Annotated in this window: 57 protein-coding genes, 1 tRNA gene and 2 pseudogenes; 28 read left to right on the forward strand and 32 right to left on the reverse strand. The window is 38.1% G+C overall.

The window, feature by feature from the left end:
• Nucleotides 1-102: 102 nt before the first annotated feature.
• Complete coding sequence (locus tag AN490_RS22420) at nt 103-624, forward strand: hypothetical protein (RefSeq protein WP_300007182.1); 522 nt, start codon at nt 103-105, stop codon at nt 622-624.
• Nucleotides 625-645: 21 nt separating this feature from the next.
• Nucleotides 646-1,461, forward strand: coding sequence for a DUF3153 domain-containing protein (locus AN490_RS22425; RefSeq protein ID WP_300007184.1), 816 nt, complete (start codon nt 646-648; stop codon nt 1,459-1,461).
• A gap of 2 nt (nt 1,462-1,463) precedes the next feature.
• On the opposite strand, the gene AN490_RS22430 is transcribed toward AN490_RS22425, so the two are convergent.
• The 5 genes and pseudogenes from AN490_RS22430 to AN490_RS22445 form a co-directional block, all read right to left on the reverse strand.
• On the reverse strand, nt 1,464-2,096 hold the full coding sequence (locus AN490_RS22430; RefSeq protein ID WP_300007186.1) for a hypothetical protein: 633 nt from the start codon (nt 2,094-2,096) through the stop codon (nt 1,464-1,466).
• Nucleotides 2,071-2,814: pseudogene (locus AN490_RS22435) on the reverse strand (sulfite exporter TauE/SafE family protein); the annotation flags it as partial. The gene AN490_RS22430 and the pseudogene AN490_RS22435, both read right to left, overlap by 26 nt.
• Nucleotides 2,754-3,185, reverse strand: coding sequence for a helix-turn-helix domain-containing protein (locus tag AN490_RS22970; protein WP_366925064.1), 432 nt, complete (start codon nt 3,183-3,185; stop codon nt 2,754-2,756). The gene AN490_RS22970 and the pseudogene AN490_RS22435, both read right to left, overlap by 61 nt.
• Nucleotides 3,070-3,363, reverse strand: coding sequence for a recombinase family protein (locus tag AN490_RS22440; protein WP_366925062.1), 294 nt, complete (start codon nt 3,361-3,363; stop codon nt 3,070-3,072). Before AN490_RS22440 ends, AN490_RS22970 begins: the two co-directional genes overlap by 116 nt.
• The gene (locus AN490_RS22445; protein WP_300007188.1) at nt 3,326-3,610 is read right to left on the reverse strand and encodes a hypothetical protein; all 285 of its coding nucleotides are present in this window, start codon (nt 3,608-3,610) and stop codon (nt 3,326-3,328) included. The genes AN490_RS22440 and AN490_RS22445 overlap by 38 nt, the downstream gene beginning before the upstream one ends.
• Nucleotides 3,611-3,769: 159 nt before the next feature.
• Here AN490_RS22445 and AN490_RS22450 point away from each other — a divergent pair, with 159 nt between their 5' ends.
• On the forward strand, nt 3,770-4,147 hold the full coding sequence (locus tag AN490_RS22450) for a hypothetical protein (protein ID WP_300007190.1): 378 nt from the start codon (nt 3,770-3,772) through the stop codon (nt 4,145-4,147).
• A 331-nt stretch (nt 4,148-4,478) separates the two neighbouring features.
• Here AN490_RS22450 and AN490_RS22455 read toward each other — a convergent pair whose 3' ends face one another.
• Nucleotides 4,479-6,236 carry a serine/threonine-protein kinase gene (locus AN490_RS22455; protein ID WP_300007192.1) on the reverse strand — a complete coding sequence of 586 codons (1,758 nt, stop codon included), beginning with the start codon at nt 6,234-6,236 and terminating at the stop codon, nt 4,479-4,481.
• Between the two features lie 111 nt (nt 6,237-6,347).
• Complete coding sequence (locus AN490_RS22460; RefSeq protein ID WP_148762403.1) at nt 6,348-7,889, reverse strand: YcjF family protein; 1,542 nt, start codon at nt 7,887-7,889, stop codon at nt 6,348-6,350.
• A 256-nt stretch (nt 7,890-8,145) separates the two neighbouring features.
• Here AN490_RS22460 and AN490_RS22465 point away from each other — a divergent pair, with 256 nt between their 5' ends.
• The 5 genes from AN490_RS22465 to AN490_RS22485 all read left to right on the forward strand — a co-directional run bounded on the left by AN490_RS22465 (nt 8,146) and on the right by AN490_RS22485 (nt 12,478).
• Nucleotides 8,146-8,715: a hypothetical protein gene (locus tag AN490_RS22465; protein ID WP_300007195.1), complete on the forward strand. Its 570-nt coding sequence runs from the start codon at nt 8,146-8,148 to the stop codon at nt 8,713-8,715.
• 148 nt (nt 8,716-8,863) lie between these two features.
• A complete protein-coding gene (locus tag AN490_RS22470; RefSeq protein WP_300007197.1) occupies nt 8,864-9,361 on the forward strand; it encodes a hypothetical protein in 498 nt (165 codons plus the stop codon).
• 112 nt (nt 9,362-9,473) lie between these two features.
• The gene (gene bchM, locus AN490_RS22475) at nt 9,474-10,166 is read left to right on the forward strand and encodes a magnesium protoporphyrin IX methyltransferase (RefSeq protein ID WP_015083606.1); all 693 of its coding nucleotides are present in this window, start codon (nt 9,474-9,476) and stop codon (nt 10,164-10,166) included.
• Between the two features lie 173 nt (nt 10,167-10,339).
• Complete coding sequence (locus AN490_RS22480) at nt 10,340-11,797, forward strand: TolC family protein (protein ID WP_300007199.1); 1,458 nt, start codon at nt 10,340-10,342, stop codon at nt 11,795-11,797.
• A 414-nt stretch (nt 11,798-12,211) separates the two neighbouring features.
• Complete coding sequence (locus AN490_RS22485) at nt 12,212-12,478, forward strand: hypothetical protein (protein ID WP_300007288.1); 267 nt, start codon at nt 12,212-12,214, stop codon at nt 12,476-12,478.
• Between the two features lie 14 nt (nt 12,479-12,492).
• Here AN490_RS22485 and AN490_RS22490 read toward each other — a convergent pair whose 3' ends face one another.
• From AN490_RS22490 to AN490_RS22530, 9 genes are all read right to left on the reverse strand, one after another.
• Nucleotides 12,493-12,687 (reverse strand): hypothetical protein, encoded by a 195-nt coding sequence (locus AN490_RS22490; RefSeq protein WP_366925063.1) that lies wholly within the window; start codon nt 12,685-12,687, stop codon nt 12,493-12,495.
• Between the two features lie 59 nt (nt 12,688-12,746).
• Nucleotides 12,747-13,907: a glycosyltransferase family 1 protein gene (locus AN490_RS22495; RefSeq protein WP_300007201.1), complete on the reverse strand. Its 1,161-nt coding sequence runs from the start codon at nt 13,905-13,907 to the stop codon at nt 12,747-12,749.
• A 151-nt stretch (nt 13,908-14,058) separates the two neighbouring features.
• Complete coding sequence (locus AN490_RS22500) at nt 14,059-15,213, reverse strand: NAD-dependent epimerase/dehydratase family protein (protein ID WP_300007203.1); 1,155 nt, start codon at nt 15,211-15,213, stop codon at nt 14,059-14,061.
• Nucleotides 15,214-15,494: 281 nt separating this feature from the next.
• A complete protein-coding gene (locus AN490_RS22505) occupies nt 15,495-16,001 on the reverse strand; it encodes a hypothetical protein (RefSeq protein ID WP_300007205.1) in 507 nt (168 codons plus the stop codon).
• A gap of 10 nt (nt 16,002-16,011) precedes the next feature.
• Nucleotides 16,012-16,968, reverse strand: a complete 957-nt coding sequence (locus AN490_RS22510; protein WP_300007207.1) for a patatin-like phospholipase family protein — start codon at nt 16,966-16,968, stop codon at nt 16,012-16,014.
• Between the two features lie 213 nt (nt 16,969-17,181).
• The gene (locus AN490_RS22515; RefSeq protein ID WP_300007209.1) at nt 17,182-17,625 is read right to left on the reverse strand and encodes a DUF29 domain-containing protein; all 444 of its coding nucleotides are present in this window, start codon (nt 17,623-17,625) and stop codon (nt 17,182-17,184) included.
• A gap of 87 nt (nt 17,626-17,712) precedes the next feature.
• Nucleotides 17,713-17,955 carry a hypothetical protein gene (locus tag AN490_RS22520; protein WP_300007211.1) on the reverse strand — a complete coding sequence of 81 codons (243 nt, stop codon included), beginning with the start codon at nt 17,953-17,955 and terminating at the stop codon, nt 17,713-17,715.
• Between the two features lie 373 nt (nt 17,956-18,328).
• On the reverse strand, nt 18,329-19,462 hold the full coding sequence (locus AN490_RS22525; protein WP_300007213.1) for a hypothetical protein: 1,134 nt from the start codon (nt 19,460-19,462) through the stop codon (nt 18,329-18,331).
• Nucleotides 19,463-19,582: 120 nt separating this feature from the next.
• Complete coding sequence (locus AN490_RS22530; RefSeq protein WP_300007215.1) at nt 19,583-19,969, reverse strand: dynamin family protein; 387 nt, start codon at nt 19,967-19,969, stop codon at nt 19,583-19,585.
• A gap of 341 nt (nt 19,970-20,310) precedes the next feature.
• On the opposite strand from AN490_RS22530, the gene AN490_RS22535 reads away from it, so the two are divergent.
• From AN490_RS22535 to AN490_RS22560, 6 genes are all read left to right on the forward strand, one after another.
• Nucleotides 20,311-20,658, forward strand: coding sequence for a hypothetical protein (locus tag AN490_RS22535; protein WP_015081377.1), 348 nt, complete (start codon nt 20,311-20,313; stop codon nt 20,656-20,658).
• 90 nt (nt 20,659-20,748) lie between these two features.
• Nucleotides 20,749-22,260, forward strand: a complete 1,512-nt coding sequence (locus AN490_RS22540) for an AAA family ATPase (RefSeq protein ID WP_015081376.1) — start codon at nt 20,749-20,751, stop codon at nt 22,258-22,260.
• A gap of 142 nt (nt 22,261-22,402) precedes the next feature.
• A complete protein-coding gene (locus tag AN490_RS22545; RefSeq protein ID WP_015081375.1) occupies nt 22,403-22,753 on the forward strand; it encodes a DUF1257 domain-containing protein in 351 nt (116 codons plus the stop codon).
• Nucleotides 22,754-22,935: 182 nt separating this feature from the next.
• Nucleotides 22,936-23,370 carry a hypothetical protein gene (locus AN490_RS22550; RefSeq protein ID WP_300007220.1) on the forward strand — a complete coding sequence of 145 codons (435 nt, stop codon included), beginning with the start codon at nt 22,936-22,938 and terminating at the stop codon, nt 23,368-23,370.
• Nucleotides 23,371-23,445: 75 nt separating this feature from the next.
• Nucleotides 23,446-23,880: a helix-turn-helix domain-containing protein gene (locus AN490_RS22555; RefSeq protein ID WP_190385965.1), complete on the forward strand. Its 435-nt coding sequence runs from the start codon at nt 23,446-23,448 to the stop codon at nt 23,878-23,880.
• A gap of 128 nt (nt 23,881-24,008) precedes the next feature.
• Nucleotides 24,009-24,365 carry a hypothetical protein gene (locus AN490_RS22560; RefSeq protein ID WP_300007223.1) on the forward strand — a complete coding sequence of 119 codons (357 nt, stop codon included), beginning with the start codon at nt 24,009-24,011 and terminating at the stop codon, nt 24,363-24,365.
• 21 nt (nt 24,366-24,386) lie between these two features.
• Here the strand turns inward: AN490_RS22560 and AN490_RS22565 are convergent, their stop codons facing one another.
• Nucleotides 24,387-24,656 (reverse strand): hypothetical protein, encoded by a 270-nt coding sequence (locus AN490_RS22565; protein WP_300007226.1) that lies wholly within the window; start codon nt 24,654-24,656, stop codon nt 24,387-24,389.
• A gap of 349 nt (nt 24,657-25,005) precedes the next feature.
• Between AN490_RS22565 and AN490_RS22570 the strand changes: the two genes are divergently transcribed.
• The 4 genes from AN490_RS22570 to AN490_RS22585 all read left to right on the forward strand — a co-directional run bounded on the left by AN490_RS22570 (nt 25,006) and on the right by AN490_RS22585 (nt 26,375).
• On the forward strand, nt 25,006-25,278 hold the full coding sequence (locus AN490_RS22570) for a hypothetical protein (RefSeq protein WP_300007228.1): 273 nt from the start codon (nt 25,006-25,008) through the stop codon (nt 25,276-25,278).
• Nucleotides 25,278-25,730, forward strand: a complete 453-nt coding sequence (locus tag AN490_RS22575) for a type II toxin-antitoxin system VapC family toxin (protein ID WP_193964109.1) — start codon at nt 25,278-25,280, stop codon at nt 25,728-25,730. The genes AN490_RS22570 and AN490_RS22575 overlap by 1 nt, the downstream gene beginning before the upstream one ends.
• A gap of 6 nt (nt 25,731-25,736) precedes the next feature.
• Nucleotides 25,737-25,955 carry a hypothetical protein gene (locus AN490_RS22580; protein WP_015081369.1) on the forward strand — a complete coding sequence of 73 codons (219 nt, stop codon included), beginning with the start codon at nt 25,737-25,739 and terminating at the stop codon, nt 25,953-25,955.
• Nucleotides 25,956-26,144: 189 nt separating this feature from the next.
• Nucleotides 26,145-26,375, forward strand: a complete 231-nt coding sequence (locus AN490_RS22585; protein ID WP_015081367.1) for a type II toxin-antitoxin system HicB family antitoxin — start codon at nt 26,145-26,147, stop codon at nt 26,373-26,375.
• A gap of 260 nt (nt 26,376-26,635) precedes the next feature.
• Here the strand turns inward: AN490_RS22585 and frr are convergent, their stop codons facing one another.
• The 3 genes and pseudogenes from frr to AN490_RS22600 all read right to left on the reverse strand — a co-directional run.
• Nucleotides 26,636-27,184, reverse strand: coding sequence for a ribosome recycling factor (gene frr, locus AN490_RS22590; protein WP_015081366.1), 549 nt, complete (start codon nt 27,182-27,184; stop codon nt 26,636-26,638).
• On the reverse strand, nt 27,171-27,899 hold the full coding sequence (pyrH, locus tag AN490_RS22595) for a UMP kinase (RefSeq protein ID WP_213800011.1): 729 nt from the start codon (nt 27,897-27,899) through the stop codon (nt 27,171-27,173). Before pyrH ends, frr begins: the two co-directional genes overlap by 14 nt.
• Before the next feature lie 246 nt (nt 27,900-28,145).
• Nucleotides 28,146-28,349 (reverse strand): annotated as a pseudogene (locus AN490_RS22600) (redoxin domain-containing protein); the annotation flags it as partial.
• A gap of 20 nt (nt 28,350-28,369) precedes the next feature.
• Between AN490_RS22600 and AN490_RS22605 the strand changes: the two are divergent.
• Nucleotides 28,370-29,248 carry an alpha/beta fold hydrolase gene (locus AN490_RS22605; RefSeq protein WP_300007234.1) on the forward strand — a complete coding sequence of 293 codons (879 nt, stop codon included), beginning with the start codon at nt 28,370-28,372 and terminating at the stop codon, nt 29,246-29,248.
• A 689-nt stretch (nt 29,249-29,937) separates the two neighbouring features.
• Here AN490_RS22605 and AN490_RS22610 read toward each other — a convergent pair.
• From AN490_RS22610 to AN490_RS22645, 8 genes are all read right to left on the reverse strand, one after another.
• Nucleotides 29,938-30,099: a hypothetical protein gene (locus tag AN490_RS22610; RefSeq protein ID WP_271823038.1), complete on the reverse strand. Its 162-nt coding sequence runs from the start codon at nt 30,097-30,099 to the stop codon at nt 29,938-29,940.
• A gap of 401 nt (nt 30,100-30,500) precedes the next feature.
• Nucleotides 30,501-30,710 (reverse strand): hypothetical protein, encoded by a 210-nt coding sequence (locus AN490_RS22615; RefSeq protein ID WP_300007236.1) that lies wholly within the window; start codon nt 30,708-30,710, stop codon nt 30,501-30,503.
• Nucleotides 30,711-30,958: 248 nt separating this feature from the next.
• A complete protein-coding gene (locus AN490_RS22620) occupies nt 30,959-31,171 on the reverse strand; it encodes a hypothetical protein (protein WP_300007238.1) in 213 nt (70 codons plus the stop codon).
• A 298-nt stretch (nt 31,172-31,469) separates the two neighbouring features.
• A complete protein-coding gene (locus AN490_RS22625) occupies nt 31,470-31,757 on the reverse strand; it encodes a hypothetical protein (RefSeq protein ID WP_300007240.1) in 288 nt (95 codons plus the stop codon).
• A gap of 71 nt (nt 31,758-31,828) precedes the next feature.
• A complete protein-coding gene (locus AN490_RS22630; protein ID WP_015081357.1) occupies nt 31,829-33,997 on the reverse strand; it encodes a peptidase domain-containing ABC transporter in 2,169 nt (722 codons plus the stop codon).
• Nucleotides 33,998-34,119: 122 nt separating this feature from the next.
• Nucleotides 34,120-35,628, reverse strand: a complete 1,509-nt coding sequence (locus AN490_RS22635; protein ID WP_300007243.1) for an HlyD family efflux transporter periplasmic adaptor subunit — start codon at nt 35,626-35,628, stop codon at nt 34,120-34,122.
• Between the two features lie 607 nt (nt 35,629-36,235).
• Nucleotides 36,236-36,598 carry a CTB family bacteriocin gene (locus AN490_RS22640; RefSeq protein ID WP_300007245.1) on the reverse strand — a complete coding sequence of 121 codons (363 nt, stop codon included), beginning with the start codon at nt 36,596-36,598 and terminating at the stop codon, nt 36,236-36,238.
• 334 nt (nt 36,599-36,932) lie between these two features.
• On the reverse strand, nt 36,933-37,640 hold the full coding sequence (locus AN490_RS22645) for a diacylglycerol/polyprenol kinase family protein (protein WP_300007247.1): 708 nt from the start codon (nt 37,638-37,640) through the stop codon (nt 36,933-36,935).
• A 51-nt stretch (nt 37,641-37,691) separates the two neighbouring features.
• Between AN490_RS22645 and yidD the strand changes: the two genes are divergently transcribed.
• The 4 genes from yidD (at nt 37,692) to AN490_RS22665 (ending at nt 39,706) form a co-directional block, all read left to right on the forward strand.
• Nucleotides 37,692-37,937: a membrane protein insertion efficiency factor YidD gene (yidD, locus tag AN490_RS22650; RefSeq protein ID WP_300007249.1), complete on the forward strand. Its 246-nt coding sequence runs from the start codon at nt 37,692-37,694 to the stop codon at nt 37,935-37,937.
• 272 nt (nt 37,938-38,209) lie between these two features.
• Nucleotides 38,210-38,755: a retropepsin-like aspartic protease gene (locus tag AN490_RS22655; RefSeq protein ID WP_300007251.1), complete on the forward strand. Its 546-nt coding sequence runs from the start codon at nt 38,210-38,212 to the stop codon at nt 38,753-38,755.
• Between the two features lie 27 nt (nt 38,756-38,782).
• Nucleotides 38,783-39,478 carry a M15 family metallopeptidase gene (locus AN490_RS22660; protein WP_300007253.1) on the forward strand — a complete coding sequence of 232 codons (696 nt, stop codon included), beginning with the start codon at nt 38,783-38,785 and terminating at the stop codon, nt 39,476-39,478.
• A gap of 143 nt (nt 39,479-39,621) precedes the next feature.
• Nucleotides 39,622-39,706, forward strand: a tRNA-Ser gene (locus tag AN490_RS22665).
• Between the two features lie 16 nt (nt 39,707-39,722).
• Here AN490_RS22665 and AN490_RS22670 read toward each other — a convergent pair.
• Nucleotides 39,723-41,270, reverse strand: a complete 1,548-nt coding sequence (locus AN490_RS22670) for a protein kinase (protein ID WP_300007256.1) — start codon at nt 41,268-41,270, stop codon at nt 39,723-39,725.
• A 94-nt stretch (nt 41,271-41,364) separates the two neighbouring features.
• Here AN490_RS22670 and AN490_RS22675 point away from each other — a divergent pair, with 94 nt between their 5' ends.
• The 4 genes from AN490_RS22675 to AN490_RS22690 all read left to right on the forward strand — a co-directional run bounded on the left by AN490_RS22675 (nt 41,365) and on the right by AN490_RS22690 (nt 45,352).
• The gene (locus AN490_RS22675) at nt 41,365-41,697 is read left to right on the forward strand and encodes a hypothetical protein (protein ID WP_213710662.1); all 333 of its coding nucleotides are present in this window, start codon (nt 41,365-41,367) and stop codon (nt 41,695-41,697) included.
• Nucleotides 41,698-41,757: 60 nt separating this feature from the next.
• Complete coding sequence (locus AN490_RS22680; protein WP_300007259.1) at nt 41,758-43,863, forward strand: pentapeptide repeat-containing protein; 2,106 nt, start codon at nt 41,758-41,760, stop codon at nt 43,861-43,863.
• A gap of 147 nt (nt 43,864-44,010) precedes the next feature.
• On the forward strand, nt 44,011-44,505 hold the full coding sequence (locus AN490_RS22685; protein WP_213799997.1) for a hypothetical protein: 495 nt from the start codon (nt 44,011-44,013) through the stop codon (nt 44,503-44,505).
• Nucleotides 44,506-44,572: 67 nt separating this feature from the next.
• Complete coding sequence (locus AN490_RS22690; protein ID WP_300007262.1) at nt 44,573-45,352, forward strand: ion transporter; 780 nt, start codon at nt 44,573-44,575, stop codon at nt 45,350-45,352.
• Between the two features lie 155 nt (nt 45,353-45,507).
• On the opposite strand, the gene AN490_RS22695 is transcribed toward AN490_RS22690, so the two are convergent.
• The 3 genes from AN490_RS22695 to AN490_RS22705 all read right to left on the reverse strand — a co-directional run bounded on the left by AN490_RS22695 (nt 45,508) and on the right by AN490_RS22705 (nt 49,014).
• Nucleotides 45,508-46,092, reverse strand: a complete 585-nt coding sequence (locus AN490_RS22695; protein WP_015081344.1) for a Uma2 family endonuclease — start codon at nt 46,090-46,092, stop codon at nt 45,508-45,510.
• Between the two features lie 5 nt (nt 46,093-46,097).
• Complete coding sequence (locus AN490_RS22700; RefSeq protein WP_300007265.1) at nt 46,098-48,287, reverse strand: transglycosylase SLT domain-containing protein; 2,190 nt, start codon at nt 48,285-48,287, stop codon at nt 46,098-46,100.
• Between the two features lie 217 nt (nt 48,288-48,504).
• Nucleotides 48,505-49,014: a hypothetical protein gene (locus AN490_RS22705; protein WP_300007267.1), complete on the reverse strand. Its 510-nt coding sequence runs from the start codon at nt 49,012-49,014 to the stop codon at nt 48,505-48,507.
• Nucleotides 49,015-49,207: 193 nt separating this feature from the next.
• On the opposite strand from AN490_RS22705, the gene AN490_RS22710 reads away from it, so the two are divergent.
• Nucleotides 49,208-50,200, forward strand: coding sequence for a hypothetical protein (locus tag AN490_RS22710; RefSeq protein ID WP_300007269.1), 993 nt, complete (start codon nt 49,208-49,210; stop codon nt 50,198-50,200).
• Nucleotides 50,201-50,263 lie beyond the last annotated feature (63 nt).

The raw sequence follows: 50,263 nt of genomic DNA on the forward strand, positions 1-50,263 counted from the left end.
CTGTACGGGCGAAGCATTTGGAGAACTATTTTTGGCAATGAGCGATAATTTATCTTCCAAATGCTTCGCCCCTACTGACAACTGACAACTGACTAATGACCAATGACCACAGAAAATTTAGAACTCGCTAAATCTCATTATCAAATGGGGACAACTGCTTTTGAAAATGGTCAATATCGGAAATCTGTAGAAAATCTAGAAACAGCCAGCGCCCTATTAGAAAACAATACCCATTTTGCTGGTGAAATCGAAATTTGGTTGGTGAATGCTTATGAAGCTGCGGGACGTTCGGAAGAAGCGATAAATCTTTGTCAACAACTCCTTCGTCATCCCCATTATGAAATTCGTCAACAAGCAAAGCGCCTACTATATATTTTAAAAGCACCCAAACTTAACAGACCTAAAGAATTGATGACAGAAATTCCCGATTTGGACATAACTTCTGATCACAAATCCAAAATAGTTGTCACTTCTCAATCTAAAAAATCTACATTTAAACAAAAACCTGGAGAACGAGAATATATTGACCTGAATACAGTCAATACTAAAGATAATAATTTTGTTTGGGTAGCTTTAATTGCTATTGGTTTAACAATTTCCTATTTAGTTTGGTTAAGTTTTTAGTAAATAAGGAGAAATTTAGTCATGAATGTATTCACTTTCATTAAGGTGATATTACAGTTAAGCAAATCTGTGTCTTTTTTAATTAGGAAAATTGGAAAATTTACCAAAATCAAACCTATTGTATTTATGGTAATTTTTTCTTCATTACTATTATCTGGTTGTGTAAAGTATGATTTAGGAGTCAACTTTAACAGCACTAATAATGGTGAATTAGTACAACATATTCAATTATCGGAAAAAATCACTATTTTTAGTAGTGATTATCTATCACAATGGTTAAAAACTTTAGAACAACGAGCGCGACAATTAGCAGGTTCAACAGAGAGAATTTCACCATCAGAAATCGTTGTTAAAATTCCCTTTACCAGTGCAAAGGAATTACAAGAAAAATTCACTGGCTTTTTTAATACTCGAACTGATGAAGATGGTAATGGTTCGGGAATATCAAATATTACTTCAACTTTAGTTGCAGAAGATACGAATTTTTTCCTATTTTCCAGAAATCATTTAGTTTATGATTTAGATTTGCGTTCTTTGGCTATGCTGACCACTAAAGGTGATAGTTCTATTGTCAATCTGGACTTTAGCCTACAGACACCTTGGGGAGTCAAGAATATTGAAAATGATGAAAATGCTATCCAACCAGAAAAGCATGGTAATCAACTGCTATGGACAATTAAAGCAGGGGCTATAAATCATGTAGAGGTAGTTTTTTGGTTGCCGAATTTTCTGGGAATTGGGACTTTGTTAATTATCGGATTTGTGTGGTTAGGATTATATCTGAGATATACATTTTTACCAAATCCAAGTATTCAGTTAACTGCCAAAAAAGACTAACTTTAATTATTCTTCTTCATTGTTTGCACCAAGAAAACTAAAATCCCTCCAGACAGCAGCAAAATTCCCAACCAAATCAAAGGTTGTGCTAATCCAATTGTTGTTCCTTGCTGATTCTCATTTACACTTGGCCTAGATTGAAGAGTATCTATATTCTTTCCTGTAGCCACAGTGACAACAAACTTTAACTCAAAAGGTTTAAAACTTCCTTCAGTCACAGGTTTACCACTTAATTGCAACTGATAAGCCCCTGGTTTGGGAAAAGTTACTTCTGCCCCTGGAATGCCTTGATAACGTTCAGCTTGAATAGGTTGTAATGGAGGTTCAAGTAATGCTGGTTCTCCCACTGCATGAGGTTCAGCATAAATAGCCAACTGACAATTACAATCTTTTAAAGGAATTACCTTACCACCTTTCCGAGTCAGGGCAAACCAAGCTTGAGTAACTTCTCCAGCGCGAGGATTATCATTAGGTTCTATATGGATAGTAGCACCAACATCTGCCGATATTTTCACCGTATGGGCTAAAACTTGAGTATTTGTAGTAACTATTAAACCAAATAAAACTAATAATAGATACTTGATTTTGTGTGCAGGAGAAATAGTTAATTTACCGCGATTTATTGGGAGGAACATAAAATTTTTCTAGACGTAAATATAACCAAGAATACCGCGAACGGATCAACAATACAGCTAAGGTAATTAGACTCAGTAACACGGCTGCTAATTGGTTTTGCCAACTTAATCTTACAGCCCCCAGATAATGAGAACCAATCATAACCGTATGAATAGCACTCAATAACAAAGCTGGTACACTCAAAAGATGAATATGCCGCCAATGTTTACCTAATGACTTTTGCATAACATCAAAACTTGTACAAGCCGCAGGGAGCATTAATACCAAAGCCACAGCCCCTGCACTCATTCCCCACTGAAATTCTAACGGTAAAAACCAAAAAGCGGTAAGATTCCAGTCTAGTGAGTGTTCAAGATTATGGATAGTATGTACTACCGAAAGCACAAAAGCCCCAACGCCCAACGCCCGACGGTAACGCAGAGGTGCAGACCAAAAACTATTCACAGGCCGGGCAATCAATGAGAGATTTAAACAAATTAAGGCAGCGTGTCCGCTATAGTCTGTCATCGTATCCCCCGTCCGCAATAGGGTAATAGCACCAATAATCAGAGTTACCCACCCACCCAAGCGAAATAATTGACTCCGCCGATCTTGACTAATTAATGCCGTGGAAACACCTACGCCCAACATGATGGGTAGTGTGCCAATTCCAAAAGCTAACATTGTTGCTGTAGCTTGCCACAAATTCCCTGTAGCCGCAGCTTTAATTTGAGCCGAACTGGATATTTTCTGGATCTAAATCTACATCGACTTATTCCTCTGCCATTTTTGTATTTCTTTTTGGCATTGCTAACTGCTTTGCAAGCATCCTTAATTGCTATTGATTTAATTTGATAAGGAACACTTTTGCACCAGTCAGGTAAATCATTAAGAATACCTGTCTTTATAGCTTGCCAATTAGCCTTGATTTCTCCATCTTGCAATAACTTGATAGTTTTATTGTAAACAAATCTAGAAACACCAAACCATTGCTTAATTATCGCTTTCTGTGCAGGTGTCAGACTTAGATAAATCTTCCTTGATTTTTTGAGAGTATTTTCTGAGTCCGTGCATTCTGCGTGAAAAAACGTGAATGATTGAGAGTAAATCCTGGGTGAGTTCAGTATTTGGGCAGTGTACAGTTGCGTCGAGAACCACGATTTGTCCACCGTTTTGTTCGACCATGTACTGTATAAGTTCAAACCCAAATCTTGCGAGTCTGTCACGACAGGTAACAACAAGTATGAACTTATCTCCCCGCAGAAGCTTGTCCAGTAAGGATTGCAATCCTTTTCTTTTGAAGTTGATTCCACAAGGCGATGTCTTTGATGATTTCGGCTTCTGGATAGAGGGATTGCATATAAGCGATTTGTCTGTCGAGATCATCTCGCTGTTTTGAAGAGTTAACTCGGCAGTAACAAATAATGGTAGCTCGTTCTGAGCTACCGTTGACGTATGATTCGACATCATACAGTCTTTGTCCTGCGGGGTTTTTGATGCTTTTGATTTTCCCTTCATCTGCATATCTCCTCAACGTATTGGGGTGCAATCCCAGAAATTCGACCGCTTTTCACCAGTGGTATGTATGCCATTGGCATACCATAACATAAGTTAAGAAAAATTAGCAAACAAGCAACTAGTACATCACGGCGTAAATAAAGCAACCATATTCAATCGCCAAAAAGCCTACTGTATGTTTAACCGGAAAGGCAATTTTCTGCAACAACAAGGTGAAAATTTGCCAAATTCACCTCTTTACCCTCATGTAAAAAAACAAATTCAATCAGGCAAAAGTCCAATTGTAATAATTACATTACCAATCATTGAACGAGAATTAGAAATCTGGATTCCCACAGGAAATAAACCCTGGTTAAGTAAAACATCGAAAAATATAAATCGCACTTGGTTATCTATTCGTCCTTTAGTTTTAGCTCATGGTGATACAAGAGAAGCACATAAATTTGACCTGTTAATAAATACTCTTAATCATGCTTCATTATTTAATGAGTATACACAAATTACCACTTTATTACAAAAAGAACAGGATAATCTAGAAAAAGTATTTCAATGATCAAATAGAGATGCAGCAAAGATTTATAAAGAATCACCTCCAGCCTAAAAAATAACTGGAGGCTATGATTAAAGACATTGGAATGTGGACTAGTTCAACTGTAAATCTAACTTGATCTTTAGAAGATTGTCTCTGTCTATAGGAAAGTTTAAATTTAATTTATTTCCGTCTAATTGAATAGATAAAAAAATACCCCCAGTTGTGAACCGAGGGATTCTGCAAGTCGGAATTATCGCACAAAGACATTCGCGTAACCAGAATAGCAATGCAACAACGTAAAATAACCATGGGGGGAATTGGTAAAATTATCTTCTATTCCCCATTTCTCAGCTTAATTACGAATATTTACTTCCTGTAAATAATCTTCTGGTTGAAGAGATACTCTCCGCTGAATAGGAGTGTTTTGTCTTTCAGCAAGGGGAACTGTTTTTAAGATAGCTAATTCTTGTTGCTGATTACGTAGACGTAACTTGTGGGAATATTCTTCTAGTTTGACTCTTGCTTGTGCATAGACTTCAGCATCTTTAGGAACTCTTTCCAGTAGTTTAATTGCTCCGAAAAAGTTACCTATAGAGGCTTGATTGTGAGCTTGATATAAATAGTATCCTGATCTAACTTGACGTTTTTGATTGTACTCAGCTAATTTCTGTTTAACCATAGCACCGGCAGAACTTTCTTCAGGTATTTGCTGTAGATAATATAAAGCCGTTGAGAAATCTCTCTCCTCGGCTTTTGCATAAGCTTTGGCTAATAAGGATTGTGTTTGGGCTTCAATATTTAATTTTGCTTGTGCAACTAGGGGCTGAATTTTCGATTGCCAATATGAATTAATTGGAACTTTAGGTGCATGATATAATACGTCTCTCCATCGTCGTTCTTTTAAAGCTTTTTCAGTGAGAACATAATGTTTTGCATCTTTTTGCCATTGGTTTTGCCATTCTTCAATTGAAGCTTGAGCTTCTGGATAAACATTACTATTAAGGGGGATTGACCGAGCTAAATTAATGGCTTTTTGTAAATCTCCAGATTGATATCTGGCTATGGCTTTATATAAAATTTCTGTAGCTGAGTAAGCTTGAGAATTGTTAAATAAAGAATATACTCCCAATCCTAGTAGAACCGAATTAATTAATAAACCTAATCGCAGTCCGGCTAGTAATGGTTGGGATTTTTGATCTGTCGTTTCAATAGTTTTATCAGATAATTGAGACTCTGCTATTTGTATTTCTGCTGGGTTATTGTCCCATTCTATATGCTTGAGTAACCATAGTGCTTCATTGGCAGATTGAAATCGTTCTTGGTGTTGATAGCGGATCATCTGATTGAGGAACGCAACTAAATAATCATTGATAGAGGTGTCATGATCACACCAAATAATTTCATTAGTTTCAGCATCAATTTCTAATTCTAAGGGAGATAGTCCTGTAATAGCTTGAATAGCAATTATTCCCAAGGAATAAAGGTCACTATTGGGTTGGGTTTGACCAATAAATTGTTCTGGGGGAATGTAACCCAATGATGTGACAGGAATTTGATCTATGGAAAATTCTGTGTCAATACTAAAGTCTACTGGTCGAATTGAGCCAAAATCAATTAATACTAATCTGGCATCTATAGCTCGTCTAATTAAGTTTTCTGGTTTAATATCACAATGAATAAAGCCTTGAGAGTGAATAAATTCAAGAATAGATAAAGCATCTTCTAGAAACTTAATAATATCAACTTGACTCCATTTACCATGACTTTCAGGATCATGAGGTAATTCTGCTGCTAAAGACTCTCCAGGAATAAATTGTTGGACTAAATAAAACCGCTCATTTTCTTCAAAACAGGTAATAAGTTCCGGAATTTGGGGATGACGACCTAAATGTTTGAGGGTTTCAGTTTCTTTTAAAAACCGCAATCTCCGGTGGTCAAAATAGGAAGTAGATTGATAGTGATTCACCTTCAATTGTTTGACAACATATCTGGGTTTTTCTGGGTGGTACATATCCACAGCAATAAATGTTTGTGCAAACACTCCTGCACTAAGTGGTTGCACAATTTGGTAACGATCTTGTAATACTTGGCCGATCATCTGGTTGGTCATGATCTAGTTAGTCAGAAATCCTTATATATCTTTTCTGACATCGGCTGCTATTTTCCGGAATTATAGGCAATAATTCAGTATGTGAAATATTCAATAATTATTTCAGTATTTTTACTTATGATCTTCTTTTTCTGCAAAGGTATCAGTTAAAGGTTTGACGACCTTAGCGATCGCTTCTTGGACAAAAACTTTGATAAACTCATCACGGCGATTAATCTGAAACTGTTGTTGCACAACTTCTGTCATTCCCCCATCACCCCAATCTTGATCATGACGAAAATACTCGATAAAGCTTTTCCCAGCAATGCGGGTTAAATATGCGGCTGTCACTCCTTGAATTGCCCTTCCCACAATAAAAGTAGCCACATTAAGTTGCAAAGCCGTTGATAATAATTCAATTGCCCCTTTAACGATACCTAAACCAGCAATAGTTTTTCCTAAAGATAGGGCTAATTCTTTACCTCGTTCCATGTTTAAATCACAACCATAAAGCCTGCCAATTTCTACTACCATTTGGGCATTAACAGCAGCGGTTGCGAGTAAATCTACCATCGGTAATGGTGTGACAGAAACTACGCCCGCACCAATCCATTGATAACGGTCTACAATTTTATCAGCTTGGCGACGACGTTGAGAGTCTATAAGTTTGCGAGCTTCTTCTCCTAAGCGCAGAGATTGTAAGAGAATATTATCTGCTACTAGATCTTCACCTTCAGCGCGTAAAATAGAGGCCATGCGCCGTAACAAGGGGATAATATCTGCTTCTGGTTGGAAGGTTTCGCCGGTTTCTAATGCGGCTATTTGGGGATTAGCAGCGATCGCTACCACATCATTAGTAGCAATAAAGCTGCGTACCCGTTCCCGCAATCTGGCTAAGATCACTTCTATATCAGTCTCCGTGTATAAATCTGTTTTATTCAGCACTAAAAGCGATCGCTTACCAATTTCCGCTAAACCCCGCAGTGGTTCATATTCAGAACGCCGTAAATCATTATCTACCACAAATAACAATAAATCCGCTTCCGTCGCTAAAGCCCTAGCCAGTTGTTCCCGTTCCGTACCCGCTACTCCCGGTTCTAAAATCCCTGGAGTATCAGTAATTAAAATCTTCCGTTCCAAACCCTTCAAGCGCAAACAATAGGTTTCTCCCACCTGAGTTGTTCCCATTGGGGCATTCACCTCACCAACTATCCGCCCCATAATCGCATTTACCAGAGAAGTTTTACCGGCACTACCCGTACCAAAAACCACAACTTGAATTTCCCCTCTCGCTAAATTCGTTTCAATTTCCTTAGTGCGACTTAGCAAAGCTTGACGTGTCACCTCATCTTGAATTTGGGCTACCTGTTGTCGTACCGCTTGTAATGTAGAAGAAGCCGCATCAGATTTAGCCGCAGGAATTTGGGCAGAAGTCACTCTTGGGCGTTGACGACGGGATTTTGCCTCTCCCTTCCGCAGCACCAATACATAATAAACAAAGGCAGCAATTAAACCACCAATCAGTAAAACTAGCAGTAATAATAGTAAATTACCCAACAGCGGAGAATAGGACAACTGCCAGTACAACCGGGAAAGAGAATCAATTAGCCATAGGGTTAACGCCAAAATGACGATCAGGCCAACAATCAGTGTAACAATACGAGACAAGGGCATGAATGATAAAATTTAGGATCTATACAGTGTTTTTCTCAGGGAGAAAGTAAAAAGCCACAATTTTTGCTAAACTAACATTCAGTTTGTGTGCAGTGTTCCCTTAATGACCGGCTATTAAATTCCGCATTTTTTGTCTCACCCCAATTCATGGGAAAGTTAAAGGCCGAGTCACAATATGAACTTTATCTCTGAATTTAAACATTTTAGCTCTTTAAAAAAATTATTCCCTCCCTTGAGGATCAGACAAAAAATTGTCTTGGGGTATACTCTTTCCCTGGGAATAGCAGTTTTAGGTACATCTGGAGGGTTATTAGTAGGTAATAGCTATTTTCAAAGAGCTAGAAATAAGACAATCTTAATCAATCAAGAAGATATTTTACTCAATAATTTACAAAGAGGAATTTTAGGATCTCTCATCCATCAACAAAAGATTATAGCAACATTAGATCAACCAGACAAGTTACCCAAAGAAATCGCTGAATTAAACACAGAAATAGATGAATTAGAAATTCAATTTACTAAATTTCAAAACTTTACTCAAATCCAGAAAAATGGTAATTTATCCGATTGGAGTCAAAAATATCAACAAAATATCAACAGCTACATCCAATTACTCAAAGAATTAGTCGAAAAACTTTCTCAACTAGATGCACAATCAAATAAAAATCCAGAAATAAAGCAGTTAATTTTAAAATTATATCAAATTAAAAATGTAGAGAAATTTTCTGACTTTGCTTACAGTTTAGAAACCCTAAGAGAAACCATTAAACAAACTAAAGAACAAGCAAATTTAGCTACATCAGGGGAAAATTACTTTTCATTCTGACTCGAATCAAGGTACAGAATTTACCATATTTCTGCCAATTTCTCATTCATCAAGATCATGATCTTGATTTTATTCGGTGACTCCTGATTGCTCAATTCTGCTGTATTATTAATAATTAGGAGATATTAAAAACAACAGGAAAAAATTAATGGGACTGTTTGATCAAATTCTGGGTGCGGTTAGCAATTCCAATCAACCAGGTGGTTTGGATAACTTGATAAATATTGCTACCACAGTGAAACGATTAGGTAATGGCATTGGTGCAGACTCTTCCACCATGCAATCAGTTTTATCAGTAGTTGGTAAACAAGTACAATCATCTTTACAGGCAAAACAAACCAGCAACGGAAGTGAATCTGTACAAGATTTAGTCAATCAATTTGCCGGCACTTCCGCCAATTCCCAAGCTGTAGATACCTTATTTTCTCCAGATATTCAAGCAGAAGTAGCGGAAAATGCTGCCCAGGGTACTAGCTTAGATGTGAGTACAATTCAACAATTATTACCAAGTTTAGTGCCTTTAATCTTGAGTTTCTTACAATCTGGTGGTAATCCATTACTAAATCAATTTCTAGATGCTGACGGTGATGGTGATGTGGATATTGCTGACGCGATTAAATTAGCTAGTCGGTTTTTAAGAATTTAACAGTTTTGCGTAATTCCCCACCCTCAACTTACTGATGGGGACGTAGAAACACCATCTTCAACGAAGTAAGATGGGGTAGTTCATGAATTGTGAATAACTAACAATTGAGTTTATGACCGCAGCCGACGATAAAACAATAGTCCGCGAATACTTCAACTCCACAGGTTTTGATCGGTGGCAACGCATCTATGGCGATGGTGAAGTCAACAAAGTCCAGCTAGATATTCGCACTGGACATCAGCAAACTGTGGATAATGTCATCGGCTGGTTAAAAGCTGACAACAATTTACCATCATTATCAATTTGTGATGCTGGTTGTGGTGTGGGTAGTCTGAGTATTCCTCTGGCTATAGATGGTGCTAAGGTCTATGCCAGCGACATTTCCGCTAAAATGGTATCAGAAGCCCAGGATAGGGCTGTCATGGCTTTGTTCAATACCGTAAATCCTTCTTTTGCGGTACAGGATTTGGAATCTTTGAGTGGCAATTATCACACTGTCATCTGTCTAGATGTTCTGATTCATTACCCTCAAGACAAAGCTGATGAAATGATTTCTCATCTATGTTCTTTAGCTTCAGACCGAATCATTCTCAGTTTTGCCCCGAAAACCTTCTTCCTGACTATCCTCAAAAAAATCGGTACTTTCTTTCCTGGTCCGAGTAAAACCACTCGCGCTTATTTACATCGTGAAGCTGATGTAGTCAAAATTCTGCAAAAAAATGGCTTTTCAGTCCAAAGACAAGCTATGACGCGGACAAGCTTCTACTTTTCCAGTTTATTAGAAGCAACTCGTCCATCTGCTTAGGTGGCAAATTACAATTGATACTTCATATTCCCGATTTCTTAGAGAAGTCGGGAATTTTGTTGTTCACGATATCAGCCCAAAAATGACAGAAAAAAAGCACCCAGCCACAAATTAGCCATTGTGCCATTTTATAATATAATTTATTCATGTATTTTTTATGGCAATTAGTATAAATGTTCATTACATTAGCTCATCGCTATATGATAGTTGTGAGTATTAATTTTATCCTCGTGTTGAGGAGTATTGGATCTAGTGTTGCACAAGTACCTGATGACCTCAATCCTAGTCCCAATCCCTTACAGTTACCTTCCTTACCGATAGAAGTAACCATTCAAGGAACTCAGCCAATTACTCTACAGCAAGCCTTGGCACTAGCACGACAAAATAACTCTGAGTTAAAATTTGCATTATATCAGGTACAACGCAGCCGTGCTGCCTTAAAAGAGGTTCAATCTGGTATGTATCCAACTGTTACTCTAAATGCTGATTTGAGTCGCGCTCAGTCTGCTTTTAGTCAGCTTTCGGCAGAGCAACTACAAGCTCAATTATCATTGACTCAGAACGTTCCCGCTGGTCAAGATGAATCTAATACAACTTTTAGCGGGACTGTGCAACTAATTTATGGTCTTTACAATTATGGTCCAGGTAGCTCTAGTAGAGGAGTAGCTAAAGAACAAATTAGTCTAGATGAATTGGACGTAAAGCGTCTGTCAGAGGAAATCCGCCTCAATGTCACGCTTGATTACTACAATCTGCAACAAGCAGATGAACAGGTACGCATTGCACAGTCATCTGTAGAAAACTCGGAGGCTAGTTTGCGTGATGCGATAGCTTTAGAGCGTGCGGGAGTTGGTACAAGGTTTGATGTCCTGCGTTCTGAGGTAAATTTAGCAAATGCCCAACAAGACCTGAGTAATGCTTTCTCGCAGCAGCAAATTGCCCGTCGTCGGTTAGCAACTCGATTAAATTTAGCACAGTCTGCTAATATCAGCGCAGCAGACCCTGTAAAATTAGCCAGTCTTTGGCAGCATACACTTGAACAAACTATTATATCAGCCTTTCAAAACCGACCAGAACTGCCACAAAGGTTAGCAGAACGTAATATTGCTAGATTTCGACAAAAAATAGCAATTTCTCGGCTGAAGCCACAAATAAGCTTGGTTGCTGACTATGAACTAGAAGACGTATTGAATGACGGCATTGGTGTCAGTAATGGTAATTCGCTAGGAGTAAAATCAACATTAAGATTGTTAGACGGAGGAACTGCAAAAGCTCAGGTGTCTCAGCAAAGTATTGAAGCGAAGATAGCCGAGACTCAATTTGCTAACCAACTCCATAACATTCGGTTTGAGGTGGAACAAGCTTATTTTCAATTGGAGTCTAACTTGGAGAATGTTCAAACTGCCAATGTTGCTCTAGAACAAGCCAAGGAAGCTCTTCGTCTAGGACGTTTACGTTTTCAAGCAGGTGTTGGGACTCAAACAGATGTTATTAATGCACTAAATGATTTAATCAAAGCAGAAGGAAAGCGAGTACAAGCTATCTTAGATTATAACCGGGCTTTATCTCAATTACAACGAGCCGTTACTGCCAGAGGAGTTTATTCAGCAAGCCCTACTTATTTTAAGTAAAACTTGTATATTCAAGTATTTCAATTTAAATGTATATTAGAGCTTGCAAGGAAAAAATTTTTCCAAGTCTTGCAAAAAGGAATATATTAATCTATCGTAAGGAATATATTAATAACTTATTGAATTTAATACAATATGTTGTTAATAAATTAGAGAATAACTAAACGTGAATAACTGCCTTCAATCTCTACTTATGGGATCACGCCACGCTAAACTATCAGCAGGATGTAATAATTTTATCCATACCATTCTGAAAAAATAGAGGAGCCGTGGGGATTTTCCTCAAGGCAATGTGGGATACCACCTTTATCAACTCAGTTGGTAATGTTGTACTGGACATTCACGATATCTCAGATGTCAGGGAATGTCTCGGTTAAAAGTATCAGTAGTTGAGTAAGTTGAGAAAAAAGAATGATGAGTAAAGAAGATTTTCTCTATCCCCGTGGTCGCTATTATGGTCATGTAAAACCAGAAAACTTGGTATTCAACGCGAACTTACAGGAATTTGCCCAGAAAGTCAGTTATATCTGCAATTTAGAAACAGGTGGCAAGATCTCACCAGATGAGGCTTATGATCAAATTAAGTTACTTTGGAAGCAATTAAAGCACTCAAAGAAAGAACTGAAAATCGGTGAACAACCTTTTCAAAGTAACGGTTCTGAAGAAGGAACTGACAACTGACAACTGACCACTGACTATTTCGTGATGATTGTCCAAACACCATCCCAGGACTTTGGTGGTGGTATTTGCCGGTACTTGTAGGCGCGTTCTAAATGGATATGAACAGCCTGATTTGTCGTTTCGATGACTTGATCTAATTTGAAGCAGGCGATCGCTTGGGTAAAATCCCTTAATATATAAGCATTGCGGCCAGCCTGGTAATGGTGCAAAAATTCCTGGCTGTATGCAATTGAATGAGGTGGAAAATTTAGAGAAAAAGCCAGCCCTCTTATTCTCGCTTCTGACTCCTGACTCCTGACTCCTGACTCCTGTGACTATTTAAGATTATTTTTTGATAATAATCTTCAAGTTGTTGTGTAGCCGATGTCCATCCCCATTTCTCAGCTTCTGCACGGGCATTTGTGCGGATAATAGTGATTTCCTCCCGTTGTTTCAACAGACGGATTGTAGCATTAATCGCTTCTTGAATATCGGCTTGCGGATCAAAAAGATATCCATTAACTCCATCTGTAACAATATCAGGGATACCTCCAGAACGGGCTGCTACCACAGGACACCCTGCGGCCATGGCTTCTAGCAGAACTAATCCCAGTGTTTCTGTGCGGGAAGGAAAAATAAAGGCATCAGCACTGGCAAAAGCCGAACCTAATTCTTTACCCATCAGATAACCGACAAAATAAGTATTTGTCCCAGCAAAGTGTTTTTCCAAAGTTTGTCGGTGGGGTCCATCGCCGACTAATGCTAATCTGGCATCAGGAATGGCTTCTAGAATGGTTTTAATACGTTCGATTTCCTTTTCAGCAGAAAGACGACCAACGTACAGTAACAAGGGGCTATCTGGATGATTTTGGGATAGGCGCGATCGCATTTCCGCACTGACTAAATCAGGATGAAATAATTCTGTATCTACCCCTCGTTGCCACAAATCCACTCTTTCAATTCCATGTGCTGAAAGTTCCTTGACCATGGCCGTAGAGGTACACAAATTTAACTCCGCCTGATTATGACCAGCTTTCAGTAACTCCCATAGTAGTCCTTCTAACATTCCTAAACCGTAATGTTGCAGATATTGAGGCAAATGGGTATGATAAGAAGCCACCAAAGGAATTTTCAGAACTTTACTATAGAAAATCCCTGATAATCCGAGAACTGCGGGATTAACAACATGAATAATATCTGGTTTAAACTCTTCCAAAGCATGACCAATTGCCGGGCGAGGCAGTGCCATTTTTAACTCAGGATAGAGAGGCAAAGGAAAGCCACTAACTCCGTAAACTTTCGCGCCTTTATGTTCAGTGATGCCACCTTCAGGGGCAAACACCAAAACTTGATTGCCATGACGTTGTAAATGGTCAACAGTATGGCGCAAGCGGGTTACGATGCCATCAACTTTAGGTAAAAAGGTTTCTGTAAATAGAGCAATTCGCATAAAAAGAAGGAGTCAGGAGTCAGGAGTCAGGAGTTAGAAGTCAGGAGTCAGGAGTTAGGAGTTAGGAGTTAGGAGTTAGGAGTCAGGGAAGAATGAATCCACCTTTGCCTCTTGCCTCTTGCCTCTTGACTCTTGCCTTCTTTACTGTCACCTATTTTCTATGCCAAGAAACTTTGGGAAGAATCTGTTTGTGATCAACTCGGTGCTGATACTTGACAGCAAAGTTTAATAGCGAATCAAGTAGAGAATCCGAGAGAAGATGTGGTTGTAAACCCAAATCCAAGAGTTTGGTGTTTTTCGCGTTGAAATAGTGTTCTTCCTTCTCCACTCTGGGGTTCTCTATGTGGTTAATATCCACATTTAGTCCCAAAGCGTTGCCGGCTTTTTTCACCATCATCGCCAAGTCACCGACGCTAAATAGTTCGGTAAATTGGTTAAACACACGGAATTCTCCTGGTTCGGCAGGATTAGCGATCGCTAACTCAATACATCGCACCGTATCCCGAATATCCAACAAACCGCGAGTTTGTCCACCTTTACCGTAGACGGTGAGGGGATGTCCTACGGTAGCTTGAATACAGAAGCGATTCAGTGCTGTACCAAATACGCCATCATAATCCAGGCGGTTAATTAACAGTTCGTCCATCCCCGTTTCGTCGGTTAAGACACCGTAAACTATCCCTTGATTTAAGTCTGTAGCCCTTAAACCCCAAACCCGACAAGCAAAGTGGATATTATGGCTATCATGGACTTTGCTCAAGTGATACATAGAACCAGGCTGCTTAGGATAGGGCAAAGTATCCTTGCGTCCGTTGTGTTCAATCGTGATGTATCCTTCTTCAATGTCAATGTTGGGAGTTCCATACTCACCCATTGTTCCCAATTTCACCAAATGGCAATCTGGGAAATCCTCCCGCATAATGTACAGCAAGTTCAACGTGCCAACCACATTATTGACTTGGGTAAGAACAGCGTGTTCACGGTCAATCATGGAAAATGGCGCTGAACGCTGTTCACCAAAATGCACGATTGCAGTTGGCTGAAATTGGTGTAAGGCTTTGTGCAGAAACTCGTAATTAGTAATATCGCCGATAAACAGATCAATAGACTTGCTAGTCAAATCCTGCCATCGCTGGAGACGTTGCTGAATTGGTGCGATTGGGGTCAGGGTTTCTACACCCAATTCATTATCCCAGTGTCGCCTTACCAAACTATCTAAAATTCCAACTTCATAACCTCGATTAGAAAGGTAAAGCGCGGTTGCCCAACCGCAATACCCATCACCACCAATTACCAGGACTTTCATCTTTACCAGTTTTTACTCGCTGATAGCTAAATCTATCAGGTTTGTGTCCCTTCTTCATCATTAAATTCTCATTAAGGGAACACCAAAAAATAAATTACCCAATTTTGTGGGATGGGCATCCTGCCCGTCCTTGATGATTAGAGGGCTTTTCGGCCCGCACCACAAGAAATTTTTGGGGATTTTATTTCTTGGAAGTCCCTAAGACAGTAATTGAATTCAAAATGCAAAATTCAAAATAACTCCTGCTCCTTACCAACTGACCACTGACCACTGACCACTAACTATTGACTAATTTTATACTCCTTAGCAATGTAGTGAAACAGCCGATAATAATTTTGAAAGTCCTGGCTCGCGCTTTTTCCTTGCCAGTGATATTCTAATTGTGCTTGGGTAATGGTCAATTTGATCACAGTCACCTTTTCACCAACTTCTACCGACAGCACCCCAGAAACCCCTTGATGAGTCTGAAAGTTAAGAACTGGCTGGGGATTTTCAGTTGCGAATTTCAATAAAGGCTTACTTGCATAGGCGCGAATTTCTACGTCTTTTTTGTTTGGTGAAACTAAAGCAATACCATCACTGTTGTCTGGGTTTCCTAATTGCTGCCAAGTATTCGGATAAGGAAACTCAAAACCATAACGATTATTTCTATATATATTCCATCTTGTCTCTTGAAGCTGGGAGTTATTAGCATTACACCCCCAGGAGATCATCCCTATCCCCACACCCGAAATAATAGCGCACAGCGCCTTGTTTATTTGTACCGCACCCCAAGGCTGTTTTACCATTCAGTTTTAACTAATAGATTGGTGAATCGTCTCTTAATCGCTTTGATGTTTCCTGAGTCCGCGCAAAACTTTCTTGGCGCGATCGCTCGATCATCAGTGTTTGTAAAATTGGTTCGAGAATCCGTTTGGCATCTTGATAACCTCGTTTTTGCAAAAGTTGAATCCGTTCGGGACTGAAATCTAGTAATTTGTTAAGACCACCCATATCTTCCGTTGGACGAATTTCAATTATTGTTTGATTAGGGAAATCATGACGATTCCAAAGTTCCCCATTCCCTAAATGAATGACGATCGCATGAGTACAACTGCGATTTGCTAAGGCTTTGAGAGGAACATTATCACCTAGCCAACCATCAACATAATGCTTGTCATCAATCTGGCGCGATTTAAATGCTAAAGGAATAGCGGCACTGGCGAGTAATGTTTGATAAATTTCTTCATCGGTTTTGGCTGATTGGACATGAATATATTCGGCGGATTGTCCAAGATTGGAGGCGATCGCATTGCCTATTGTGGGGACAATCTGACCTGCTTTGTGTGAAGATGGTAAGAAATTGTGTGCTGAAGGAAACGCGGCTACCCAGAGTTCAATTCCTGCTCGCAATTGTTGAGGATTGATTGCATAGCGTAAAAATTTATCCAGTGGGTTGGGATCACACAGAGATGCGTCTTCCTGTGAGAAATGTAAATATTGTGCCAAGGAATGCAGTGGATATTTAACTAACTGCCAGTTGATAATGTTGGCTTCACCCAGTTCTCTCCATAGTTGCCATAGGCGATCAGCAGCTTGTTTAAAGGATGTACCAGAGGCGAGAATCGCACCATTGAGCGCACCAATGCTTGTACCTGCAATCATCAGAGGTGCAAAATCAATTTCTGCCAGATATTTGACCACACCTGATTGGTACGCGCCTTTAGCACCGCCACCTGCTAATACTAATCCGAGTTTGATTTTGGCTTCTTTCATGTAATAATTAGAATTATTAATATATGTTGTCTGTATCTAATTTACCAGTGATTGATACCGATGCGATCGCTCATTGGCTGCAACATTCCCTCCCGGAACTTAAGTTCCGGTCTAAAAGCTAAAGTGCGTTAAAACGCACTCTGGTTAACTCAAAATCAAAAATTATCCTATTTATGCCAAAGTAGTCGGTTAAAACCGACTTTAGCTTTTATATTAAGCATTTGTGTCTGGGAAATAATCGGAGTCTATGATTTGCTCTGGGGTGAAGGGACATTCTAGGGGAAAGGTGGTTAAGGGTAGTTTTGTTTCCCTGGCGGCGTTTTTTCGTGCTTTCTGATAGCACTCGGATATATTCTCTTTGAGGAATGGGTTTAAGCTAGGACTGTTTTCTAAGACTAATTCGAGTTCATTTCTTTGGGTTATTATAGTTGAAGTCCAACTTTTTGTTTTCTTTTTTGGTTGATATTTATACTTTAATAGGTGCATGATCAAAACAATTAATCGGCTTTTAATTTCCCGTTTGTCATTGCTCCCCATTGATTGAACTTCCTCGATTAGGTTTTCTATATCTAGGTCTTGAATTTGTCCATTTTTGAGTTGGTTAACAGTTTGTTCTATCCAAAGATTAAAGTCGGTTTCATACAGTGTCGTGTTCATAGGTTATTCTCCTAATCATTTGAGAGGGGATATTATTTGTCTAGAAATGTTGGGTTTCCTTTTGTCAACCCAACCTACGAAGGGCGATTAGACTAATGTTATCAAATTTAATCTTTCGCTTGCAGTTTCATTGACAATGCGATCCACAAATTCTCTTTTGCTGGTTTCAGGATAAATCCAAGCATTTGGATAGTTACGACATAGCTCAAATGCGGCTTTTGCTGGGTCTTGGTGCGGCTGTTGTGTGGCTAATTCTAGGGTTTTACCAAGGGTGAACAAATAAGGCGTTTTCGCTATTCTTTGTTCGGAAATAGATTCTACTTCCAGCAAATAACCTGCAAGTTCTTGGTTTTCTGGGGATGTTTCGCTATATGACAGGTTGAGGAGGTTGGTTAATGGAAAATCGCAATCGGGGATTGTGTTGTCGGTTGCAAGTATTCTATTGCTTATACTTTGATGCAGTTGCTTGTCTTGATCTTTGGTGATTAATCGTTCGTAATCACCCAGAGCATAATCTACTATTTCACGGGTGACAAAAGCAACTTGAATTGCCCAATGAAATCCTTGATATGTCCGTTTCGACTGCCATGCGGCGATCGCATCTCCAAAATTGGTAAATTAGACTAAAAGTGATTAAAAAAGGTGCGTTATATTTCATTAACACACCCCACAAGATCCGTGATTGCAATCAGTTTTCCAGTAATCAACTTATAAGCGGTATGATTGATTCCAAGGTTGGCTTAATAGATTGGTCTAGCAATTCTTTCTTCTTTTTCAAAAATTCATCTCTTATATGATTCAGTTGACCATCTAATCCCAAAGCACTCTTGTTTCCCTCCATTATAATCCTATACGAATTTTTGATTTGGTTTATCGTATGATTACGAATGTCTTTTTTTGTATCAGTATCATCAAACAAAAACTTGCTAAAGCTATACAAAGAAAAAGCTGCTAAACCAACACTTACAACTGGTACAGCAAATCCTACTAATCCAGCCAATAAATGTCCTGCTCCATGTGCTGCTCCATGTGCTGCTCCATGTGCTGCTCCATGTGCTACTCCATGTGCTACTCCATGCGTTGCTCCATGTGTTGCTCCATGCGTTGCTCCATGTGTTGCTCCATGAATCGTAGTATCCGCCATGGCATCAGAAGGGAAAAATCCAAGAGCAGTAGTAGAGGCAACGAGTCCGACAAGGAGAAACTGATCCCTTTCCTTACTACCTACTGAAGGCAAAAATTTATCAATAGATTGCACTGGAAGCCTGAAGAAACTTAAATCTGGCTCTATGACTCTTAGCTTTCGGCAATTGTTACGTAAATCCCGAATGATTTCTCCAAAATCTTTATCCAGTCTATCTTCTACAGAGTAGAACTCTTCTCCTAACTTTCTTAGTCGCTCTTGAAAGTTACTAAGCTCACTGTTAATAATAGGTTCTACTTTAACCTTATTAAAATTATTAATTTTTGACTCTTTTCCAAAGCCTGCTAAATCAACCACTGCTAACTCCTCTAAGAACTTACTCTCAGCAGATTTCTGAGAAGATTGAGCAATTTCCCTGACTCTTTCGATTAATCGATCAATATCACGTTCATAACGATTAATCGAATCACGCTTCTGTCTTTCAAGTTTAGACAAGAGACTTTTAATTTCTTTTTTACGATTGCTTTCACTTGCTTGATTGATATTCTTTAGCGTATAGATTGAAGCAATCAAGATAAAAAGGATAGAAGCTAAACCAATATAATTGGTCACTGCAACACCACTAACATTTGAGTCACTGTGACTAGAAGGTTGAATATCAGCGGTTTGATTAACGGTTTGAGATACTAACATAACTTCTCTTTTGTGGATGAAAGTAGCTACAAAGAATATAGGTATTTTAACAAATGTTAAAACAATCAAAGATTTGACTGTAATTTATTGTAACATTCTGTTCAAAGTGGTATCAAAACATTAAGCTTCTATCAAAAGCGTTATCAAAGCCTTATCCAGAATCAACTTAGGACGAGTTACCTGACGAGAAAAAACAATCTCAGTGGGTAAAACCGTCATCGCATCATTACGACTAGGTAATAAATCCTGTCCAGCGATCGCATTAATAATAGTAGACTTACCCGCACTGGTTGGCGCAACAATTGTCATCGTCAATTCTTTGCGCTTTACCTGTTTCAACTGCTCATTTACGTGCCTGATATCTTCTTCAATAGCATCAGCCAGCAACCGATCATGTTCTCTCAATATCCCACAACCTTTTGACATCACATTACCGACATGGGTAATCACATCAATAGCAGACTGGTGTAGTGCATCCGAATCAGGCTGTAAAAGGTTGTTAGACATAAATTTAAGATGTTAGAAAGCATCACCGTCAACAATAATCTTCAAACGGCACAGGACGAAGCTAAACGACGGCAGATAATATTTTCGCCAGATTATCACAAAGAGTACATACCGCTTTGTGAAATATATCCAGACAAAATCCAAATCCCCACAAAAATCCTGAAAATCCTTAAATCCTGTAAATCCTGATATGGCTTGCGCCACGCTACGCTATCAGACAAAATCCTAGTTATATTACGAAATGTAACAAAATTGCAGTTAAAACGCTTTACCATCTTGACAACTCAGAAAAGAACCGATAAGGTGGTATACATACCCGGGTAAGACCACTAGAAAGTTGTATGCAAACTAAGCAAAAGGTTACGTTATATTTATCACCGGAACTGCACAGAAGACTTAAAATTCGTTCTGCTGTTGACTCAGAACCCATGTCAGACCTCGCAGAACGGGCGCTCAGTTTCTACCTGACCAACTCAGAATTAGTAGAAGAAATAGAAGCGTCTGCTCATGGGCGAACTCACCGGATTTATTCCTGTCCCACTTGTGAAACTTCACTCGTACTGCGTGATGGTGAACTCGTGAACTTGGGCAACCAACCAGGAATCATCGGACAAGACCATCTATCCATTGATGGTAGAGAAAAAGAAGAAACCCATCCCAAGGGTGAGGAAGAATTAGTTCCTTGTTAGATAGGAATTAATGATGATTAATAGTCTGGCTTAACGCCATGCGATCGCTGATCGGTACTGTCTCTATAAGGTCTCAAGTAGGTCGATAGTATGAAAGAAGAGCTCAATATTTTAATTCAAGCTCAATACCCTTTAATCTACCTTGTGACCTCCGAGGAAGAGCGGGCAGAGCAGTCAATTTTTAAAGTTTCCCAAGATTTAAAACCCCAAAGACGAGTATATATTTGGACAGTAACTCACGGTATCGTCGAGTACGGTCAACCCCGGAATACCACTCAACACAATACTGTCTCTCCCGAAGCAGCCATTGATTGGATTATTCGGCAAAAAGAACCCAGTATATTTATTCTTAAAGATTTACATCCCTTTATTGATGCGCCGGCAACAACCAGATCGCTCCGGGACGCGATCGCTAGTTTCAAAGGAACGCAAAAGAACATTATCTTAATGTCCCCTGTGCAACAAGTTCCGATTGAATTAGAAAAAGAAGTTGTTGTTTTAGATTTTCAATTGCCTGACATGGCTGAGTTAAATAAGGTTTTAACCGCCCATCAAGAGCAAAATCGTGGACGACGGCTAACAACCGAGGCGCGAGAAAAACTTCTCAGAGCCGCTTTAGGTCTAACTAAAGATGAAGCTGAGAAAGTCTACCGCAAAGCACAGGTAACAACTGGGCAATTGACGGAAAATGAAGTTGATATCGTTTTATCCGAGAAAAAACAACTCATCCGCCGCAACGGTATCTTGGAGTACATCGAAGAAGATGAAACCATTGATGCTGTGGGTGGCTTGGAAGAATTAAAAACTTGGCTGACCCAACGCTCCAACGCCTTTACAGAAAGAGCGAGAGAGTATGGGTTGCCCCAACCAAAAGGAATGTTAATTCTCGGTGTTCCTGGTTGTGGTAAGTCACTCATTGCTAAAACTACCTCCCGTTTATGGGGTTTACCAATTCTGAGATTAGATATGGGGCGGGTCTACGACGGCTCAATGGTGGGTCGAAGTGAAGCCAACCTGCGGAACGCCCTGAAAACGGCAGAATCAATTTCCCCCACGATTCTGTTTATTGACGAGTTGGATAAATCCTTTGCGGGTAGCGGTGGTTCTGGCGATTCTGATGGGGGGACATCAAACAGAATTTTCGGCTCTTTCCTCACCTGGATGCAGGAAAAGAAATCTCCAGTGTTTGTCATGGCGACTGCTAACCGCGTAGAACGCCTACCTGGAGAGTTTTTAAGGAAAGGTCGCTTTGATGAAATTTTCTTTGTGGATCTGCCCACACCGGAAGAACGTCAGGATATCTTCGGTATTCACCTGACCAAACGTCGGGAGGAAATTGCTAGATTTGACCTAGAACAACTAGCAAAAATGTCCGATGGCTTCTCCGGGGCAGAAATTGAACAAGCGATAGTGGCGGCTATGTATGAAGCCTTCGCCCAAGATCGGGAGTTCACCCAATTAGATATTATTGCTGCATTGAAGTCTACTTTGCCGCTGTCACGAACGATGCAAGAACAGGTCACAGCTTTAAGAGACTGGGCCAGACAGCGTGCTAGACCCGCAGCCTCCTCTGTTGCTGAATATCAGCGCATGGAGTTTTAAAAGCTTTCCTCTGAAATGTCAGGGGGGAAAGGTTAGTCACAAGGCTAACAGATAGAAAAAAGCCGTTCCCAATTAATGCGGCTTCGCTGAAAAAGAACCGTTGTCGTTTTTCTCATCAATCTTCTTATTGGAGGAAACCCAAATGTCTCACTTTAGCACTCTGCGTACCAAGATCACCGATGCCGAAATTCTCAAGTCTTCTTTGCGCGACTTAGGTATCAGCGTTAAGACTGAAGCTGATGTCCGTGGTTATAATGGTCAGCGTCTCCGTTCCGACATCGTTGCTGTATTGGAAGGCGAGTACGATCTAGGTTGGTCTCGTAACAGTGACGGTTCTTTTGACCTCATTGCTGACTTATGGGGTGTTGCTAAGAAGCACAACCAGACCGAGTTGATTAACTCTATTAATCAAAAATATGCCGTTAACAAGACTTTGGCTGAAGTAAAACAGCGCGGTCTGCAAAATGCCAATGTTAAGTTGGTATTGCAGTAACAATTTCTCTAGCGCGTTCCCAAAGTGAAACGGGTTAACCTTCTAATAAGCGGTTAGCCCGCTTTTTTTATGGGTAAATTTTCCATCAGAGTAGACACAACAAAAAAGTTGTGTTATCATTAAATAATATACACGAGGACTGGTTATGTACACTGTAATTAACACAATAAACATTACTGAATATGATCCCAAAGTTCGAGCAAAATGGAAATTTATCTGCTGGTATTCATCTTTCCACCTGGGAGGAAATCAAAGATGTTCTAGCTTTTAATGAACGTCGTCAACAGCTTTTGGAAGGTATGAAAAGAGTTAGTGAAATATTAAAACAAGCAGGATGTAGTCGAATTTATATTGGTGGTAGTTTTGTTACTAGAAAAACCTATCCAAACGATTTTGACCTTCTATGGGATGATAAGGGTGTAGATTTTAAAATCTTACAATCTTTAGATATAAATTTATTTGATGCTGGCAGAAATAAAAGATCAGCACAAAAAAAGACTTATGGAGGTGAAATTTTTCAAGCTTATCTTTATGCCAATGATTATGAAACTTTTATTGAATATTTTCAAAAAGACAATAATCTTAATCATAGAGGGATAATTGCAATAGATTTGTAGAAAATTAACCAAAGAATATTACTCTAACTTGGGTAATATTCTCACCAAAATTAAGAGTAAAAAAGGAAGTTGACTATGATTTTAAATGAACGCCAATATATGATTACTAAAGCTCAGATTAAAAAATTTCAATTAGCAGTAGAAAATCTGGAAAAAAAAGTACCCCCACAAGATAATGAAAATGAAAAGTTACGACATCAATCATATCTAGGTTCACTTAATGGTGAAATAGAAGAACTATTAGAACAAGTGGAGGAATATGAAAACCTCAAATCAAGGAAAATAGATAGGTTGGAATGTAAGTCTTTAGAAGAATTACCAGAAGCACTTATTAAAGCACGGATTTTTCGTGGTTTAACTCAGGGACAATTAGCAGAACTTTTAAATGTGAAGGAACAACAGGTGCAACGTGATGAGGCTAATGAATATGCTAATTCTAGTTTCACAAAAATTTTGAAAGTTCAACGTGCGTTGGATATTGAGATTAGAGAGGAAGTAATTTTTAAATAACTTTCTCAACGTCTGATTACAGTTTTGTATAAATAAATTTTGTAAATAAAAATTATTTATCTATAGTTTGATGTACTTGTAAAATATTCCAATATTAGTTACTAATGTGCGTAATAGGATAAAAAATAATGTGGGAAGTTTTTGGAGTATCTGTATTTGGGAAAGTAATTAATTATATTACTGATGATGTACTTTATGAAGCTGAAAAAGCTGTTACTATTTCAAAATTTGCACAGAAAGCTATAGAAATTTTAGATGCTGTACCTAGCATATCTCATTGTCATGACAGAGATTTTAAATGGTCTAGACCTATATTTGTACTGAAAGATGGTACTGTAGTTAAAATTTGCAAAAACGTTATTGGACTTAACCATATTTTTCTAGCTGATAATCATGGATATCTAATTTTTGGTGGGTTTGTAAATTGGAGTAATTCAGGTAATCTGAAAAATGCAATAAATCGAATTAAAAATGAATTAACATAAGTGAAATAAACATAAGATAGATCAAAATTTAGCTTCGGAGCGGGTATCGTAAACAAGCTGGAGACATTTCTCAAAGTCATCACCTTGCCAAGTTCCACCAAATTGTAGCAAATCTTTGGCTTTAGAGCCACGTAATATCGGTTCTCCATCTTGTACAGGAACACTGCTTGATTTAATAGCAGAAGCATTTATTTTGGTTTTGAGATATTCTAAATAGTCGAGGGTTTGTTGCAGAATCGGTTCTGGAGTATTTTCAATAGCTGCAATTAGGTTTTGTTTAATTGTGGTCATTTATTATTCTTAATTTGTCTGAATCAGGATGTCCAGGATTTAAGGATGTACAGGATTTTTTGATTTGATTATCTTAGTCATTGATAATTTTGGTAGAATGTGAGAACTGATAGACGCTAGGTAAATTTGAGAATTTATTGGTTGAATAATCGAACAAAATGATTTGGATTATATAATCCATCATATTAATCTTATCATCATCCTGTAAATCCTCAAATCCTGGATATCCTGATTCAGACAAATGTTTTTTGTAATAGAGTTTTCAGTAACCCGAATTTATGCTATAATTCTATCATTATCAAAAATTATTAAAGTAAAAAATATTAATTGTAATTAGGAGGTCAAAATTATGAACTCTCTTGAATTAAGACAAAAAATCGAACAAAATTTATTAACTATTTCACCAGAAAATTTGAAATTTATTGATGAATTTGTGGAATTTATTAAATATAAACAAGAAACAAGTTTATCAGAAAAAACTAACTATAGGCCAGCTTCAGGACGTTCAATTTTACGTCATGCTGGTACGTGGGTAGGAGACGACTTGGAAGAATGTCTGAAGTTAGTCTCTGAAACTAGAGGTAAAGTGAAAATTAATAATCGTATTAATCCTTTTGAGTGATGTATCTTTTAGACACTAATCATTGTAGTTTAATTTTTCTGAAAAATCAGCCGGTTCTGGATTATATACAGGAAGTTGGAGAAACCGATATAGCTACTACTATCATAACAGTAGGTGAGCTAACTTATATGGCAGAAAATTCTAGTTATAAGGAAGAAAATTTAACTCGTATTGAGCAATTTATCGCAGATATTAGAATTTATTATGTAGATGATGTAACTGCTAAAATTTATGGACAAATAAAAGCAGGATTAATTAACAAATTTGGACCAAAGCAAAAAACTAAACGGCAAACGACTAAAATCACTCAATTAGGTTTTGATGAAAATGATCTTTGGATAACAGCAATAGCAATTCGTAATCAATTAACGTTAGTTTCGGCTGATACTGATTTTATCAGAATCCAAACTGTAATTGGTTTTTCTTTGGAGAATTGGAGAGATAATCAATAAATAATTATGAATGCACGTCTTCAGGACAACAGCATGATCATTATATCTAATTTAGATATAAACTTATTAGATGCTGGTAGGAATAAAAGATTGTCACAAAAGAAAATCTATGGAGGTGAAATTTTTCCTGCATCAGCTTGTGCTAACTATTATGATACTTTTTTAGAATCTTTTCAAAAAGATAAGAACATGAATAATAGAGGAATAGTTGCCATAGATTTGTAGAATATTAAACAAAGAATATTACTCTAATTTGGGTAATATTCTCACCAAAATTAAGAGTAAAAAAGGAAGTTGACTATGATTTTAAATATACCGGAAAAAGATGGAGATGATGCTCCGTTATATTTAGAAAAAAAACATTCAACGGGTGCTGAAAAAGCTGGAAGAACTAGAAAATAAGGAAGGTGAAGAATGATTTATCACTACAGCATGGTAATTCAATGGTCCCAAGAGGATCAACTTTTTTTAGTTCACTTACCTGAATTTCCCTGGCAACAGTTTCATACACATGGTAAAACTTACGAAGAAGCTGCTAGAAATGGTCAGGAAGTAATTGAGGCTTTTGTTGAGATGCTTACTCAAGAAAATCAAGTATTACCAGAACCCCGAATGCTTCCTACAAAACCGTTGCAAGTTGCCTAGTTCAGTGTAAAAAGTATATTTGCATTTTGACATTATAACCGTTAAAATGCCTGTAAATAATTGTAATTCAGTGTTATTCACGATAATAACAAATTATGAAAACATTCACTATTGGTCATTCCAATCATACAATTGAAACATTTATCGAACTCCTGACTCGGTGACTTCTAACTTCTAGAATAGAGGAAGAGGGAAAGCGGGGGCAAAGAGAAATAAAAATCATCATCCTCTTGCCTTTTGCCTTTTACCTCTTGCCTTTCTTAGACGGTGGTGATCTCTTTTTCCTTTTCTACAAGCAAGTGGTCGATTTTTTCTGTATGCTTGTTGGTCAGTTTTTGGAGTTTGTCTTGTTGATCTCGTGATTCATCTTCGGAGATTTCTGCACTTTTTTCCTGTTTGCGAATGGAATCGTTAGCATCACGACGGATATTGCGAATTGCTACACGACCTTCTTCTGCATACTTGGCCGCAAGTTTGACAAATTCTTTACGGCGATCGCTAGTTAATGGGGGAATATTCAACCGAATCACACTACCGTCGTTACTGGGAGTTAAGCCCACATCCGACAAAGAGATAGCTTTTTCAATGATATTCAAGCTGCCCTTATCGTAGGGCTGAATCAGGATGGTTGAAGAATCTGGTGTGCTAATGTTTGTCAGTGCTTTTAGGGAAGTTGGTGTACCGTAATACTCCACTTGTACCTTATCCAATAAACTCGCATTGGCGCGACCAGTACGAATTGTATTAAAAGCCCGTTGAGTGGACTCAACGGTTTTTTGCATCATGCTCTCAGCTTCAGCTAATTTCACAAGAACCTCCCACAAGAGTACCAATGGATTCTCCCATGACTGCCCGGTGGATGTTACCTCGCACCGTTAGGTCAAATACTAAAATAGGGAGATTATTTTCTTTACATAGAGCAATTGCGGTACTATCCATGACTCGCAAATCTTTAGCCAAAACGTGGGCGTAAGTAAGAGTAATAAAACGCTTGGCATCAGGATGGAGTTTGGGGTCAGCATCGTAAATGCCGTCTACTTTAGTAGCTTTAAAAATCACGTCTGCTTCAATTTCTGCTGCTCGTAAGGCCGCAGTCGTATCTGTGGTAAAAAAGGGATTACCAGAACCAGCCCCAAAAATTACCACCCGTCCTTTTTCAAGGTGACGAATGGCACGACGGCGAATGTATGGTTCTGCTAGTTCTTGCATAGCAATGGCGGTTTGTACCCTTGTCTGAATTCCCATCCGTTCTAGGGAATCTTGCAGGGTCATGGCGTTCATGACTGTGGCAATCATGCCGATATAGTCAGCGGTTGCCCGATCCATACCTGCTGATGCTGCTTTAATGCCCCGAAAAATATTGCCACCACCAACAACGATGGCCACCTGGACACCAGTGGCTATCACCTCTCCTATTTCCTTGGCTATTCCCTCGACCACTTCTGGATCAATGCCGTAGCCCAAGTTGCCCATTAAGGCTTCACCGCTCAGTTTAAGTAAAACCCGTCGGTAATTCGTTCCCATGAAGTTCTGCTTTATCAAAAAAGTTGCAATTGCCTCCAATTTAAGATAGCAGTACAGTGACTATCTGTCTCTATTTAGGTTGCCTGTTATTTATATAAAGTTCCAATTTGTTCGGTTTGGGCTGGCTGTATTTGCTAATCTTGCAATAAACAAGTATACTCAACACGGCTTAATTATTTGATTTAAGCGGGTAGGGGTTTAGCAATGCTAAACCCCTACAAATCTAGGTTTTTCGTGATTTTACATAATCGCATTTCTTAAATAATCCACTCCCTGCGCTGATGCTGTTTGGGTGTGTTCATCTATTTGCCCTTGATAGCGAATAATCCCATCGCTATCTATCAAAAAGGCTATAGGTGGACTAATTACACCAAAGCTGCGGGTAACATCTTGAGTTGAGTCCCACATATAGGGGAAATTTAACTGATGACGCTCGGCAAAAACTTTCATTTATTAATATTGCATTTACCATGAAAACTTCTCCAAAAACCTGGATTTGGCAAGATTTCTCTATTTGTTACCAAACTCAAGGTACTACTGGACCTGCTGTGATCTTGATTCATGGTTTTGGTGCGTCATGGTTACATTGGCGCAAAAACATTCCAGCCTTAGCGGCAAATTGCCGAGTTTATGCGATTGATTTAATTGGCTTTGGTGGTTCAGCTAAACCCACACCAGGGGAAAAAATTAGTTATACCCTAGAAACTTGGGGACAACAAGTAGCAGATTTTTGTCGGGAAGTGGTAGGTGAACCTGCATTTTTAGTAGGTAATTCTATTGGTTGTATTGTGGCTATGCAAGCGGCGGTAATTAACCCGGATATGGCTTTGGGAACTGCTTTGCTTAACTGTTCTTTGCGGTTATTACATGATCGTAAACGCGTAAATTTACCTTGGCTAAAGCGATTTGGTACGCCAATTCTCCAAAATTTCTTGGCGATTAAACCAATAGGTGATTTCTTTTTCAATCGCCTAGCTCAACCACAAACAGTTAAAAAGATTCTTTTACAGGCTTATGCTAACGGGGAAACGGTGACAGATGAGTTAGTTGACATTTTGATGACACCAGCAAAAGATCCTGGGGCTGCGGCTGTATTTTTGGCGTTCACGGCTTATTCTAGTGGTCCTTTACCGGAAGACTTATTACCTAGATTATCTTGTCCAGTAATTATTTTATGGGGAACGGCTGACCCTTGGGAAGCTATTGATTTAGGCCAAGAGTTAGCCAATTTTCCCCAAGTTCAAAAGTTTATTCCTTTAGAAGGTGTGGGACATTGTCCTCAAGATGAAGCTCCTGATTTAGTAAATTCTATTTTACAGGATTGGATTATTGATCAATCCGTTCTATAAAACTTACCCAAAATTACCAAAGTCTAGACACATCTGGACAGCGATAATCTTAGTGTTTATTTCCTGTTTAATCACGGTCTTAGAATGACTTCTAAGAGGTTTGTCCGCTCCACAGGCTATCTCGGTAGAACTTACCGTTTCTGACCGTAGTTCCTAAAAGGAACTGTCTTTTTAAAACACCTATCCCATGCTTGGCGTAAATCAGCTAACGCCTTCTGAGGGACATTTTTGCTAACTTCGTAATACCAGGCGGATTCAGATTTAATCTCAGCAACTAACTTTTTATGCAGGTCAATCGCTGAGAGGATGTTTGAAAAGTGGTATTCCGTAATTTTCATCACATTGCTACCCCCCTTAGTCCCCCCTTGTAAAGGGGGGAAACAATAAAAGGTAAAAAATATTTGATACATCAACCATAACTTTTCAAACACCCTCTGAGGGAAGTTTAAGTTTTTCGCCTTCTCTGGGAGTAGCTAAGATATCTATAACTTGAGCATTTGCCCATGCTTAGTTTATAAAGGTATTTTCGATCAATGTAATCATTCTATGGTTATAAACTAATAATTAGAATTTCCATTGTTTGACGTATATATATTTAATTTTTGTCTGTTAAAAAAACTCACTCAAAAACTGATTATTTTTGAATGAGCTATATGAGTATTAAAATCTAAATAAATTGGGATAACTTATTACCAGCGACGGCGGGGTCTCCAGCCCCAACCACCACCCCAGCGACGGCGGGGTGATCCCCAGCCACCACCACGACCAGATAGAAGCTGTTGTTCTTCTATGGATAGTTCTACAACTAAATCGGATGGAATATTTTGAGATGACATATTTTGGTTTGACATAATAATTGTTAACCTCAATTAATTTTTTATTAGGTTTCGGACAACCATGCTTCTTTTATAAAGATATTTTTCAGTAATTTAATGATTCTATAGTTATAAATATCAGTTTATAATTTATATCTTTTGATTTACATAAATAAGTTTATTTTCTGACTATAGACAGGCTACTGCAATTTTAAAGTGCTATAAAAAAAAGGTGAGAGGAGAAAGTTACGCCCGGATTTTGGCATTAGATACTGTTGATACTTGATATCAAGCAATGTAGCTGAAAATTTCTCCTCTCTCTATAATTACAAGATTGAAATTACCTATTAACAATACCTTGTCCATTTTTTGCTTTGTTGGGTTTCCTATCTCAACCCAACCTTGTATCTTAGAGGTATTGCTATTAAGGAAGAGGATTATTGACCGCACTTATTGCCAGAATCAGAATAGTTTTGATCCGGCTCAGAGGGTGTATATTGATCATACTTTTGGTAGTCGCAACCACATTTTTGTTTTTTAGGTTTACAAGAAGGAGGAGATGATTGGTAACATCCCCCAGATAAAAGTTGTTGTTCTTCTGCTGATATTTCTACAAGTAAGTTGGATTGATTGTTTTGAAATAACATAATTATGTGCCTCACTGTGGGGAATTGTTTGGTTTCTTAATCAAGAGGAAGGATAAAATTGATAGGTATGCCTAGTGGTTCTATTCAAAATAGCTAAAAGTTTAATCTAATCCTGGAAGAAAACTTTTTAGGTTACCGAAACTCTCTCAAAATTAAATTATTTTAAGGTAGTTATATCAAATTTCTCTCTCCTCTAATAAATGCCAGATGTAAATTAAATAGCTACCCAGTTTATGGGTCTTTTCTACTTAAAATCTCTGCTGTCTACCTCTCTCAATATTGACATCGACATTGACATTACGTTTTCTTCCTCTACCACCGGAAGAATTATCTTCAAAGGGGGCGTATCTGTAGCAGATTATTGGTCTTTGATTATTATTTTGCTGTCCTCCAGAAAGAAGCTGTTGTTGATCTGCCGATAACTCTATGAGTAAATCAGATTTAATGTTTTGATGAGACATGATTGTTAGCCTCTATTTATGATTAGGTGAATAATCCCTATACTTCTTTTATAAAGATTTTTTATTAAAAATAAATGATTCCATAGCTATAGATTGATAAAATTTTAAATTCTTCTGAAGTTATATATCTATTCAGATAAATCTCTTTCTTTTAACTCATGTTTATTTTATCTAATTAACAAGAGTAAATTATCTAGTTTACAGGTTAAAAAATTATTAATTAATTAGACAACAGAAAATGTAGAAAAAGAATAAAGCTATCTCTACAAGAAGATGTTTAAATTTAAATCTGGCTATTTTATGAAAACAAATTACTTAACTTATCAGCACTAGAACTAATAGTTATTAACCCAAAAGTGAAAGAAAGTGCCATGGTGATTTGGGATAATTTATATTTGCTAGTTTGTGAGGTAGAGTCACCTGAAGCAAGTTTTAAATCACTTTTTCCTTCAGTTTCCAGATCAGTTTGTTGGAAGAATAGCTTACCTTCACTGAATAAACCTAACATGGGAAATATTTGCCCACCAACTACAGATTCTTGTTCTGTATCGGAAAGATATCTAAATAATTGAGTATTTTTCAGCATATTATTACTCCTTACATAGGTAATTAGGTTTGGCTAAAGAATAGGAAAATAAAAACTTTGACAATATTCATTTATACAGTTAAAAACTGTAAATGCTCTCCGGGTTTTGAGAGGAATGTCTGCGGAGTCCCTTGAATTTGTACTTGACCTTTTTCGATGAGAACAATCCAATTAGCACGATGAATGACGCTAGGACGATGGGTAATTAAAATTGTGGTTTTACCTGTACGATGTTCCAAAAGCCGATCTAGAACATGAGCTTCACTCATGGGGTCTAGTCCGGCGGTAGCTTCATCTAAAATGAGTATAGGTGGATTTGTGAGAATTCCGCGAGCGATCGCTAATCTTTGTCTTTGTCCCCCAGAAAGATTTGCACCAAACTCCCCTAATACGGTTTGATATTTATTCGGTAATTGACTGATAAAACCATCTGCATCAGCAATATCACAAGCTTCAACTATGTCTTCAAAAGAAATATTAGGTGTACCCAAACGGAAGTTTTCCAAAATTGTCCGACTCCAAAAATGAGGTTCTTGGGGAACATAAACTACTTGTTGTCGGTAACAATCTAAAGCAATATCTTGGATATTAAAAAAACCAATGCGAATATTACCTGAATCTGGAACATATAGACCAGCTAATAATTTAGCTAAAGTGCTTTTACCACAGCCAGATTTACCAATTAAAGCAATAGTTTTTCCTCCAGGAAGCTGAAGAGAAAAATCATCTAATAAGTCAATTCTACCTGCGTGATGAAATTGAAGATGAGAGCAATTAATATCTGCCACACTAGAAATTTGTGCAGTTGGCTTTTGACTTCCTCCCACCACTTCCGGTGTCGCATCAATAACTTCTAATAATCGAGAAACTGCTGTTTGGGAACGAAAATATTCATCAACAAAGCCAACTAATGAGTTGATTAAAGCTAAAACATTGACTTGCAAAGTATTAAAAGCTAACATTTGTCCAATGCTTAAATTGCCTTTAATTACTAACATACTCCCCAATCCTAACAAGATAACACCACCAATTGTAGATATAATTTTAGCAATAGTCCCGTTGATAATTGCTATTTGAACCGTACTAAAAGCCAGATTTGCTAGACGACCAAACCGACTTTGAAACTCATCCCAAAATTGAGGAGCAGCATTTGTAGTTTTAATTACCTGTGCGCCCTTAAATGTTTCGACTAAAACACCTTGATTTTCTGCTCCTAAAACTAAGAGGCTGCGGGTTTTTTGCTGAAGAATTGGTAAAAAAGGTAAGGTTGATAAAGTCATAAAAGCAGCAATTAATAAAACTGCTATTGTTAATTGCCAGCTATAAAATAACATTAAGCAAAAAGAAATCACAGCAATAAAAAATTGGCTGGGTAAAACAATCACAATCTGGGATACTAATTGGTTAATTTCGCCAATATCTCGGAGTCGGCTAGTAATTTCTCCACTGCGACGAGATTCATAATAATTTAAGGGTAATTGCAGCAGTTTACGACCAAATTCCAAGACTAAACCCAATTGTAATCTTTGCCCAAAATGAGAAATCATTAAGGCTTGAAATACTTGTAAACCTCCACTAAATAAACTCATAACTACGACTGCGGAAACTACAACAGTGAGTAATTGCACATCTCCACGCACGAGAACATCATCTGTCAATAATTGAATTAAAACAGGAGTTCCTAAAGCTAGTAAACCCAGGACAATATTAATCATTAAAACCTGAGTTAATAAACCACGAAATGGTAAAATTCGGTAAAAAAACCGCGTGATACCACCTTTTGATTGTTCTTGGGGTTGTTCAAAAAAGCGGTCTGGATCTGGCTCTAATAAGAGCATTACGCCATTCCAAGCATTGGTTAATTCTTCTTTGGTCAGATAACGAAGTCCCACAGCCGGATCGGCAATAACGTATTTTTTGCCTTTTTTACCATATAAAACTACCCAATGATAGCCTTGCCAATGGATAATTGCAGGTAATGTAATTTCTGTAATTCTGTCTATGATTTCTGGAGAAGCTTTGACCGCTCTAGCATTGAAACCGAGATTTTCTGAACCTCGTTTTAAACCTAATAATGTTGTTCCTAATTGTCCAGTCCCCACAGCTTCTCGGCTTTTAATCATGCTTAAAAAGCGTCCATAGTGCTTGGTAATAGAAACTAAACAAGCTGCCCCACAGTCTTCTTCACTTAACTGTAAAGTACACTGATAATTTTGATGATTTTTAAAGATATTGAACATAATTATCCAAAAAAGTTTAGTAGGTTGAGTTGACGATAGGAAACCCAACTTTATGCAAGTCTTTGTTCTATTGTGCTGTTTTGTCGGGTTGTGCTATTACTTAACCAAACCTCAATCCTTATTTATAAATTGGTGATTAATTTACTTTTTCTGAGAATAAATTGCATGATAGTTTCTTGACGAGAAATAATGTCCGCGCGTCCTTCCATACCAGATTTGAGATCACATACATGATTTCCTTTTGCTAAAAATAGATTTTGTGGTTCAATATTTATTTGATAAGTAGCTACCTGGGGTGTGCTAATAATTGAATTATTTTGGGGAATTGCTAGGACATCTGCTCCAATTGTTTTTACAATTCCCTTGAGAGTTCCATAGTCTGGATAGGGACAAGCTGAAACCTGCATTTGTACTATTTGGCCAGGTTTTACTTTGTCAATATCTTTAGCAGAAACTTGAGCTTTAATGATTAAAGGAGCATCCACGGGAGCAATTTGAGCAAGAGCTTCACTGAGTTGTACAACCTGTCCAGGATTGCGAAGTTTGAGCTGCATGAGTGTGCCATTAGCTGGGGAACGAATCACACTTTTATTTAACTCATTGTCTAACTGTTGTAATTCTTGATGAGTGCGAATCTGTTGTTTTTGTAATTCTAACCGTTGCTGAATTAATGTTTCTCGTTCTTTTTTTAAAGCGGCTAAATTGCTTTCACCTCTGGCTTTTTCCTGCCTAATTTTTTCTAAGGCAATTGTCACATTTGCATTACTGGGATTAACGGCAATTTTGGCTTTTTGTAAGTTTATTTTGGCTAATTTAACAGCTTGTTCTTTTTCTTCTTGGAGATTTTTAGTGCTAGATTTAGCTTGTTCCAATTTGGCTTGAGCCGATTTAACAGCTTGTTCTTTTTCTTCAACTAAATTGCGAGATATTGCTCCTGATGTAACTATACTCTGTAAGCGATCGCGCTGTAAAGTAGCCAGTTTTAATGCTGCTTCTGCTTCTTGGACAGTGGCTATTAATACCCTTTCTTTTTGTAATCTTGCTAGTTGCTCATTTGCTAAATTTATCGCTATTTTAGCTTGTGTCATTTCCGCACCAGCTTTAATTTGCTGATCGTTATAGTTGCGCTTAGTTCCAGCCAATTCAGCTTGTACAGCTATAATTGTCCGCTCATTTAAGTTGGTTTGAGAAATTATTTGAGTATTGACCTGATTAATTTGAGCATCAATTTGAATAAGTTGTAATTGACTTTGCTGGATAGTATTTTGCAGTTGTCTTTTTTGAGATTGCAGTTGGGAGTCATCAATATAAGCAATTATTTCTCCCTTATTTACTAGCTGATCTTCTTTAACGACAATTCTTTTCACAGTTCCCGTCATGCCAGATTCAACTAACCGTAATTCTCCCAATGGTCGGATAGTTGCAGGGACTTTAACTGTGATGTTGTAATAGAGGACAGAAGTAAGACTCACAGCCACTACAAACATACTAATCATTACCCCCCCACCGATATGAATCCATTTACCGATATGGGGGAGAAACTCATTAGCTTCTAGTATATGCAAATCCTTTGTAGTCAAGTTATTTAAATTATAGGGAGAATTGTTATTTTGACTCTGTAAGGAGTTCACGGGATTACACCTTTGATTAGGACTAAAATAGTCTCACCTAAGATAGAAATTACTACTATCATGCAGCCGAAAAGTAACTATCTTAGGTAATAAATTGACAGCAATAAAAACAATTAAATTTCTCTATTCACATTGTGAAAATTAATTTGATCATCGGTTATAATTTAGTGAAGGGGGTAGAGATGGTTATGCCCTAGTTGTGGGAATTATCTTTCTCGAATCTTCGATGCGGATTAAGCGTGAAGAAAATGGGGGAGAAGAATCAAACTTTCTCAAAGTCCTCACTTACGTTGAGCAAGTTATTGTCATCTCCTCTAACCCCCTTTGTTGTCTAAAAAAGTTGTTGACTAGCAGTGCAGAGTAGCGAAAATAAGTAACGATTAAAAATCCTTAAAAAGCTGGTGTAATTTGCTTTTTTAGTTTTTAATTCTTAATTTTCAATACCACTCTCGGTACTAGTACAACACGGCGTAAATAAAATGACCATTAAAAGCTGCGAAAATTTGACTGATTGCAAGGCTTAAAAATGGTTCATTCACTTACGCCGCAGTGTACTAGTTTAGTGCTGCTTTGACATTGGGCAAATTATAGGCTTAGAGTCTCGTATTTACTGAATAACCGTACCAGTTGCACCTAATGTTCCAATTGCAGCTATAGGTCCAGGAGCTGCGACTGGGGCTGTAATTGCAGCATCAGTTGGTAGCACTGCTGGACCTAAAGCCCCTACACCAGCAGGAAGGTCTGCACCTAAACCTAAGAAATCTTGTCCCGCAGTCAATATGGTATTAGACTTACCTGCGGAGTTAGCACTACTACCTTGAGGACCGGAGACACTTGTTCCCATTAAAAGTGATCCTTTGTTAGCATAGTTACTAGCAGCTAGTTCAAAGTCAGCCCCACCAGTCACTATTTCTTGTTGCTGATCAGATAAAGCAACAATTAAATCGGATGCGTTGATTTGATTTAACACAATTATTAGCCTCACTTACGTAATTAGGTGTTCCATCACCTAACAACTCAACTATAAGCATTGTTGCCTAAGAATTCATAAACCTACGGGTAGAAAATAAAGTTTGCAAATTTACGTCTAAAAGTAGAGACAAAATAGTTTTTAATTACTAGAATAGTATTATTAAAAGATTAATCCTAGCTCACATAAAATCTGCACAATGTATATTTGTTGTTTTTACAGAAAACTCTGAATATATGAATTTATTCGGATTTCTACTCAACAGAAAATTAAATATCTATGTTTTTAGATATCTCTAATTTCAGAAAAATCATTTTGCTAGATCAGGAATTATTCAGTAATGAGAGAGTAACTGATTTAACAAATAAGCACAGGTAGCACTACCGATAGGAACTGTTAAATTATCTATGCCCAAAAAAGAAAAGGCTTCTAAAATCGTGGCGATTACGGCGACAATTAAGGAAACCATCCAAGTTTGCCAAATATTACCTTGAGTAACCAGTAAAAGAGTTACACAAATAAAATAACTAATTAAAGTCACTGTTAAAGAACCTTCCCAGCTTTTTTGAGAACCAAAAACCACATATTTATGTTTACCAAACCGTTTCCCAATTAAAGCAGCTAATCCATCTCCCCAAGCCATAGTCATAATTCCTAAAACAGCATATTGGGGTTGGTGTAAATACCAAAAAACACCCACTAAAACACCTATACTTACAGCATAGAAAAATGTTCCCAAACTTTGACGACCGACACTATTAATACCAGGAAGAATAGGGAATTGATAAGATAACAAGGTGATAATACCCGCAAAAATTGCCGCAGTAATTCCCACAAAAGAGGGAATATCTAACCACCAAGCAATTAAAATTACGTTACCTGTGCCAATATGCACGATTTTACGAATGATTTCTGGTTCGCTATCAGTAAAACGACTAACTACCCAAGCAATGCAGATAATTAATCCTACCCAAGCCGCAGCGGGGGCAATTTGCAGCGACAATGGGGAAAGGTTTTCTAAGCTGAGGAATGTGTTAAACAATGAGGGAATAGAGGTATTTTTAACTTTAATTCTACTTTATGAGCTTTGGACATGAAAATATTATTGATTTGGCTAATTAAGGGTTATCGCTTCTTTATTTCTCCCCTGTTTCCCCCAACTTGTCGCTTTCAACCTACTTGTTCTCTGTATGCGATTCAAGCTATTGAACAGTTTGGGGTATTTCGCGGTAGCTGGATGGCTATTATGCGGATTTTACGCTGTCATCCTTTTCATCCAGGAGGTTATGATCCTGTTCCAGATGTGAAAGAAAAATCTTGTTGTCAGCATGAAGAGTGAACACGGATTTAAGAGGATGTTTGAAAAGTGGTATTCCGTAATTTTCATCACATTGCTACCCCCCTTAGTCCCCCCTTGTAAAGGGGGGAAACAATAAAAAGGGTGGGGTAAAAAATATTTGATACATCAACCATAACTTTTCAAACACCCTCTTAGGGATTACTGGATTACACGGATAACTCGGCAAAGAAAGAAATATTTGAGCTTATGACATTACGAAAATATTCTGGTAGTTGTATAATACTTTATAGTCATTTAAAATAAATAAAAAAATGCAGCCTTTTAAAATTACATGGATTGGCACTATACTGGGCTTGATGTTTGTTATTATGCCATCTGTTGCCAAAGCTAATGATCCAGATATTTGTTTCATGGTGACATCCTCTGGGAAAAAAATCAGTTTGGGGGAAATGTGCAAGGTCAAACAATCAGCAGAAACGGTCAAACAACCAACTGTTTTGCGGATACCAATTAAACGTCGCGCAGCTAAAACTCCAATTATAGATGTTAGATTTAATGGTAATCAGGTTTTTGAGATGGTTTTTGATACGGGTGCAAGTGGTATTTTGATTACTCAACAAATGTCAAATGTCCTCAAACTCAAGGCTGGAGAAAAAATCAAGGCTAGTATTGCTGATGGTAGTATAATAGAATTGCAAACGGGGACAATTTCATCGGTAAGTGTTGGTGGTTTGGTTGTCAATAATCCTAAAGTTGCTGTTGCTCCCAAAGCTCAAATTGGTTTACTTGGTCAAGCTTTTTTTGATAATTATGATATTAAAATCTTTGATAAATACATAGAATTTCACAAGCGTTAAAAAAAGAGTTAAAAATTAGCAATTAAAATGCGACCTTATTACCAAATCCCCATTATTGAATGTGGTGAACCTTTAGTTAAGATTCCTCTAGAATTGTTTGCGGTGGAATCTCCTCACCCTTATCAAAAGTTAGGTGCTAATTATGGCGGAAATTCACCTTATTACTTGCGTCAAAGTGTTGTTGAAAATTTAATTCAGGCGCAAAATCATTTACAATTACTACATCCCCATTGGTCTATTCAAATATTCGATGCTTATCGGCCTGTAGCTGTCCAGCAATTTATGGTAGATTACAGCTTTGGGGAAGCGTTGCGAGAACGGGGTTTGACGGAAAAGGAATTATTACCCCAGCAACGGGAAGATATCTGGACAGCGGTTTATGAAATTTGGGCTGTACCCAGTTTAGATATGAAAACCCCTCCTCCCCACAGTACGGGGGCTGCGGTGGATATTACTCTAGTCAATGATGTTGGGGAAATTGTGGATATGGGTTCACCCATTGATGAGATGTCCGAGCGATCGCATCCAGAATATTATATTCATAGTCATCAAGGCTATAATGCTAACCGGCAATTATTACGGGATGTAATGTTAAAAGCTGGATTTCAACGCAATCCTAGAGAATGGTGGCATTTTTCTTTTGGTGATCAAATGTGGGCTTGGTTATATAATCAATCTCATCCCGAAACTGTGATGACAGCCCGTTATGGACGATTAAGTTAAATGAATTTATGTTTCGCGCAATCTCTAAGAGAGATCCCGCAGGGTAGGCACAAAGGAGCAAAGACGCAAAGTTTGATATTTTCAATAGGTTGTGTTATAATTTTTGATGCTACTAGTAAAGTTTTTATTTCACAGTTGATGTTGGAGAGGTGTCCGAGTGGTTGATGGTGACGCACTCGAAATGCGTTTTGGGGAAACTCAACGGGGGTTCGAATCCCCCCCTCTCCGTTGATTCAAATAATGATTATTGCGGTTTTTCTTCCTTTTGCTGCGGACTTTCCGGCACTTGATTTTGGTTTATTTCTACAGTGGGGACGACTACAGCCGAAGAATTTTCTGGTTGAGATTCCTGGGGTGGGGTGACTACGGGATTAGATTCCGGTGCAGTATTTTCTGGAGGTGGAGAAGCTTTCTGGGATTCTTTAGCGTCACGCAGGGTATCCATTAAGGATGGTGAAGAAGTCACAACCGGTGTTGATTTATTAATTGTAGTATTCGGGGTTGGAGTGGGCTGAGAGTTGTTATTCTCAGGGGCTTTTTCTTCATCACTACTATTATTAGTAGGAGTTGGTTCTGGGGAAACAGGAGTATTTTTGCGTTTTCTCCTGACTCTCAGTGGTACAGATTCATTAAAAGAGGAATTTTGAATTTTTTGATTTGGAGATGATGGTGATATTTCCACAACAGGTTTGGGTGGAATAGATTCGGAAGTAGATTGTTTAATAACTGGTTTAGGTGATGATTGTAAATTAGGTTTTGATAATATCCGCGTCATACTAAAACCTGCTGTAGCTGCAACCAAGGCAATACTAATGCTCACAATTCCCTTCGATACACCTGCTTTTTTGCCTGTATTTGCGACTTTTGATGGTGTAGCAATAGGATGGGAAGTGGCTTTTTTGAGGAAATTTTTGGATTTTAAATCCGATAAATTAATAGTCTGTACTGCTTGAGTCGCTAAAGTTGATGATGTCACATTTAGCCCATTTCCCGGTAGTAGTTGCAGCCATTCTGCTACTGTTGTCGGACGAAACTGAGGTTCTACAGCCATTCCTCGGCTAACTGCTTGATTCACAGCCCCACTCAGATGAGGTTGTAATTCACGGGGAGAGGGCATTTTTTCCCGATCTCGCAGTAATGCAGGTATAGGAACTTGTGCAGTTAACAGTGCATATAAAGTCGCTGCTAAACCATAAACATCTGTAGCTGCTGTTCGTTGTGCTTGGGTTAGATACTGTTCAATGGGTGCATAACCTTCACTGACTAAACCTGTATGTGTCTGTTTTGCCCCGTTATTAAATTCTCTAGCAATGCCAAAATCAATTAGCACTACTTCCTGCGTTCCTTGACGCAAAATAATATTATCTGGTTTAATATCTCGGTGCAATAAACCATTATTATGTACAACCTGCAATGCTGCGCCTATTTGACGGATATAATGAATGGCTGTAGCTTCTGGTAGGGGTATTCCTGGTAAAACAAATGCTGCACCTAAGGTGTCTCCGCGAATGTATTCCATCACCATATAAGGTAAACTATCTTCCTCAAAAAAGTCACTTACCCGGACAATATGAGGATGAACACAAGCGGCTAATCTTTTAGCTTCATCTTGAAATTGGCGCTGGAACTTAGGGAAATCGGGATCTTGTCGCAACCTCTCATTGATAGTTTTCATCACCACTTCTTGACCTAAATAGTGGTGCATAGCTTTAAAGGTAACACCAAATCCGCCCCGCCCTATTTCCTGGAGGATGGTATATTTTCCATTCTGCAAAATTGTACCTGCTATCATAGGGTTTTTCAGTCATGAACTACCCCATCTTACTTCGTTGAAGATGGGGTTTCCACATCCCCTTAAATTCATTGATCATGATCAATAAAAATTTATGAACTCTCAACCAGAAGAAGATTTGCAGCGTCGTCTCCAAAATCTAGCAGCAGAAATTAAATCTGCTGGTGTTAATCCTCCGCAACCAGAAGCACAGACACCTCTGACAGGGTTTTCTCAATGGAACTTGTATTTACAAAGATCCAGAAATTGGTTTAATAGTTTATCAACAATTAAAAAGCTGGCAGTCACAGGTATTGTCATGTTGTTAACTGTTTGGATGGTGCAAACAGTATTTGCTCTAGTTGCTTCTGTTATTAGTCTAGCGATGTTGGCAGTGTTAGTGTATCTTGGATACAAATTTTTTATTGCTAATAGAAAGGCAAAATAAGCAATAGCCTATTTTAATCATGCCAATAGTCGCGTAAAAAAAATCACAGGTAATTATTCAATGGCAAATCCAATGATCGGCAAAAGTAGTAGTCAGTCTAGCCGCTCCAAAGAACCGAAGAAAGCTAAAATTACACCATTAGCAACCAGGCGTTTTGTGGCTTGGACGGTGGAAATCACCCTCTTTATTGCCAGTGGTTTAGTTCCTTATGCTTTGGGCGTGTATGTAAATTCTCGGAGTGAGATCCAGCGAGTTCCTCTTAACCCTGTTCTCGTAGTCACAGAAAAAGCGATCGCTAGACCCCTCGCATTACCTGTCAGTTACGGTATTCGTAACGTCGCTTGGCCGACTAATATCTTATGGATATTAGCCCTATTATTACCCACCAGCTTCGGTGCTTGGCAATTATATTTATTAGCTAAAACTGGCAGCACCATTCCCAAACGGTGGTTTAGAGTGCGAGTAGTAACCGCAGCCGGAACAGCCCCAGGCTTAGGTGCAATTATAGTTAGAGAAGGATTAGGGCGTTGGACAGTACCAGTTTCTGCCGCTTATCTACTCTGGCGTTACAGCTTTATTTTCCCCAACTTAGCTCTGTTTACATCTTTAACGATGTTAATGATCCTAGCAGAGTCTAAGGGCTGGCCTGTCCAAAAGCACCGCCGCTCTTTCCATGATCAAATAGCAGGAACATACACAATAGATGCAACCAGCACGGTTAGTCATCCTGGGGAGCAGTCAACAATAAACGAAGCTGATGTAGATAGTGCTGCAACTCAAAAATCTAGTTCCACTCCAGTCCCCAAAAATAATTCTTATCTCAGTCTGTTTTTGGTAGGGCTGACTAGTATGATTGCTGTACTATCAACTTTAGTCGGTACACAAATCTATATCCAAACCCAAGAAAGCCAACGGAGAAGCGAACAAACTAATAGTCAAAAGTTTATCGAACTCATCAAAGCACTAAATCCCAGCAGCGGTGTTACTAATGAAGATCGACAAAGAGCAGTGTTAGCCTTGGGGACTATAGATGATAAACAATCCATCAAATTATTAATTGACTTATTAGTCAAGGAAACAGACCCCAAAACCCTGGATACTATTCAACAAGCTTTAACTAATACTGGTTTTAAAGCTATCCCGGAATTAAACCGGATGAATCAGTTTCTCGCGGAAGAACTAGCATCTATGGGTAAAAGTCCTAATTCGGACATTAGACAAAACCAGTTAATTCTGACTCAGCAGGTAATTAATAAAATTCTGGCTGTCTATAGTGGCAAAATTAACAATATTGACTTGAGTAAAGCTGAATTAGGTTCTCAAGCATCTGGAGGAAAGTCCTTATTTAACCTGGTATTAAACAACATTGATTTATCAGGAATTGTCTTGAAATCGGCAAATCTTAACCAAGCTAATTTCCAAGGTAGCCGTTTTCGCAGCGTCGGTGAAGATGGACGTTGGGATACTTACGATGATGTGATTGCAGATTTAAGCAACGTCCAGTTAAAGGCAGCTAATTTAAGTAATACTAACTTGAGCCGTGTTTCCATGAGTCGGAGTGATTTAAGTCGGGCTAATCTCAACAAAGCCAACTTATCCTACACCCGCTTATTTGCTGCTAATCTCAGTAGTACCCAGTTAGTAGGTACAGATTTACGAAATGCGATTTTAGAAAATGCCAGCTTGATAAATGCAGATTTAAGCAATGCTAATTTAACAGAAGCAAATTTATATGCTGCTCGTTTAGTGCGTGTTTCTGCTATTGGGACACAATTAGCTTATGCAAATTTAACCAAAACTGATTGGCAAGGTGCAGATTTATCTGAAGCCTATTTAGATTATGCTAATCTCAGTGATGCTAACTTAACTGCTACTCGGCTGACTGGTGTTAGTTTGCGTTCCGCTAACTTAGAAAACGCCAATTTGCAAAATGCTGATTTAAGTCGGGCTGATTTACGAAAAGCAAATGTGGACGGAGCAAATTTTCAAGGTACAATCCTCTTTGTCGGTAAACAAAATCCCGCAGATCAGTTTGTGGAAACACCTGATATTGGTTCTCAAAATGCCTCAATCAAAGGAGTAGATTTTACTAAAGCTAAAAATTTAGATCCTCAACAACTGGCATTTATTTGTACTCAAGGTGGACTACATTCTCGTTGTCCATAATGGCATGAGGGGATGAGGGGATGAGGTGCAACCCAACAAATGCGTTGGGTTTCATGCTTCAACCCAACCTACGAATCAAGGCTTTTTTCAATTTAGCGAAGGTATTGCTAAGTTATATTAAATACAGATTGTGTCAGGAGTAGGGTAATGAAGCATTTTCAGTGTTGGCTTGGGGTAATGGGAATGGGAACCGTTTTGAGTTTAGCTGTAAACTCTCAACCAGTACAAGCTCAGGTAGCTTATGGTAGCTATGTTGGTATTGGTCCAACTGTGGGATTGACAGATGGTACGCAATTGGGTGGAGTCCTGGCTTTTCGTTACAAGTTACTAGAAACACCCATTTCTTTCCGCGCTCAAACGTTAATTGGTAAAGGCACAGCCATAGTCCCGACTGTTTCCTATGACCTCCCTCTCAACTGGCAAACTGATGTTTATTTAGGTGCTGGTTTAGTCTTAACTAGTGGTGATACAGCTTCTCCTGTAGGTAATAAAATTAGCTTTGCTTTGCAACCAGGCATTGATTATGTTATTCCTAATAGTAATACTGTGATTTTTGGTAATGCTATTATTGCTTTTGATGCCTACCGGAATACTGGTGGTACAGCTTTATCTTTACAGGGTGGAGTTGGGTTAAGGTTTTAATTCGTTATTTGTCATTGGTAAGAATTTTTTAATTTTTGAGTTCTTGAAAAGATGGTGCTGAACCGAGATGAACCGAGAAAAATTAGAGTTTTACTTAACAGATATAGAAACTCCTGTAGGTAAGGTAATTAGTGTAACTATTGCTTTATTGGTTTTAGTATCTTCGGGAATTTTTGTCGCGGAAACCTATGATCTCTCTCAAGAAGCTCGCTGGCAGTTAAGAGGATTAGATGATTGCATATTAATGATTTTTGCTGGGGAATATTTACTCCGCTTATGGAGTACAAAAAATAGAATTAAATATATTCTGAGTTTTTATGCAATTATTGATTTAATCTCAATTTTGCCATCTTTTATCGGATTGGTAGATATTAGTTTTATTCGGTTATTCCGCTGGGTGAGAATTCTCCGTTTACTGAGATTTATTGATAAAAAATTTTTATTTGGTAGTATTAGTAATGAAGATAGTGTAATTTTTGCCAGAATATTATTTACTTTATTTGCTATAGTTTTTATTTTTTCTGGCTTCATTTATCAAGTTGAACATCCAGTTAATCCTCAGAATTTTGATACTTTTTTAGATGCCTTTTATTTCTCCGTTGTCACAATGACAACGGTGGGATTTGGTGATGTGATTCCCATTTCTGAATTAGGTCGGTTACTGACAGTATTGATGATTTTAACAGGAGTGGCTCTGATTCCGTGGCAAATTGGCGACTTAATTAGACGATTGGTAAAAACTGCAAATCAGGTGGAAACTGTTTGTCAAGGGTGCGGTTTAGCGTTTCATGATACAGATGCTGGATTTTGTAAAAGGTGTGGTAAACAATTGATAATTGATCCTTAAATAGGTGCTAGAGAATAGGGAATAGAAAGTATTCTTTTTAAAAGATGGGTAGCCCAAAAAAAACAGTGTCATTATTTCCATCTCATGTTTTTAAACATGAGTTTTTTCTGTTCCCTCTGAAAGTTGAAATTTAGCAGCAGGAGTCAGGAGTTAGGTCAATTTTCTCCAGTAGGAGATTCAAAATTCACATCTTCATAGACATCTTCTATCGGACAGTGAAAATCTACACTTGCTAAATGCACATTTTCCCCTTGTCCATAACTGTAAAATCCCCACTGTCCCTCGGAATTACGCCGGAAAATTTCGACATTTACCCGCGTTTGACTTATCAACACATATTCCTGAAGTGATTCTAAATTTCGATAGTCAGCAAATTTATCACCTCTATCAAAGGCTTCTGTTGTGGGAGATAAAACTTCGATAATTAAACAGGGATAACGCAAAAAGTTATTAAAGGCTTTATCTTTTTGGTCGCAACTGACTATGACATCAGGATAGTAATAGGTATTAATTGATTCAATATGTGCCTTGGTATCGGCAATGTAAGCTTGACAGCCACGGCCACGCAGATGATTTCTCAGCAGAGAAGCAATATTGAGTGTAATAATGACATGAGTATTACTAGCCCCTGCCATTGCGTACACTTCTCCGTCTCTGTATTCATGCTTAATAGGGCTGGTTTCTTCCCCTTGGAGATATTCGACGGGGGAAAGATAGTTATAGCTGGGAGTTGCAATCATAGATATCAATTGGGTGGTAATTTGGGGTGTGCTTCCGAGTATTTACTGACTGTAGCAGAAACTTCTGGGTTATAAAGTCGCAGATAATTCCAGTAATTACCAAAAACTTGCCGAACATAATTTTTAGTTTCATCAAAAGGAATTCCTTCCACAAACTCATCTGGATCTTGTTTGGGGATGGTTTGCAGCCATTTGGCAACGTTACCAGGTCCGGCATTATAACTAGCGATCGCTAACATGGAATTATTGCCGTACTGTTGATGGGTATAATCTAAATACCAAGTCCCCAACATAATGTTATCGCTGGGATTTTCTAGATTGATTTTTTTAAAATCTAAACCGATTTGTGGGGCTATCCATGCCCCTGTACTGGGCATAATTTGCATTAAACCAGTTGCACCAACGGGGGATTTAACTTTCGCCTGAAAGCGAGATTCTTGGCGCATTAAAGCCGTAACTAACAGGGGATTAAGTTGCCGGGAAGTAGACCATTTTTCAATTTCTTTAAAATAAGGAAAGGGATAACGGGCTTGCCAATAAATAGCTTGTTGACTTAAAGCTGCATATTCGGCTTTTTCAGCGGGTGTTTCTCGGTCTTCTAATTTAGCAATTTTGTCAATACCAATGAGATATTCACCTTTAGTTAATTTCATCAACCCTTCGGTAAATTGTTCCGCGACACTAGGCTGATTTTTATTTTTAAATTCTGTTTTCCATTGCAACCAGGCATCACGATCTTGCCCCAGCAAATACAATTCATGAAAAGTCTCAGAACCCGCTGGTGGAACAGGACGTTGCGGGGGGATAATTGCCGGATTCATCACGCGCAGATTGTTAAAATCTCCCACATTTAAACCCAAAATACTCGCAGAACGCCAGGCATAATAAGAGTAAGGAAATTCACTAATTACAGACTTATAAGCAGTAATAGCTTCCTGTTGCTTGCCTAGTGTCGTTGCCCATTTACCTACCCAAAATCCGGCTCTAGGGGCTAAAATACTAGTTTTGTTATTAATAGTAATTGGTTGCGCCCATTGCCACGCACCTAGATAGTCGTTGTTTTTAGCTTTAGTTTGGGCAATTTTCCAGCGAAATTCAGCGGCTTCATCACTGCTACTATATTTACCTACTAATAATTTCCATGTTGTGTTAGCTGATTGATTATCTTTGAGACTATCCAGCAAAGTCCCTTTTTTAATTAATGCTTGAGGTGCTTGATCAGGAAATTGACTAATTACTTGGTCGAGATAGATAATAGAGTCTTTACCCTTAGCTATGTCGGACAATCTTAATAGGGCTATAGCTGTTTCTTTGGCTGTGGGAAACTTTTGTAGCAGTTGTTTATAAACTTCAATGGCTTGATCTTGTTCTTTATTTAATTGTAATCCTCTGGCGATGCGGTAGAGGTTGGTAGCGGTTTTTGGTGCTTGAATATAAGCATTTTTAGCTTTGGTAAATTCATTGTTATCCCAATAGACTGAACCAATCAGTTCCCAATCTGCGGGTTTGAGTTGTGGCTGTTTTATTAACTGATTTAATACACCCACAATTCCTGGTTCGTCAGCGGCGTATTTAGCTAAGATTAATTGTAACTTAGGCTGATTAGGATTATCTTTTAAGCGTTTGCGGATAATTTCCCAAGTGAGGGGATGGGAGGGAAATTGAGCGATCGCTTGATCAGACAATTTTGGTTGAGCGATCGCATATATAGCTTTAACTGCGGCTGCTTCTTTACCATATTCCTTTAACACCCTGCGGCGCAAATCGGAAGCTTGCTTATCTTCGCCCAAAATATCATGAGCCTGGGCTTGTTTAAGTAAAATATAAGGTGCTAATACAGGATAATCTTTTTCCAGTCCTGTCAATAAACTCAGGGCTTTTTTCCCTTGAGAAGTTTCTACGTAATCACAAGAGAGCAGATAACGGGCGCGTTCCCGATCTGGGGAACTACCTGTTTGGGCAATTTCCGTGAGTTTGGTTAATCTTTCTGGTACAGATTGAGACAATAGAGAAAATACAACTGACTTAACTTTGGTAGCCTCAGATAATTTTTCCGGCTTACCCTGACTCAAGTTCAACCATTGACTCACGGTTTTGCCAACTTGGGGGGCTGACACCATTGCCCCGGCTAAAAAGGCACATAGTCCAGCGCCCGCAAGTAGATAAATTTGTGTTTTCTGTAGTTTTTTGAACATTGATACTCACTGATTGCCTAGTGTCTCACGGGGAAAGTTGGCGATTAATCTTCTGGCAACTTTATCATTAGGGTAACATCCCTGACCAATTTTTACGGCTATGATGCAGGACTTTCCGCCTATTTGGATAAATATAATCTCTCTTCGAGTTTGTGGCAATGGGTCGAAATGGCAAGCAGTTATTATGGCGTTAATATTTTATGTACACTACTATTGGTCAATTATCTGATTCCACTTGTTTAATTACCTCTAAAGGTAACTCTAATACCTCTGCAATTTGCTCATCATTTAAGCCGAAATACCTTAATTTACTAATTTTTTCTATCTGAGTTTTATTCTGATCTTTTTGCTTCAATTTAGAATTACCAGCATGACTTTTATCTGGTTTAGTTTTAGGTTGTTTAGAACCAATATTTATACAGCCATTTCCAAATATATTACTACTATTATTAACCAAAGAAATATTCACATTTCCCTGTCGTTCTAGAACTGATTTAAGATTACTTTTATCAACTGGTTCATCAAAAATATCAGATAACATTTTTAAAAGTTCGTAACCTACATCTTTTGCATGACCCGCGCTACAACCACAATTTTCGGCAATATCAGCATACTTTTGATACTTTAGTGTTCCCTCAATAACTCCACGTTGCAAGTCATTGAGACGTTTGCCTGTATTGAGATAGACAGCCTCATCCACAAGTTGTAGTAGTTCGTTAACCTGCATGGCTAAAAATGTAACGCGACACAAGTAATAATAGCACACATTATCCGTATATTTCCGCTTTTTTCCGTCTGTTTGTAATTTTTTTTTGCGATCCGCTTTTTTCCGCTTTTCAGGTTTAGGTAAGTGGTGTAGGGTGGGTCAAGATAAACACGAGTTCAAAATTGGGTAAATCTATCAGAAATAAGCGATAAATATGAGTAATTCTAACATTTCTCGGAAGTGGACTATTAAAATAGTAGTATTTTTACTAGCATTAATACTTACTATTGGTGTGGGGTTTATTTTTAGATCCCTCAATTCTGGTATTGAAGTCAAAGTGACTGATATTCCTAAAGGAGAAAGTGATAAAAAAGTTGGGCAAGTTATAACAGCAAGTCAATCAAAATCTATTGAAAGTAATGGTGTTAGAATAACTTTTCCTCAATTACACACCAAAAAAAATGGTGCAAATCAGCAAGAACAAAAATCTAAACAGACTACCATTGTAGCAGCTACTTTTAAAGATAAAGTTAGATTGATAGATTTCTTTGTAACAGGCATTAATGAAAAACCAGAATTGAGTTTTAAATCAACCGCGCGGGGGTTGGTATTTATGAATCCTCTTTTTTATGGATTATCTTTTGAAAAACGAGTAAATATTTTTCAGGCTATTGAACAAAATAGCAAATTTCAAGATTTGGTTAAAGCTGTAGTTGCCTCTAGTTCTCTTTTGGATGAAGAGGTAATTAATTTATCTACAGATATTGCCATCAAGATTGCTAAAGACAATAATTTGTTTATTGCTGACAAAAAAACGAGTTACTTACCTTCTGATATTAATTTTAATAAGACTAAAAATAATGATATTTCTGGTAATATCAAGCAAAAAAATCCATTACAAATATTATCAAATTGGTTGATACCTGCCGTGAAAGCTCAGTCTAATAACCCCAATAAATCAAAACTAGAATATAATTTAACTCAGCAATTACCTAATGATAAATTATTGTTTGATAAGATTTCTTTTGATTATCCAATTTGGCATGGAATGAAACTAGATGCTAGTGATGGTGTAATCAAAATCACAGGAACTTCTCCACTTGTACAGCAAGTTATAGTAGTTCCAAAAGACAAACTAAAAACTACAAATATTGGCAATGATGATTATGGTGGTGCAAAAAAATTGGTTCTACCGTTCCCCTTATGATCAAACATCCTTTTAATATATCCAAAACCATTGGTGTACATGGGTTTAATCTAAATTAATAAG

It is taken from the genome of Anabaena sp. AL09 (assembly GCF_001672255.1).
Lineage (GTDB): Bacteria > Cyanobacteriota > Cyanobacteriia > Cyanobacteriales > Nostocaceae > Dolichospermum > Dolichospermum lemmermannii.

Coding starts and splice junctions, on each gene's coding strand:
- AN490_RS22420 (WP_300007182.1), top strand. CDS start 103: ATGACCACAGAAAATTTAGAACTCGCTAAATCTCATTATCAAATGGGG.
- AN490_RS22425 (WP_300007184.1), top strand. CDS start 646: ATGAATGTATTCACTTTCATTAAGGTGATATTACAGTTAAGCAAATCT.
- AN490_RS22430 (WP_300007186.1), bottom strand. CDS start 2,096: ATGTTCCTCCCAATAAATCGCGGTAAATTAACTATTTCTCCTGCACAC.
- AN490_RS22450 (WP_300007190.1), top strand. CDS start 3,770: ATGTTTAACCGGAAAGGCAATTTTCTGCAACAACAAGGTGAAAATTTG.
- AN490_RS22455 (WP_300007192.1), bottom strand. CDS start 6,236: ATGACCAACCAGATGATCGGCCAAGTATTACAAGATCGTTACCAAATT.
- AN490_RS22460 (WP_148762403.1), bottom strand. CDS start 7,889: ATGCCCTTGTCTCGTATTGTTACACTGATTGTTGGCCTGATCGTCATT.
- AN490_RS22470 (WP_300007197.1), top strand. CDS start 8,864: ATGGGACTGTTTGATCAAATTCTGGGTGCGGTTAGCAATTCCAATCAA.
- bchM (WP_015083606.1), top strand. CDS start 9,474: ATGACCGCAGCCGACGATAAAACAATAGTCCGCGAATACTTCAACTCC.
- AN490_RS22480 (WP_300007199.1), top strand. CDS start 10,340: ATGTTCATTACATTAGCTCATCGCTATATGATAGTTGTGAGTATTAAT.
- AN490_RS22485 (WP_300007288.1), top strand. CDS start 12,212: ATGAGTAAAGAAGATTTTCTCTATCCCCGTGGTCGCTATTATGGTCAT.
- AN490_RS22495 (WP_300007201.1), bottom strand. CDS start 13,907: ATGCGAATTGCTCTATTTACAGAAACCTTTTTACCTAAAGTTGATGGC.
- AN490_RS22500 (WP_300007203.1), bottom strand. CDS start 15,213: ATGAAAGTCCTGGTAATTGGTGGTGATGGGTATTGCGGTTGGGCAACC.
- AN490_RS22505 (WP_300007205.1), bottom strand. CDS start 16,001: ATGGTAAAACAGCCTTGGGGTGCGGTACAAATAAACAAGGCGCTGTGC.
- AN490_RS22510 (WP_300007207.1), bottom strand. CDS start 16,968: ATGAAAGAAGCCAAAATCAAACTCGGATTAGTATTAGCAGGTGGCGGT.
- AN490_RS22515 (WP_300007209.1), bottom strand. CDS start 17,625: ATGAACACGACACTGTATGAAACCGACTTTAATCTTTGGATAGAACAA.
- AN490_RS22525 (WP_300007213.1), bottom strand. CDS start 19,462: ATGTTAGTATCTCAAACCGTTAATCAAACCGCTGATATTCAACCTTCT.
- AN490_RS22530 (WP_300007215.1), bottom strand. CDS start 19,969: ATGTCTAACAACCTTTTACAGCCTGATTCGGATGCACTACACCAGTCT.
- AN490_RS22535 (WP_015081377.1), top strand. CDS start 20,311: ATGCAAACTAAGCAAAAGGTTACGTTATATTTATCACCGGAACTGCAC.
- AN490_RS22540 (WP_015081376.1), top strand. CDS start 20,749: ATGAAAGAAGAGCTCAATATTTTAATTCAAGCTCAATACCCTTTAATC.
- AN490_RS22545 (WP_015081375.1), top strand. CDS start 22,403: ATGTCTCACTTTAGCACTCTGCGTACCAAGATCACCGATGCCGAAATT.
- AN490_RS22550 (WP_300007220.1), top strand. CDS start 22,936: ATGATCCCAAAGTTCGAGCAAAATGGAAATTTATCTGCTGGTATTCAT.
- AN490_RS22555 (WP_190385965.1), top strand. CDS start 23,446: ATGATTTTAAATGAACGCCAATATATGATTACTAAAGCTCAGATTAAA.
- AN490_RS22560 (WP_300007223.1), top strand. CDS start 24,009: ATGTGGGAAGTTTTTGGAGTATCTGTATTTGGGAAAGTAATTAATTAT.
- AN490_RS22565 (WP_300007226.1), bottom strand. CDS start 24,656: ATGACCACAATTAAACAAAACCTAATTGCAGCTATTGAAAATACTCCA.
- AN490_RS22570 (WP_300007228.1), top strand. CDS start 25,006: ATGAACTCTCTTGAATTAAGACAAAAAATCGAACAAAATTTATTAACT.
- AN490_RS22575 (WP_193964109.1), top strand. CDS start 25,278: ATGTATCTTTTAGACACTAATCATTGTAGTTTAATTTTTCTGAAAAAT.
- AN490_RS22580 (WP_015081369.1), top strand. CDS start 25,737: ATGAATGCACGTCTTCAGGACAACAGCATGATCATTATATCTAATTTA.
- AN490_RS22585 (WP_015081367.1), top strand. CDS start 26,145: ATGATTTATCACTACAGCATGGTAATTCAATGGTCCCAAGAGGATCAA.
- pyrH (WP_213800011.1), bottom strand. CDS start 27,899: ATGGGAACGAATTACCGACGGGTTTTACTTAAACTGAGCGGTGAAGCC.
- AN490_RS22605 (WP_300007234.1), top strand. CDS start 28,370: ATGAAAACTTCTCCAAAAACCTGGATTTGGCAAGATTTCTCTATTTGT.
- AN490_RS22610 (WP_271823038.1), bottom strand. CDS start 30,099: ATGTCAAACCAAAATATGTCATCTCAAAATATTCCATCCGATTTAGTT.
- AN490_RS22615 (WP_300007236.1), bottom strand. CDS start 30,710: ATGTTATTTCAAAACAATCAATCCAACTTACTTGTAGAAATATCAGCA.
- AN490_RS22620 (WP_300007238.1), bottom strand. CDS start 31,171: ATGTCTCATCAAAACATTAAATCTGATTTACTCATAGAGTTATCGGCA.
- AN490_RS22625 (WP_300007240.1), bottom strand. CDS start 31,757: ATGCTGAAAAATACTCAATTATTTAGATATCTTTCCGATACAGAACAA.
- AN490_RS22630 (WP_015081357.1), bottom strand. CDS start 33,997: ATGTTCAATATCTTTAAAAATCATCAAAATTATCAGTGTACTTTACAG.
- yidD (WP_300007249.1), top strand. CDS start 37,692: ATGAAAATATTATTGATTTGGCTAATTAAGGGTTATCGCTTCTTTATT.
- AN490_RS22655 (WP_300007251.1), top strand. CDS start 38,210: ATGCAGCCTTTTAAAATTACATGGATTGGCACTATACTGGGCTTGATG.
- AN490_RS22660 (WP_300007253.1), top strand. CDS start 38,783: ATGCGACCTTATTACCAAATCCCCATTATTGAATGTGGTGAACCTTTA.
- AN490_RS22670 (WP_300007256.1), bottom strand. CDS start 41,270: ATGATAGCAGGTACAATTTTGCAGAATGGAAAATATACCATCCTCCAG.
- AN490_RS22675 (WP_213710662.1), top strand. CDS start 41,365: ATGAACTCTCAACCAGAAGAAGATTTGCAGCGTCGTCTCCAAAATCTA.
- AN490_RS22680 (WP_300007259.1), top strand. CDS start 41,758: ATGGCAAATCCAATGATCGGCAAAAGTAGTAGTCAGTCTAGCCGCTCC.
- AN490_RS22685 (WP_213799997.1), top strand. CDS start 44,011: ATGAAGCATTTTCAGTGTTGGCTTGGGGTAATGGGAATGGGAACCGTT.
- AN490_RS22690 (WP_300007262.1), top strand. CDS start 44,573: ATGAACCGAGAAAAATTAGAGTTTTACTTAACAGATATAGAAACTCCT.
- AN490_RS22695 (WP_015081344.1), bottom strand. CDS start 46,092: ATGATTGCAACTCCCAGCTATAACTATCTTTCCCCCGTCGAATATCTC.
- AN490_RS22700 (WP_300007265.1), bottom strand. CDS start 48,287: ATGTTCAAAAAACTACAGAAAACACAAATTTATCTACTTGCGGGCGCT.
- AN490_RS22705 (WP_300007267.1), bottom strand. CDS start 49,014: ATGCAGGTTAACGAACTACTACAACTTGTGGATGAGGCTGTCTATCTC.
- AN490_RS22710 (WP_300007269.1), top strand. CDS start 49,208: ATGAGTAATTCTAACATTTCTCGGAAGTGGACTATTAAAATAGTAGTA.